Annotated in this window: 44 protein-coding genes and 1 tRNA gene; 31 read left to right on the forward strand and 14 right to left on the reverse strand. The window is 63.7% G+C overall.

The genetic code is table 11. The features are described 5' to 3' along the window. Window positions 1–26: 26 nt before the first annotated feature. On the reverse strand, window positions 27–836 hold the full coding sequence (gene tcdA / locus APH44_RS21630; protein WP_065862293.1) for a tRNA cyclic N6-threonylcarbamoyladenosine(37) synthase TcdA: 810 nt from the start codon (window positions 834–836) through the stop codon (window positions 27–29). A gap of 217 nt (window positions 837–1,053) precedes the next feature. Between tcdA and APH44_RS21635 the strand changes: the two genes are divergently transcribed. From APH44_RS21635 to APH44_RS21650, 4 genes are all read left to right on the forward strand, one after another. Further along, window positions 1,054–3,645 (forward strand): glycosyltransferase, encoded by a 2,592-nt coding sequence (locus APH44_RS21635; RefSeq protein WP_054894464.1) that lies wholly within the window; start codon window positions 1,054–1,056, stop codon window positions 3,643–3,645. A 200-nt stretch (window positions 3,646–3,845) separates the two neighbouring features. Next, entirely contained in the window at window positions 3,846–4,997 is a 1,152-nt protein-coding gene (dapE, locus tag APH44_RS21640; protein ID WP_054894465.1) for a succinyl-diaminopimelate desuccinylase, read from the forward strand. Next, window positions 4,997–5,809 (forward strand): putative RNA methyltransferase, encoded by an 813-nt coding sequence (locus tag APH44_RS21645; RefSeq protein WP_054894466.1) that lies wholly within the window; start codon window positions 4,997–4,999, stop codon window positions 5,807–5,809. The genes dapE and APH44_RS21645 overlap by 1 nt, the downstream gene beginning before the upstream one ends. Window positions 5,810–5,828: 19 nt before the next feature. Further along, the gene (locus tag APH44_RS21650; protein WP_054894467.1) at window positions 5,829–6,206 is read left to right on the forward strand and encodes a hypothetical protein; all 378 of its coding nucleotides are present in this window, start codon (window positions 5,829–5,831) and stop codon (window positions 6,204–6,206) included. Window positions 6,207–6,270: 64 nt separating this feature from the next. On the opposite strand, the gene APH44_RS21655 is transcribed toward APH44_RS21650, so the two are convergent. Then, window positions 6,271–6,480, reverse strand: a complete 210-nt coding sequence (locus APH44_RS21655) for a cold-shock protein (protein WP_029614930.1) — start codon at window positions 6,478–6,480, stop codon at window positions 6,271–6,273. A 231-nt stretch (window positions 6,481–6,711) separates the two neighbouring features. Here APH44_RS21655 and plsB point away from each other — a divergent pair, with 231 nt between their 5' ends. From plsB to APH44_RS21685, 6 genes are all read left to right on the forward strand, one after another. Next, on the forward strand, window positions 6,712–9,198 hold the full coding sequence (gene plsB, locus APH44_RS21660) for a glycerol-3-phosphate 1-O-acyltransferase PlsB (protein ID WP_054894468.1): 2,487 nt from the start codon (window positions 6,712–6,714) through the stop codon (window positions 9,196–9,198). 194 nt (window positions 9,199–9,392) lie between these two features. Further along, the gene (locus APH44_RS21665) at window positions 9,393–9,791 is read left to right on the forward strand and encodes a YbaY family lipoprotein (protein WP_054894469.1); all 399 of its coding nucleotides are present in this window, start codon (window positions 9,393–9,395) and stop codon (window positions 9,789–9,791) included. 33 nt (window positions 9,792–9,824) lie between these two features. Beyond that, entirely contained in the window at window positions 9,825–10,511 is a 687-nt protein-coding gene (locus APH44_RS21670) for a DUF4197 domain-containing protein (protein ID WP_054894470.1), read from the forward strand. Between the two features lie 452 nt (window positions 10,512–10,963). After that, the gene (locus tag APH44_RS21675; RefSeq protein ID WP_054894471.1) at window positions 10,964–11,845 is read left to right on the forward strand and encodes an alpha/beta fold hydrolase; all 882 of its coding nucleotides are present in this window, start codon (window positions 10,964–10,966) and stop codon (window positions 11,843–11,845) included. A gap of 111 nt (window positions 11,846–11,956) precedes the next feature. Further along, a tRNA-Gly gene (locus APH44_RS21680) sits at window positions 11,957–12,030 on the forward strand. A gap of 203 nt (window positions 12,031–12,233) precedes the next feature. Continuing rightward, a complete protein-coding gene (locus APH44_RS21685) occupies window positions 12,234–13,934 on the forward strand; it encodes a SulP family inorganic anion transporter (RefSeq protein ID WP_054894472.1) in 1,701 nt (566 codons plus the stop codon). On the opposite strand, the gene APH44_RS21690 is transcribed toward APH44_RS21685, so the two are convergent. Then, the gene (locus APH44_RS21690) at window positions 13,935–15,005 is read right to left on the reverse strand and encodes a glycerophosphodiester phosphodiesterase family protein (RefSeq protein ID WP_054894473.1); all 1,071 of its coding nucleotides are present in this window, start codon (window positions 15,003–15,005) and stop codon (window positions 13,935–13,937) included. A 128-nt stretch (window positions 15,006–15,133) separates the two neighbouring features. Between APH44_RS21690 and APH44_RS21695 the strand changes: the two genes are divergently transcribed. From APH44_RS21695 to APH44_RS21710, 4 genes are all read left to right on the forward strand, one after another. Then, window positions 15,134–16,153: a DUF4917 family protein gene (locus APH44_RS21695; RefSeq protein WP_054894474.1), complete on the forward strand. Its 1,020-nt coding sequence runs from the start codon at window positions 15,134–15,136 to the stop codon at window positions 16,151–16,153. A gap of 87 nt (window positions 16,154–16,240) precedes the next feature. Continuing rightward, a complete protein-coding gene (locus APH44_RS21700) occupies window positions 16,241–16,768 on the forward strand; it encodes an RNA polymerase sigma factor (protein ID WP_054894475.1) in 528 nt (175 codons plus the stop codon). Continuing rightward, window positions 16,765–17,718: a FecR domain-containing protein gene (locus APH44_RS21705; protein WP_054894476.1), complete on the forward strand. Its 954-nt coding sequence runs from the start codon at window positions 16,765–16,767 to the stop codon at window positions 17,716–17,718. The genes APH44_RS21700 and APH44_RS21705 overlap by 4 nt, the downstream gene beginning before the upstream one ends. A gap of 115 nt (window positions 17,719–17,833) precedes the next feature. After that, the gene (locus APH44_RS21710; RefSeq protein ID WP_054894477.1) at window positions 17,834–20,386 is read left to right on the forward strand and encodes a TonB-dependent receptor; all 2,553 of its coding nucleotides are present in this window, start codon (window positions 17,834–17,836) and stop codon (window positions 20,384–20,386) included. Window positions 20,387–20,493: 107 nt separating this feature from the next. Here the strand turns inward: APH44_RS21710 and APH44_RS21715 are convergent, their stop codons facing one another. Together APH44_RS21715 and APH44_RS21720 are read right to left on the reverse strand one after the other, a co-directional pair. Then, window positions 20,494–21,702, reverse strand: coding sequence for an SAM-dependent methyltransferase (locus APH44_RS21715; protein WP_054894478.1), 1,209 nt, complete (start codon window positions 21,700–21,702; stop codon window positions 20,494–20,496). A gap of 103 nt (window positions 21,703–21,805) precedes the next feature. Continuing rightward, window positions 21,806–22,423: a TPM domain-containing protein gene (locus APH44_RS21720; RefSeq protein WP_054894479.1), complete on the reverse strand. Its 618-nt coding sequence runs from the start codon at window positions 22,421–22,423 to the stop codon at window positions 21,806–21,808. A 201-nt stretch (window positions 22,424–22,624) separates the two neighbouring features. Between APH44_RS21720 and bglX the strand changes: the two genes are divergently transcribed. From bglX to APH44_RS21740, 4 genes are all read left to right on the forward strand, one after another. Beyond that, window positions 22,625–24,916 carry a beta-glucosidase BglX gene (gene bglX / locus APH44_RS21725; protein ID WP_054894480.1) on the forward strand — a complete coding sequence of 764 codons (2,292 nt, stop codon included), beginning with the start codon at window positions 22,625–22,627 and terminating at the stop codon, window positions 24,914–24,916. 115 nt (window positions 24,917–25,031) lie between these two features. Further along, window positions 25,032–26,789, forward strand: coding sequence for an ATP-binding protein (locus APH44_RS21730; protein WP_054894481.1), 1,758 nt, complete (start codon window positions 25,032–25,034; stop codon window positions 26,787–26,789). Continuing rightward, entirely contained in the window at window positions 26,783–28,120 is a 1,338-nt protein-coding gene (locus APH44_RS21735) for a sigma-54 dependent transcriptional regulator (protein WP_054894482.1), read from the forward strand. Before APH44_RS21730 ends, APH44_RS21735 begins: the two co-directional genes overlap by 7 nt. 279 nt (window positions 28,121–28,399) lie before the next feature. Then, window positions 28,400–29,719: an MFS transporter gene (locus APH44_RS21740; protein WP_054894483.1), complete on the forward strand. Its 1,320-nt coding sequence runs from the start codon at window positions 28,400–28,402 to the stop codon at window positions 29,717–29,719. Between the two features lie 117 nt (window positions 29,720–29,836). On the opposite strand, the gene APH44_RS21745 is transcribed toward APH44_RS21740, so the two are convergent. Continuing rightward, window positions 29,837–30,589: a hypothetical protein gene (locus APH44_RS21745; RefSeq protein ID WP_054894484.1), complete on the reverse strand. Its 753-nt coding sequence runs from the start codon at window positions 30,587–30,589 to the stop codon at window positions 29,837–29,839. A 355-nt stretch (window positions 30,590–30,944) separates the two neighbouring features. On the opposite strand from APH44_RS21745, the gene APH44_RS21750 reads away from it, so the two are divergent. Beyond that, window positions 30,945–31,310 carry a hypothetical protein gene (locus APH44_RS21750; protein WP_054894485.1) on the forward strand — a complete coding sequence of 122 codons (366 nt, stop codon included), beginning with the start codon at window positions 30,945–30,947 and terminating at the stop codon, window positions 31,308–31,310. Between the two features lie 118 nt (window positions 31,311–31,428). Then, the gene (locus APH44_RS21755; RefSeq protein WP_054894486.1) at window positions 31,429–32,034 is read left to right on the forward strand and encodes a flavin reductase family protein; all 606 of its coding nucleotides are present in this window, start codon (window positions 31,429–31,431) and stop codon (window positions 32,032–32,034) included. Here the strand turns inward: APH44_RS21755 and APH44_RS21760 are convergent, their stop codons facing one another. Then, entirely contained in the window at window positions 32,035–32,268 is a 234-nt protein-coding gene (locus APH44_RS21760; RefSeq protein WP_054894487.1) for a hypothetical protein, read from the reverse strand. Window positions 32,269–32,379: 111 nt separating this feature from the next. Further along, window positions 32,380–32,673, reverse strand: a complete 294-nt coding sequence (locus tag APH44_RS21765; protein WP_054894488.1) for a putative quinol monooxygenase — start codon at window positions 32,671–32,673, stop codon at window positions 32,380–32,382. Between the two features lie 202 nt (window positions 32,674–32,875). Between APH44_RS21765 and APH44_RS21770 the strand changes: the two genes are divergently transcribed. Next, a complete protein-coding gene (locus APH44_RS21770; RefSeq protein WP_054894489.1) occupies window positions 32,876–33,799 on the forward strand; it encodes an AraC family transcriptional regulator in 924 nt (307 codons plus the stop codon). Between the two features lie 21 nt (window positions 33,800–33,820). Here the strand turns inward: APH44_RS21770 and APH44_RS21775 are convergent, their stop codons facing one another. After that, the gene (locus APH44_RS21775; protein WP_054894490.1) at window positions 33,821–35,455 is read right to left on the reverse strand and encodes a 5-guanidino-2-oxopentanoate decarboxylase; all 1,635 of its coding nucleotides are present in this window, start codon (window positions 35,453–35,455) and stop codon (window positions 33,821–33,823) included. A gap of 112 nt (window positions 35,456–35,567) precedes the next feature. On the opposite strand from APH44_RS21775, the gene APH44_RS21780 reads away from it, so the two are divergent. Beyond that, the gene (locus tag APH44_RS21780) at window positions 35,568–36,443 is read left to right on the forward strand and encodes a LysR substrate-binding domain-containing protein (protein WP_054894491.1); all 876 of its coding nucleotides are present in this window, start codon (window positions 35,568–35,570) and stop codon (window positions 36,441–36,443) included. 74 nt (window positions 36,444–36,517) lie between these two features. On the opposite strand, the gene APH44_RS21785 is transcribed toward APH44_RS21780, so the two are convergent. Beyond that, on the reverse strand, window positions 36,518–37,132 hold the full coding sequence (locus tag APH44_RS21785) for an NAD(P)-dependent oxidoreductase (protein ID WP_054894492.1): 615 nt from the start codon (window positions 37,130–37,132) through the stop codon (window positions 36,518–36,520). A 29-nt stretch (window positions 37,133–37,161) separates the two neighbouring features. After that, the gene (locus tag APH44_RS21790) at window positions 37,162–38,037 is read right to left on the reverse strand and encodes an MBL fold metallo-hydrolase (RefSeq protein ID WP_054894493.1); all 876 of its coding nucleotides are present in this window, start codon (window positions 38,035–38,037) and stop codon (window positions 37,162–37,164) included. 104 nt (window positions 38,038–38,141) lie between these two features. On the opposite strand from APH44_RS21790, the gene APH44_RS21795 reads away from it, so the two are divergent. After that, window positions 38,142–39,050 (forward strand): LysR family transcriptional regulator, encoded by a 909-nt coding sequence (locus APH44_RS21795; protein WP_054894494.1) that lies wholly within the window; start codon window positions 38,142–38,144, stop codon window positions 39,048–39,050. A 126-nt stretch (window positions 39,051–39,176) separates the two neighbouring features. Next, window positions 39,177–39,350, forward strand: a complete 174-nt coding sequence (locus tag APH44_RS30140; RefSeq protein WP_172964814.1) for a hypothetical protein — start codon at window positions 39,177–39,179, stop codon at window positions 39,348–39,350. A gap of 18 nt (window positions 39,351–39,368) precedes the next feature. Here the strand turns inward: APH44_RS30140 and APH44_RS21800 are convergent, their stop codons facing one another. Then, entirely contained in the window at window positions 39,369–40,238 is an 870-nt protein-coding gene (locus APH44_RS21800; protein WP_054894495.1) for an oxaloacetate decarboxylase, read from the reverse strand. A 376-nt stretch (window positions 40,239–40,614) separates the two neighbouring features. Here APH44_RS21800 and APH44_RS21805 point away from each other — a divergent pair, with 376 nt between their 5' ends. Continuing rightward, a complete protein-coding gene (locus tag APH44_RS21805; RefSeq protein ID WP_054894496.1) occupies window positions 40,615–42,066 on the forward strand; it encodes an MDR family MFS transporter in 1,452 nt (483 codons plus the stop codon). Between the two features lie 82 nt (window positions 42,067–42,148). On the opposite strand, the gene APH44_RS21810 is transcribed toward APH44_RS21805, so the two are convergent. Further along, window positions 42,149–42,781, reverse strand: coding sequence for a TetR family transcriptional regulator (locus tag APH44_RS21810; protein ID WP_054894497.1), 633 nt, complete (start codon window positions 42,779–42,781; stop codon window positions 42,149–42,151). 254 nt (window positions 42,782–43,035) lie between these two features. Here APH44_RS21810 and APH44_RS21815 point away from each other — a divergent pair, with 254 nt between their 5' ends. The 5 genes from APH44_RS21815 (at window position 43,036) to APH44_RS21835 (ending at window position 51,415) form a co-directional block, all read left to right on the forward strand. Beyond that, window positions 43,036–44,190, forward strand: a complete 1,155-nt coding sequence (locus APH44_RS21815; RefSeq protein WP_054894498.1) for an efflux RND transporter periplasmic adaptor subunit — start codon at window positions 43,036–43,038, stop codon at window positions 44,188–44,190. Window positions 44,191–44,193: 3 nt separating this feature from the next. Further along, entirely contained in the window at window positions 44,194–47,346 is a 3,153-nt protein-coding gene (gene ttgB, locus APH44_RS21820; RefSeq protein ID WP_054894499.1) for a multidrug efflux RND transporter permease subunit TtgB, read from the forward strand. Then, complete coding sequence (locus tag APH44_RS21825) at window positions 47,343–48,797, forward strand: AdeC/AdeK/OprM family multidrug efflux complex outer membrane factor (RefSeq protein WP_054894500.1); 1,455 nt, start codon at window positions 47,343–47,345, stop codon at window positions 48,795–48,797. The genes ttgB and APH44_RS21825 overlap by 4 nt, the downstream gene beginning before the upstream one ends. Window positions 48,798–49,040: 243 nt before the next feature. Next, window positions 49,041–50,294, forward strand: coding sequence for an OprD family porin (locus APH44_RS21830; RefSeq protein WP_054894501.1), 1,254 nt, complete (start codon window positions 49,041–49,043; stop codon window positions 50,292–50,294). Window positions 50,295–50,431: 137 nt separating this feature from the next. After that, window positions 50,432–51,415 (forward strand): LysR family transcriptional regulator, encoded by a 984-nt coding sequence (locus APH44_RS21835; RefSeq protein ID WP_054894502.1) that lies wholly within the window; start codon window positions 50,432–50,434, stop codon window positions 51,413–51,415. Here APH44_RS21835 and APH44_RS21840 read toward each other — a convergent pair. Next, entirely contained in the window at window positions 51,315–52,010 is a 696-nt protein-coding gene (locus tag APH44_RS21840) for a Crp/Fnr family transcriptional regulator (RefSeq protein ID WP_054894503.1), read from the reverse strand. The two genes, APH44_RS21835 and APH44_RS21840, sit on opposite strands and share 101 nt — an antisense overlap. A 92-nt stretch (window positions 52,011–52,102) precedes the next feature. Between APH44_RS21840 and APH44_RS21845 the strand changes: the two genes are divergently transcribed. Then, a complete protein-coding gene (locus APH44_RS21845) occupies window positions 52,103–52,627 on the forward strand; it encodes a DUF962 domain-containing protein (protein WP_054894504.1) in 525 nt (174 codons plus the stop codon). Window positions 52,628–52,676: the final 49 nt, after the last annotated feature.

Genomic DNA, 52,676 nt, shown 5'->3' on the forward strand with positions numbered 1-52,676 from the left:
GTTTACCCGCGAAGAAGCCCCCGCGCTTATTGCGCCTTGACCCGCTCCGAGGGCCGCCGCGCCCCCGCCACCAGCTTCTCCACCGCCTTGCTCACGGCCACCATGCCGAAGGTCGCGGTGACCATCATCACCGCGCCGAAGCCCCCCGAGCAATCCAGGCGCACGCCTTCCCCCACGAAGCTCTTCTGCAGGCAAACACTGCCATCGCCCTTGGGATAGCGCAGTTGCTCGCTGGAGAACACACAGGGCACCCCGTAATTACGGCTGACATTGCGCGAGAAGTTGTAGTCCCGGCGCAAGGTGGAACGTACCCGCGACGCCAGTGGGTCATTGAAAGTCTTGTTGAGGTCGCCAATCTGGATCTGGGTCGGATCGATCTGGCCGCCCGCACCACCTGTGGTGACAATCGCAATCTTGCGTCGGCGGCACCAGGCGATCAGCGCGGCCTTGGCCTGCACGCTGTCGATGCAGTCGATCACGCAATCCAGCGACTCGGTGATGTATTCGAGCATGGTGTCACGGGTGACGAAGTCAGCGACCGCATGCACGGTGCAGGCCGGGTTGATCGCACGCAGGCGCTCGGCCATGACCTCGACCTTCGAGCGCCCCACCTGCCCCTCCAGTGCATGGGCCTGGCGATTGGTGTTGCTGACGCAGACATCGTCCAGATCGAACAGGCTGATTTCGCCCACGCCACTGCGCGCCAGGGCTTCTGCCGCCCAGGAACCCACACCGCCAATGCCGACGACCGCCACGTGGGCCTGACGCAGACGTTGCAGGCCGTCATCGCCGTACAGCCGGGCGACACCGGCAAAGCGTGGATCTTCTGTGCTCATGTTCATACCCCGAAAAAACCGGCGCGCATTATATGCCATGCGGACACGCCGGTGCGGGCTTGTCGACATGAGGGGGCTCTTCGCGCGGCGCGCGTTCATTAGGAAACAGCCTACTAATCCTGCTTTAATGTCTTATCAAACAAGCAGATCTGGACGACAACAGAGCGGGATCCACGACGCGAGCTTCCCGCTCCCTGCCTCGGAAACTGAATCACCTATGTCATCACGCAAATTCGGTCTCAACCTGGTAGTGGTGCTGGCCATTGCCGCGCTGTTCACCGGCTTCTGGGCGCTGATCAACCGCCCGGTGTCGGCCCCTGCCTGGCCAGAACAGATCTCCGGCTTCTCCTACTCACCCTTCCGTCTCGGTGAAAGCCCGCAAAAGGGCCAGTACCCCAGCGAAGACGAGATGCGCCAGGATCTGGAGCAACTCAGCAAGCTCACCGACAGCATCCGTATCTACACCGTCGAAGGCACCCAGGCGGAAATTCCGCACCTGGCCGAGGAGCTGGGTCTGCGTGTGACCCTGGGCATCTGGATCAGTACGGACCTGGAGCGCAACGAGCGCGAGATCGAAAAAGCCATCGGCCTGGCCAACAGCTCGCGCAGCGTGGTGCGAGTGGTGGTGGGCAACGAAGCACTGTTCCGCGAAGAAATCACGCCAGAGGCGCTGATCAAGTACCTGGACCGAGTGCGCGCCGCAGTCAAAGTCCCCGTTACCACCAGTGAGCAATGGCACATCTGGAAAGAGCATCCGGAACTGGCCAAGCACGTCGACCTCATCGCCGCGCACATCCTGCCTTACTGGGAGTTCGTACCGGTGGGCGACTCGATCCAGTTCGTGCTCGACCGCGCCCGCGACCTCAAGCGCCAGTTCCCGCGCAAACCCTTGCTGCTCTCGGAAGTGGGCTGGCCGAGCAATGGCCGCATGCGCGGCGGCGCCGATGCGACACAGGCCGACCAGGCGATCTACCTGCGCACCCTGGTCAACACCTTGAACCGCCGCGGCTTCAACTACTTCGTGATCGAAGCCTACGACCAACCCTGGAAAGCCAGCGACGAAGGCTCGGTGGGCGCCTACTGGGGCGTGTTCAACGCCGAACGCCAGCAGAAATTCAACTTCGAAGGGCCGGTGGTTGCCATTCCACAATGGCGAGCCCTGGCCGTGGCTTCGGTGGTGCTGGCGATGATCGCCCTGACCGTGCTGCTGATCGACGGCTCGGCCCTGCGCCAACGCGGACGCACCTTCCTGACCTTCATCACCTTCCTCTGCGGGTCGGTGCTGGTGTGGATCGCCTACGACTACAGCCAGCAGTACAGCACCTGGTTCAGCCTGACCGTAGGCTTGCTTCTGGCCCTCGGCGCCATCGGCGTGTTCATCGTCTTGCTCACCGAGGCCCACGAGCTGGCCGAGGCCGTATGGATTCACAAGCGACGACGCGAGTTCCTGCCGGTGCAGGGCGACGCTGCGTACCGGCCCAAGGTCTCGGTGCACGTGCCGTGCTACAACGAGCCACCGGAGATGGTGAAACAGACCCTCGACGCCCTCGCCGCCCTGGACTATCCAGACTATGAAGTGCTGGTGATCGACAACAACACCAAGGACCCGGCCGTGTGGGAGCCGCTCAAGGCCCACTGCGAGAAACTCGGCGAGCGCTTCCGCTTCTTCCACGTGGCACCGCTGGCCGGCTTCAAGGGCGGCGCGCTGAACTACCTGATCCCGCACACCGCCAAGGACGCCGAGGTGATCGCGGTGATCGACTCGGACTACTGCGTCGACCGCAACTGGCTCAAGCACATGGTGCCGCACTTCGCCGACCCGAAGATCGCCGTGGTGCAGTCGCCGCAGGACTACCGCGACCAGCACGAGAGCGCCTTCAAGAAACTGTGCTACAGCGAATACAAGGGCTTCTTCCACATCGGCATGGTCACCCGCAACGACCGTGACGCGATCATCCAGCACGGCACCATGACCATGACCCGGCGCAGCGTGCTCGAAGAGCTGGGCTGGGCCGAATGGTGCATCTGCGAGGATGCCGAGCTGGGCCTGCGAGTGTTCGAGAAGGGGCTGTCGGCTGCCTACGCCCACAACAGCTATGGCAAGGGCCTGATGCCCGACACCTTCATCGACTTCAAGAAACAGCGCTTCCGCTGGGCCTACGGCGCCATTCAGATCATCAAGCACCACGCCGGCGCCCTGCTGCGCGGCAGGAACAGCGAGCTGACCCGTGGCCAGCGCTACCACTTCCTGGCCGGCTGGCTGCCATGGATCGCCGATGGCATGAACATTTTCTTCACCGTCGGCGCACTGTTGTGGTCGGCGGCGATGATCATCGTGCCGCATCGCGTCGATCCACCGCTGATGATCTTTGCCATCCCGCCGCTGGCGCTGTTCTTCTTCAAGGTCGGCAAGATCGTCTTCCTCTACCGCCGTGCGGTGGGGGTCAACATGAAGGACGCCTTCGCCGCCGCCCTGGCCGGCCTGGCGTTGTCGCACACCATCGCCAAGGCAGTGCTGTACGGCTTCTTCACCAGCAGCATGCCGTTCTTCCGCACCCCCAAGAACGCCGACAGCCATGGCGTGCTGGTGGCGATCTCCGAGGCGCGCGAAGAACTGTTCATCATGTTGCTGCTGTGGAGCGCCGCGGCCGGGATCTACCTGGTGCAAGGGCTACCCAGTTCCGACATGCGCTTCTGGGTAGCGATGCTGCTTGTGCAGTCGCTGCCGTACCTGGCGGCTTTGGTGATGGCGTTGCTGTCGTCGCTGCCCAAGCCAGGAGAAAAGGCCGCCGAACCGCAGCAGGCCTGATGTAACTGGCGCTGCTTCGCAGCCCATTCGCGGGCAAGCCCGCTCCTGCAGGTACCGTACCGGTGCGGTGGACCGTGCATGGGCTGGCAGGGGCGAACCACCGCTGCGACTTGCCGGCGAATGAGCCGTGAAGCCTGAAATCATTTGATATAAGATAACGCCCCCAAGATTTCCCGCCTTGCCTTGCCCCGGAGTCCCCCATGACGGCCCCAGCCGAGCTCTCGCCCACCCTTCAACTGGCCTGCGACCTGATCCGTCGCCCCTCGGTGACGCCGGTCGATGCCGACTGCCAGACCCAGATGATGAACCGCCTGGGTGCCGTCGGCTTCCAGCTCGAGCCGATGCGCTTCGAGGACGTCGACAACTTCTGGGCCACCCATGGCAACCAGGACGGCCCGGTGTTGTGCTTCGCCGGTCACACCGACGTTGTGCCCACCGGCCCCGTGCAGCAATGGCAGCATGAGCCTTTCGACGCCCTGATCGACGCCGACGGCATGCTCTGCGGCCGCGGTGCTGCCGACATGAAAGGCAGCCTGGCCTCGATGGTGATCGCCAGTGAGCGCTTCGTGAACGATTACCCCAATCACCGCGGTAAGGTGGCCTTCCTCATCACCAGCGACGAGGAAGGCCCGGCGCATCACGGCACCAAGGCCGTGGTCGAGTTGCTCAAGGCCCGCAACGAGCGCCTGGACTGGTGCATCGTCGGCGAGCCGTCGAGCACCACGCTGCTCGGGGACGTGGTCAAGAACGGCCGTCGCGGCTCGCTCGGCGCCAAGCTGACCGTGCGCGGCAAGCAGGGCCACGTGGCCTACCCGCACCTGGCCCGCAACCCAATTCACCTGGCCGCACCGGCCCTGGCAGAACTTGCCGCCGAACACTGGGACGAGGGCAATGCCTTCTTCCCGCCGACCAGCTTCCAGATTTCCAACCTCAACTCCGGCACCGGCGCCACCAACGTGGTCCCGGGCGACCTGATCGCGCTGTTCAACTTCCGCTTCTCCACCGAGTCGACCGTCGAAGGCCTGCAGCAGCGGGTCGCAACGATTCTCGACAAGCACCAGCTGGACTGGTCGATCGACTGGGCGCTGTCGGGCCTGCCGTTCCTCACCGAACCGGGTGAGCTGCTCGGTGCGGTGTCATCGAGCATCAAGGCCGTCACCGGTCGCGACACCCAGCCGTCCACCAGCGGCGGCACCTCCGATGGCCGCTTCATCGCCACCATGGGCACCCAGGTGGTCGAACTGGGTCCGGTCAACGCCACCATCCACCAGGTGGACGAGCGTATCCTGGCCAGCGACCTGGACCTGCTGACCGAAATCTACTACCAAACCCTGGTGCGGTTGCTCGCCTGATGCTTGCCTGCCCCCTCTGCCAGGCGCCCCTGGCGCAGCTCGACAACGGCGTGGCCTGCCCTGCCGGCCACCGCTTCGACCGCGCCCGCCAAGGCTACCTGAACCTGCTGCCAGTACAGCACAAGAACAGCCGCGACCCGGGCGACAATCAAGCGATGGTCGAGGCCCGCCGCGACTTCCTCGACGCCGGTCACTACGCTCCGGTAGCCGCGCGCCTGGCGCAACTGGCCGCCGAGCGCCAGCCTGCAACGTGGCTCGACATCGGCTGCGGCGAGGGCTATTACACCGCGCAGATCGCCCAGGCGCTGCCAACGGCAGACGGCTATGCGCTGGACATCTCCCGCGAGGCAGTCAAGCGGGCCTGCCGCCGCGCGCCGCAGTTGACCTGGATGGTCGCCAGCATGGCTCGAGTGCCGATGGCGGACGCCAGTTGCAACTTCATCGCCAGTGTCTTCAGCCCGCTGGACTGGGCCGAAGCCAAGCGCCTGCTCGCCCCAGGTGGCGGCCTGATGCGGGTCGGACCGACCAGCGGCCACCTGATGGAGCTGCGCCAGATGCTCTACGATGAAGTGCGCCCCTACGCTGACGACAAGCACCTGGCCTTGGTCCCGGACGGCATGCAGCACGCCCATGAAGAGGTGCTCGAGTTCACCCTGACACTGCGCGAAGGCAAGGCCCGCGCGGACCTGCTGGCGATGACCCCGCACGGCTGGCGCGCCAGCGCCGAGAAACGTGCCAGCGTGATCGAGCAGCCTGAGCCGTTCGACGTCACGGTTTCCATGCGTTATGACTATTTCGTGCGCCAAGACTGAGCACACCCGGAGCCCTGAAATGCGCCAACCCGATATCGAGATCTACCTCAAGGACGCCGACGTCGATCACAAGCAGATCGCCGACTGGCTGACCCAGGCCCTGGGCCCATGCAGCGAATGGAAACAGAAAGGCCAGACCTTCAAGTGCACAGCCGGTAACATTCCGGTCACCTGGTTACCCAAGGCTGTAGGGAAATGGAACAGCCTGTACCTGGAAAGCGATCAGACGCCGTGGGCCGATGACGTCGCTTGCGCCCGCGCCGCCTTCGCTGCGCTCAATGTCGAAGTGCGCTGCGCGCCGGGCAGTTGGGTCGAGGAGGATGGTGAAGAGGATGCCGATCGCTGGATCCGCATCAGCGCCGACGGTGAAGAGGAAATCACCTGGCGCACCAGCTGAAAAAGCTCGCATCAGGCTGCAAGTTCCACGGACAACCTGCAGCTTGAAGCGTGCCGACTAGGTGTCAGAGACCGACCACGTCCTCTGCCTGCAGGCCTTTCTGGCCCTGCACCAGGGAGTATTCGACCTGCTGTCCCTCGACCAGGGTACGATGCCCCTCACCGCGGATCGCACGATAGTGGACGAACACATCCGCTCCCCCTTCGCGCTGAATGAAGCCAAAACCCTTGGCATCGTTGAACCACTTCACATTCCCAGTCTCACGAGACGACATCTGAAACACTCCGGATTTTTATTTTGAAGATCGCCTTGCAGGCACAGGGTCTCCTCCCTGTGCCGACACTGCTTGAGGAAATTTCCTGCAAGGTGCGGACCGAGTATATGACAGAGAACAAAAAAATTTGATGACTGGCCCGTGGATGGCCGATTTTTGCTGAACTTATGCAGATACAGCAGCCTAACTTGCTGGTATATCACCTGTTACATTTTCCAGGGCAGACACCCCATGACCCGTTCCCCCCTGCGCCGCCTGATCTTCGGCGCCCTGCGTCGCGTGCTCTATCTGTGGGTGCGATCCGAAACCATCAATCAGTCTTCGCTGACGCTCCAGCTCGACCGCAGCCGCCCGGTGTTCTATGCCTTGCCCTCGCCGTCGCTCACTGACCTGGCGGTGGTCGACCGCGAATGCACCAAGGCGGGGCTGCCACGCCCCGTGTTGCCCGTTGCCGTTGGGCCGCTGCACGAACCTGCGGCGTTCTTCTACCTCACCCCAGACCCGGACTGGCTAGGCCGCCAGGACAAACGCGGCGCGCCCCCCACCCTGGAGCGCCTGATCGCGGCCATTGGCGAACATGCCGAAGAGGATGCGCAAATCATTCCGGTCAGCGTGTTCTGGGGGCAGACCCCGGCCAGCGAATCCAGCCCGTGGAAACTGTTGTTCGCCGACAGCTGGGCAGTCACCGGCCGTCTGCGCCGGCTGCTAAGTGTGTTGATCCTCGGCCGCAAGACCCGCGTGCAGTTCTCCGCGCCGATCCACCTGCGTGAACTGGTGCAGCACAACAAGGGCCAGGAGCGTACCGTGCGCATGGCCCAGCGCCTGCTGCGCGTGCATTTTCGCAACCTCAAGACCGCAGTGATCGGGCCGGACATCTCGCACCGACGCAACCTGGTCAAGGGCCTGGTCCATGACCCGCTGGTACGCCAGGCAATCAGCGATGAAGCCGAGCGCGAGAAGATCCCCTACGCCAAGGCCGAGGCCAAGGCGCTGCACTACGGCAACGAGATCGCCTCGGACTACACCTACACCGCGATCCGCTTCCTGGAAGTGGTGCTGAGCTGGTTCTGGAACAAGATCTACGACGGCATCAAGGTCAACCACATCGAACAGGTGCAAGGCATCGCACCGGGCCACGAAGTGATCTACGTGCCGTGTCATCGCAGCCACATCGACTACCTGCTGCTGTCGTACCTGTTGTTCCGCAATGGCCTGACGCCGCCGCACATCGCCGCCGGCATCAACCTCAACATGCCGGTGATCGGCGGCCTGTTGCGCCGCGGTGGTGCGTTCTTCATGCGCCGGACGTTCAAGGGTAACCCGCTGTACACCGCAGTGTTCAACGAGTACCTGCACACCTTGTTCACCAAAGGCTTCCCGGTGGAGTACTTCGTCGAGGGCGGACGCTCGCGCACCGGGCGCATGCTGCAGCCACGCCCGGGCATGCTGGCGATCACCCTGCGCAGCTTCCTGCGTTCCTCGCGCACGCCGATCGTCTTCGTGCCGGTCTATATCGGCTATGAACGCGTACTCGAAGGCCGTACCTACCTGGGAGAGCTGCGCGGTGCGAGCAAGAAGAAAGAGTCGATTTTCGACATCTTCAAGGTCATCGGCGCCCTCAAGCAACGCTTCGGCCAGGTCTATGTCAACTTTGGCGAACCGATCCGCCTGGGCGCGTTCCTGGACCAGCAGCAACCTGGCTGGCGCGAGCAAGACCTTGCCCCGCAGTTCCGCCCGGCCTGGCTCAACGACACCACCACACGCCTGGGCCAGACGGTTGCCCAACACCTGAACGGTGCGGCAGCCATCAACCCGGTCAACCTGGTAGCCCTCGCGCTGCTCTCGACCAGCCGCCTGGCGCTCGACGAGCGCGCCCTGATCCGCGTGCTCGACCTCTACCTGGCCCTGCTGCGCCAGGTGCCCTACTCAAGCCACGTGACCCTGCCCGAAGGCGACGGCAAGGCGCTGATCGAACATGTCAGGGGCATGGAGTTGCTGGCCGAACAGAAGGACGCCCTGGGGCGTATCCTCTACCTGGACGAAGCCAATGCGGTGCTGATGACCTATTACCGCAACAACGTCCTGCACATCTTCGCCCTGCCGGCGCTGCTCGCCAGTTTCTTCCTCAGCAGCTCGCGGATGAGTCGCGAACTGGTGGGGCAATATGTCCAGGCGCTGTACCCGTACCTGCAGGCCGAACTGTTCCTGCGCTGGACACCGGAGCAACTCGATGAGGCCATCGACCAATGGCTGAGCGCACTGGTCGAGCAAGGCCTGCTGCGCTTCGAGAACGGCGTGTACCTGCGTCCGGCGCCCAGCTCGCGCCAGTTCGTGCTGCTCACCCTGTTGGCCCGCGCCATCACCCAGACGCTACAGCGTTTCTACATGGCCACTTCGCTGCTGCTCAACAGTGGCCAGCACAGCCTGAACGCCGAAGAACTGGAAGACCTGTGCGTGATGATGGCCCAGCGCCTGTCGATCCTGCATGGGCTCAATGCCCCGGAGTTCTTCGACAAGACCCTGTTCCGCCACTTCATCCAGACCCTGGTGCGTGAAGGCGTGCTGCTGCCGGATGGCAATGGCAAGCTCGGCTACCACGACAAACTCGCCGAGCTGGCCGAAGGCGTCGCCAAGCGGGTGCTGTCGGCGGAGCTGCGCTTGTCGATCCGGCAGGTGGCGCTGCATAGGGACGACACCGGAGAACAGGCTATCGCCTGATCCAGGGTTGGCCTTTTCGCAGGCAAGCCCACCCCTGCAAGATTTTGTGGGAGCGGGCTTGCCAGCGAAAAGGCCAGCGCGGCAAATGCTCCGGGCATGGCGCTGAGCACCGGACAGATTTCCTTCCCCACCCGCCATTGCGCTAAAGTCCCAGTGGTCGGCCACAAGCCCACGCCAAGGACTGCGGAGATTCCATGAAAAAACTTCTCACGCTGTGCTGCGCCACCCTGCTCACAGCCTGCTCCAGCCATACCCCGTCCCACCAGGCCAGCCTGGAAGGCGAAGTCTTCTACCTGCAGCGCATTGCCCTGCCGCCTGCCGCCACGCTCAGCGTGAGCCTGCAGGATGTCTCGCTGATGGACGCCCCGGCCGTCACCCTGGCCAGCCAGTCAGGCCCGGTAAAAGGCAACGTGCCACTGCCGTTCCAGCTCAGCTACGACCCAGCCAAGGTCCAACCGGGTCATCGCTACGCCGTCAGCGCGCGTATCGAGCTCGATGGCAAGTTGCTGTTCATCAACACCGAACACCACGGCGTCCGACTCGACGGCAGCGACCCGCAACCTGTGCGGATCAAAGTCGATCAGGTGCGCTGATTCCGCTTCATTTCTGCCCATAAGGAAGTCTCCATGATTCGCTCCTCCTTGCGCTTCACTACCCTGTGCGCCGGCTTGCTGCTGTCGGCCAGCGCCCTGGCCCTGTCGCTTGGCGACCTGTCCCAGAGCGACGCCTCCGGCGGCCTCAAGGACGCCCTGACTCAGGGCGCGCAGATTGCCGTCAAGCAGTTGAGCACCCCTGGTGGCTTCAACAACAACCCTGACGTGCGCATCGAACTGCCCGGAAACCTGGGCAAGGCCGCCAAAGCGATGAAGATGTTTGGCAAGGGCGATCAGGTCGATGCCCTGGAAAATAGCATGAACAAGGCTGCCGAGGCTGCCGTGCCACAAGCCCAGGCGATTCTCGTGGATGCGGTGAAAAAGATGACCGTCACCGATGCCAAGGGCATCCTCAGCGGTGGTGAGGATTCGGCCACCCAGTACCTGAACAAGAGCAGCCGCGAGCAGATTCGCGCCAAGTTCCTGCCGATCGTCAAGCAGGCTACCGACAAGGTCGGTCTGGCCCAGCAGTACAACAGCTTCGCCGGCCAGGCCAAGGGGCTGGGCCTGATCAAGGACGACGCCAATATCGAGAACTATGTGACCGAAAAGGCCCTGGATGGGCTGTTCGAAATGATTGCCAAGCAAGAACAGAGTATCCGCCAGAACCCGGCACAGGCCGCGACCAGCCTGGCCAAGAAAGTGTTCGGCGCACTCTGATTCGCCCAACGTCACTGCCTGAACGTGCATCGCGGGCAAACGCCCGCGATGCCACCCCAGCCCACGCCCATGGGCGCCGCCAGAACGACCATCCGGCGGTTTTGCGCAAAAGATCCCCCAGGCGGCACTTGCACGATCCGCGCACGGCTGCTTGAATCCAATTCGTCAGTCTTCATGTGACCCATCGGTCACTCATGGAGTCCAAGACGCCTTTTGCTGGCCACCCAAGGTCTCGATGCCTTGGGGCACGGCAGATCGCCCGCCTACAACAATACCCGTCGACCCGCGCAACCGGGATCGGCACTGGGCCCCCGGTTTCACTTCAAGGCGAATGCCTACCTGTCATATGGAACGTGCACCCTAGGGTTCTGCGCAGCCTTCTCGAGCGATCGATACGACTGAGCAGGCCACTAGATGACGCGAGTGCCCTTTTTGCGCCAGGAGTCGATGACATGAGGCCAGAAATCGCTGTACTTGATATCCAAGGTCAGTACCGGGTTTACACGGAGTTCTATCGCGCGGAAACGGCAGAGAAGACGATCGTCCTGATCAACGGCTCGCTGGCCACCACGGCATCTTTTGCCCAGACGGTGCGCAATCTGTATCCGCAATTCAACGTGGTGCTGTACGACCAGCCCTATGCCGGCAAGTCCAAGCCACACAACCGCCAGGAACGTCTGCTCACGAAAGAGACCGAAGCGCATATCCTGCTGGAGCTGATCGAGCACTTCCGTGCCGATCACGTGATGTCGTTCTCCTGGGGCGGCGCGTGCACCCTGCTGGCACTGGCGCACCAGCCACGCCTGGTGAAGAAGGCGATCGTCAGTTCGTTCTCGCCGGTGATCAACGATCCGATGCGCGACTACCTGGAGCGCGGCTGCCAGTACCTGTCGGCCTGCGATCGCTATCAGGTCGGCAACCTGGTCAACGACACCATCGGCAAGCACCTGCCGTCGCTGTTCAAGCGCTTCAACTACCGCCACGTGAGCAGCCTGGACAGCCACGAGTACGCACAGATGCACTTTCACATCAACCAGGTGCTGGATCATGATCTGGAGCGGGCATTGAAGGGCGCGCGCAACATCGATATTCCGGTGCTGTTCATCAACGGCGAACGTGACGAGTACACCACCGTCGAAGATGCCCGGCAGTTCAGCCGCCATGTGGGCAAGAGCCAGTTCAGCGTGATTCGCGATGCCGGCCACTTCCTCGACATGGAACACAAGACCGCCTGCGAGGATACCCGCAACGCCATGCTTGGTTTCCTCAAGCCGGCACGCGAGCCCCGTCAACGCTACACCTACGTGCAGGGGCAGCATGCGCTGGCCATCTGAGCAGCCCGGCGACCTGTGGCCGTTACCCGCCGGTTCAGGTCGTCGACAGGCTTTTTTACAACCCTGGGCTTCTCATGAGGCTTGGGTTCTGGTAAAAAGTCGCGCTGCGAAGCGGGTATAGTTTAGTGGCAAAACGAAAGCTTCCCAAGCTTTAGTTGAGGGTTCGATTCCCTCTACCCGCTCCAGATTCCTCGCCTGAAACCCCTGGTTTCAGCGCCCGTAAAAAGAGCCGTCGGCTCTTTTTTCGTTTCTGCATCTTCCATTGATCTGGCCCATGGCCGCCCCCTTGCCGATCCGCTTGAATGCGCGGCCGGATTTCGCTTGCAAGCGAGACGGCTTCGGGTGCATATCGCCTACTCTACCCAGAGACATTTCCAAGGGACTGCCCATGTTTCTCTCCCGCTGGTTGCCCGGCCTGGCCAACCTCCTGCACTACCGTCGCGAGTGGTTCCACGCCGACCTGCAGGCGGGCCTGTCAGTGGCCGCGATCCAGATCCCGATCGCCATCGCCTACGCGCAGATTGTTGGCTTGCCGCCGCAGTACGGCCTGTATGCCTGCGTACTGCCGATGATGGTCTACGCCCTGATCGGCAGCTCGCGGCAATTGATGGTCGGCCCCGATGCCGCCACTTGCGCAATGATCGCTGGGGCTGTGGCGCCCTTGGCAATGGGCGATCCGCAGCGCATCGCCGAATTGTCGGTGATCGTCACGGTACTGGTCGGGGTGATGCTGATCGCGGCAGGCCTGGCCCGCGCCGGGTTCATCGCCAGCTTCTTTTCGCGGCCGATCCTGATCGGCTACCTCAACGGTATCGGCCTGAGCCTGATTGCCGGGCAACTGTCGAAAGTGGTCGGGTTCCGCATCGAGGGCGATGGCTTCGTGCTGAGTCTGATCAATTTCCTCGAGCGCCTGGGTGAGATCCATTGGCTGACTCTGGTCATCGGCCTCGGTGGCCTGGCCCTGCTGATCTGGCTGCCCAGGCGCTATCCGAGGTTGCCTGCGGCACTGGTGACTGTGGCAGTGTTCACCGTGCTCGCAGCCCTGTTCGGTCTCGACCGATTCGGCGTAGCGATCCTCGGCCCAGTGCCTGCGGGCATCCCGGAGCTGGCCTGGCCACAGAGCAACCTGGCCGAAACCAAGAGCCTGCTGCGCGACGCGCTGGGTATCGCCACGGTCAGCTTCTGCAGCGCTATGCTCACCGCGCGCAGTTTCGCCGCGCGGCATGGCTACGCGATCAATGCCAACCACGAGTTCGTCGCCTTGGGTGTGAGCAACCTGGCCGCTGGCATCTCCCAGGGCTTCGCCATCAGCGGAGCAGACTCGCGCACCGCGGTCAACGATATGGTCGGTGGCAAGAGCCAGTTGGTGGGCATCATCGCCGCGCTGGTGATCGCGCTGATCCTGCTGTTCTTCACCGCACCCATGGCCTGGATCCCCCAGGCCGCCCTGGGCGCCGTGCTGTTGATGGCCGGTTGGGGCCTGATCGACTTGAAGTCCCTGGGCAAGATCCGGCGCCTGAGCCGCTTCGAGTTCTGGCTATGCCTGCTGACCACCATCGGCGTGCTTGGCCTGGGCGTGCTGCCGGGCATCGTCTTTGCCGTGACCCTGGCCATCCTGCGTCTGCTCTACACCATCTACCAACCCACCGACGCCGTGCTCGGCTGGGTACCGGGTATCGAAGGCCAGGTCGACGTACGCCAGCACCAAGACGCGCGCACGGTACCAGGCCTGGTGGTGTATCGCTTCGATGACGCGATCCTGTTCTTCAACGCCGACTACTTCAAGATGCGCCTGCTCGAAGCCCTGCAGCGCGAGCCCGAGCCCAAGGCCGTGCTGTTCGATGCCGAGGCCGTGACGAGCATCGATGTCAGCGGCATCGCCGCCCTGCGCGAAGTGCGCGACACCCTGCAAGCGCAAGGCGTGCACTTCGCCATCGCCCGCGCCCGCGGCACCTTCCTGCGCATGCTGGTGCGCTCGGGGATGGCGCGGGAGATGGAAGACAAGCTGCTGTTCGGCTCGGTCCGCGCCGGTATCCGCGCCTATCGGGTGTGGCGTAACAGGGAGCGCAGCACAGCGCAAAACGTGTGATCAGTAACCCAGCGCCTTCAACAACTGCGCCTCGGCCGGTACCTGCGCTCGCCCATAAAAACGCAGCAGTTCCCCGGCCCGGTTGGTGAAGATGCCATCCACCCCCGCCTTCATCGCCTTGTCGAAGTCCACGCGCTCATCGAGGGTGTAGACATGCACCAGCAAGCCGCGCTCATGGCTGGCCTTGTTCATCCATGGCTTGATCAGGTCGGCATAGCTCTGCTCGCCCAGATTGCTGCGTACCGCCGAAGGCCCTGTACCGATGGCGCCACCGGCCTTGGCCGCATCCAGCCAACGGAGGAATTCCTCACGATCCTTCGGTTCCTGGCGGGCATAGAACGCGGCCTTGTCCTGTTCAGCGGAATCGGCAAAATCCTTGCCCGACTTCGGCTCGATGCTGTCCTTGCCGATCCACAGCAGCAGGATCTTCGGCACCTGTGGCATCTGCTGGTGCAGCAGCGCCAGGCTGTTGCGATCGAACGTCTGCAGGATCACCCGGCCCGGCTTGTCGAGCCAGCCGCGAGCCTTGAGTTTTTCCTTGAGCTGCTTCTCGATGCCCGGAAACTGCTTGGGCACCTTGGTCTCGATGTACAGCCCCGGATGGCGCTCGGGGTTGCCTTCGGCGATATCGATCACTTCGTCCAGCGTCAGGATCTGCAGCTTGCCGAACGACTCACGGGCACGATCCGGGTAGGCCTTGTTGAACCAACTGCCGGCATCGAGCGACTTCAACTCGGCGAGGGTGAAATCGCTGACCGGGCTCTTCGCCCGCTCGGGGAAGCGCTCGGCCACATCGCTGGTACGCGCCAGCACATCGTCATGCACCACCACCAGCACGTTGTCGCGGGTGCGCTGCAGGTCGAGCTCCAGGTAGTCGGCGCCAAGCTCACGGGCCAGCAGATAGGCCGCTCGCGTCGATTCGGGGGCATCGAAGGAGGCGCCGCGGTGGGCGATCACCGCCGGATGGGGGACATGCTGGGCCTTGGCCAGGGAGGGGCCATCGCTGGCGCCAGCGTTCATCGCGCAAAGGAGCAGGGCCAGGCCCATTGCCGGAAGAGCAGGTATACGCATTCATCGATCCTCTTGGGCTGCGCGTTCAGAAGGGAAGCTGCGCAGCTGATTCCTTGGAGACGCAAGCCTCTCACAGCTTGGATGACATGCTAAAGTCCCCGCGTTCACCCTTGCACCACGGATGCGCGATGCCCTCTCTCGATTCCCAGCTGGCCAACTGGCCCGATCTCAACGCCCGCCACTCCTGCACCGCCCTGCTGGTGGGCAACGGCGCCAGCCGGGTGCTGTGGAAGCCGTTCGGCTACTTCTCGCTGTTCGAACAGGCGCAGCGCGCGGGACGCAAGAGCGGCCTGGCGATCAGCGACCAGGCGCTGTTCAAGGCCTTGGGCACCGAGCTGTTCGAACCGGTGCTGAGCACCCTGAACACCACGGTACGGGCCAACGCGGCCCTGGCGATCAACTCCACCGCGCCGCTGAACCGCTACTACTCGATCAAGGAAGCGTTGATCCACGCCACCCGGACGGTGCATCCGCCGCACACGCTGTTGTCGAGCGCCACTCTGGCGTCGATCAACGCCGCACTGCGCCAGTACCGCAGCGTCTACACCAGCAACTACGACCTGATCCTGCCCTGGGCCATCGAACATGCGCCACAAGGTTTCGCGCAGCTGTTCGATGACGAAGGCTTCTTCGATGTACGCCGCACCGCCAGCACCGGCACCCGGGTCCTGCACCTGCACGGTGGCATGCACCTGCTCAAGCTGCCCGACGGCAGCACGCGACAGCGCAGCGCTGTCGGTAGCGAACTGCTCGACGGCTTCGCCGTGAACATCCCTGGCGAGGTGCCGCTCTTCGTCAACGAAGACCGCAGCGAGCAGAAGCTGCGGGCGATCCGCAACTCGGACTATCTGTCCTGGAGCCTCGCGCAGTTGGCCACCGAACACGACGGTCTGTGCCTGTTCGGCCACCACCTGGACAGCAGCGACGACCACCTGCTGCAAGCCATTCACCAAGCCCGCCCCAAGCACTTGAGCATCGCCATCCGGCCTCTGAACGAAGCCTCGATCATCAACCAGAAGCAGCACTTTTCCAAGCGCTTCGCAGATCTTGCTGGCGTTTCCCTGCACTTCTTCGACGCCACCAGCCACCCGCTCGGCGCCGCGGAACTGGCACTGCCGGTGCCGTTGGCGCAAGCGCGACGTCACTGACAATTCATCCGCGGCGATCTGGTAAATGTAAATAATTCTCGATAAGATCCGCACCCTTTCCTTCCCAGGCCAGCCCGGAAAGCGTGCATGCAGCGCCTCAAGCCCGACCCAGCCACCCAGGACACCTGCCGCGGCTTCTATGCCGAGATCCTGCATTTCCTGCGCAAGCGCATGGACAATGCCAGTGACGCCGCCGACATGACTCAGGATGTCTTCACCCAATGGCTGGGCTACCGCGACCGGGCCAAGGTCGAGCAACCCCGCGCCTTTCTGTTCCAGGTGGCGCGCAACTTGCTGAGCGATCACTGGCGTCGGCAGAAGGTGCGCCATGCCGTGCTCGACGACCAGGCCCAGGACGAAACAGCGGCCGACAACGACCCGCTTGACCACGCCCAGCACACGCAACGCCTGGATCAATTGCGTGAAGTGCTCGGCGAACTCTCGCCGCGGCGACGAGAAGCCCTTATGCTGCACCGCTTCGAAGGCCTGACCCAGGCACAGATCGCTGAACGCATGGATATTTCCGTAAGCATGGTCGAGAAGCACATCGCCGCCGCCCTGCTGCAATGCAAGCAACGGCTGGACAGTGACAATGGCAGGGAGCAGCCGCAATGAGCCTTATCGACGACATCGACCAGCACCCGATCGACGCCCAGGCGGCCAGTTGGTTCACGCGCAACCGCAATACGCCGTCGCGTGAGGAGCGCAAGGCTTTCGCCCTGTGGATCCAGCACCCGGAGCATGCGCGCGCCTATCGGCAGTTCGAACAGCTGTGGGACGACCTGGCGGCGCTCAAGCAGGCCAGCCAGCCTGTCGCCCTGCCGATACGCCAGCCGCCGCGCTGGCGTCCGGCTCTGGCAGTGGCTGCGGCGCTGCTGTGCGCGGTGCTGGCCAGCAACCTGGGCAGCACCACTGCACCGATGCATCAGAACCTGGCGGCCAGCAACAGCATGCGCACCCTGCGCCTGCCCGATGGCAGCCAGTTGTTCGTCAACGCCCAGACCCGCCTGCGCCTGGACTTCACCGCCGAACAACGATTGATCAGCCTCGAACACGGTCAGCTGTACATCGAGGTGGCACCCGACAAGGAGCGCCCGCTGTTCGTCGATGCCGGCAGTGCCCGCGTGCGCGTGGTCGGCACCGGCTTCGACCTGCGCCGTGGAGACCGCGAGCTGGCCCTGAGCGTGGCCCACGGCCAGGTCGTCTTCGAGACCTCGGGCGAACATCAGCCTGCGCTGCTGCTCGGTGCCGGACAACGCGTCACCTACGACCCGGCGCGCGGCACGCTGGTGCGCCAGGAGCTCGGAGAACAGCCGGTGGCCGACTGGCGCGATGGCCACGTGAGCTTTCGCAACCGTGAGCTGGCGAGCCTGATCGACGAACTGAGCCTGTACCGCCAGCAACCGGTGCTGCTCGCCGATCCGAGCCTGGGCCGCTACAAGGTGTCGGGCAATCTCGATGTGCACGATCCCGATGCACTGCTCACCGCCCTGCCCGCGTTGCTCCCGGTAAAAACCACGCTGCTCGGCGACGGCCGCCTGCGCATCGAACATCGCTCGAAATAAATTTGAGAATTTTTATCATTCGCAGGTGAGGGTTTTTCCCAACACCGCGTCTTCCTCCCCGCCTGCCGCGTGAACGGCGGGCTTTTTTCCGGCCATTTGCCGTTTGGGGGAATCCATGTTGCCTGCGTTGCGTCCGTTGAAAACCTTGCCCACTCGTCCCACCCTGCTCGCCCTGTGCCTGGCCATCAGCCTGGCCGCCGAAGCCGCGCCGCAGCAGTTCGACCTGCCCGCCCAACCGCTGGCGCGCTCGCTGAGCCAACTGGCGCAGCAGGCCAAGGTCCAGCTGCTGTTCGACGAAGCCCTGCTGCACAACGCCCAGGCCCCGGCCCTGCAAGGTGCCTTCGAGGCGCAGGAGGCGATCGCCCGCCTGCTTGCCGGCAGCCGCTTCAGCATGGTGCGCATGGGCAACACCTACGTGGTGCGGCTCAACGAAGAGCAACCGCAGGCCGACAACAGCATCCAGCTCGGCGCCATGAGCATCGTCGGCGACGGCCAACAGATCGGACCGCAGAACGTCGGACGCTCGACCCTCAACCAGGAACAGATCGACCGCTACCAGCCCAGCAACATCCCCAGCGTGCTCGCCACTCTGCCAGGCGTGAACATGGGCGGCTCGGCCAAGCCGGGCGGGCAGACCATCAACATCTGGGGCCTGGGTGACGCCGAAGACGTGCCGATGACCGTCGACGGCGCCACCAAGAGCGGCTTCGAACGCTACCAGCAAGGCACGGTGTTCATCGAGCCGGAGCTGATCAAGCACATCGAGGTAGAAAAAGGCCCGCACTCGGTCAAGACCGGCAACGGCGGTTTCGGCGGCAGCGTCAACATGACCACCAAGGACGCCGGCGACCTGCTCCAGGAAGGGCGCAACAGCGGCGCGATGGTCAAGTACGGCTACGCCAGCAACGACCACCAGCAGGTGTACAGCTCGGCGCTGTTCGGTCGCACCGAGGATGGCCGCTTCGATGGCTTGGCCTACCTGACCAAGCGCGACGGCGGCGACATGAAGCTGGCCAGCAACATCCCCGATCCCCAAGGCCGCTACCCGATCAACCCCACGCGCCTGCCCAACAGCGCCCTCGACCTGGACGGCGCACTGTTCAAGGGCAACGTGCATTTCAACGAAGAGCACAGCCTGGGCTTCTCCTGGTCTCAGTCACAGAGCGAACGCTGGGCGCCGTTCTCGTCCACCGCCTACCCCACGCCGCCCACCGCCGCCGACATCAAGAAGTACGGCTACGAAGCGGCGCTCAAACGCTTCCTGGCCAACCGCACCACCACCGACACCACCTGGTCGACCACCTACACCTACCAGCCGATCGACAACCGCTGGGTCGACCTGGAAGTGAAGTACTCCGACTCCGACACCAAGCAGACCGACGAGCGCCTGGCCACGGCGTTCTTCCAGCCGGCTACCGGCGGGCGCAAGATGGACACCGAGTACCGCGACCGTATGCTCGCCGTGACCAACACCAGCCTGTTCGAGACCGGCGTGCTGGAGCACGCACTGACGGCGGGCGTGCAAGTGCGCCGCCACGACCGCGACACGCAGATGTGGATGCCGGGCGGCATCTACGACACGCCGCGCTACAACTACGGCCACTACCAGCCGTACTTCATGCCCAGCGGCAAGGTGCAGAGCCAGGGCTACTACCTGCAGGACGCCGTCACCCTGGGTGATGTGACCATCACCCCGTCGCTGCGCTACGACCAGGTGACCAACGAGGGCAAGCCCAACGATGCCCCGCTGTACAACAACCCGGCCGCGGGCCACGACTACAGCGACAAGACCTACAGCGGCTGGTCGCCACGTCTGTCGGTGTTCTGGAAGGTCACGCCCAACACCGCCCTGTTCGCCGACTACAGCAAGACCTGGCGGGCGCCGGTGCTGGACGAGCAGTACGAAGTCCAGGGCAGCGGTAGCCGCACCGCCACCAGCCGCAACCTGGACCCGGAGCGCATCACCGCCCTGCGCGTGGGCAGCGTGTTCGACTTCGACAACCTGGTGCTGGCCAACGACAGCGCCCAAGTGCGCACCACGCTGTTTCGCAACCACATCGAGGACGAGATCTTCAAGGCCACCGGCATCGGCTGCCCACAACAACTGGTCACCGGTGGCAGCATCGCCAACACCTGTGGCGGCGGGCTGATGTCCAACTACCGCAACATTGGCGATGTGGTGATCAAGGGCTTCGAGGTCGAGAGCTTCTACGATTCGACCTACCTGTTCGGCTCGGCGTCGTTCTCCTGGATCACCGGCCGTCACCAGGGCGCCTACACCAACCCCTGGGGCCCGGATGTGTGGGCCAAGGATATTCCCGCGCCGAAATGGATCACCACGCTGGGGGTGAAGATTCCGGCCTGGGATGCGCGGATCGGCTGGACCGCGCAGTTCGTGCGCAAGACCGACCGCCTGCCAAGCGACAAGTACTACGAGGGGCCGGCCAGCGTACTGGGTGACCGTTACTACGATCAGTTCGCCAACAGCAGCTACCAGATCCACGGCCTGTTCGCCAATTGGAAGCCGCAGCAGGCCTACCTGAAAGGTACCGAGGTCAACCTGACGGTGGACAACCTGTTCAACGAGTCGGCCCGACCGGAGTTGTCGGGGGAGAATGCGCTGATGCAAGGGCGCAATGCCAAGATCAGCGTGACGCGGTTCTTCTGATTGTTGCCAGTCGCGGTGGAGGCGAGTTTGTCGGGGCGCCGAACCACCGCGAACATTGGCGCTGAGCTTTTCGCGGGCAAGCCCGCTCCCACAGGGCCTGGCAGTACTCAGCCGGCAATGAGCCCATCGGCCCGCAACAGGCTCTCCAGGCAATGCTCCTGTATCCCATAGAACGCCTTGAGCTGGGCGATCTTCTCCAGCAGTGCGCTGTTATCCCCAGCCTGTCTGCGCTTGACCGCCAGGATCATCTTGTTCTTGTTGGTGTGCTCCAACGAAATGAACTCGAACACCTTGGTCTCGTAGCCACAGGCTTCCAGGTACAACGCGCGCAGGCTGTCGGTGAGCATCTCGGCCTGCTGGCCCAGGTGCAGCCCGTACTGCAGCATGGGCTGCAACAGCCCTGGGCTGTGCAGTTGCGGACGGATCTGCTTGTGACAGCACGGTGAGCACATGATGATCGACGCGCCGCAGCGGATCCCGGTATGGATGGCGTAGTCGGTGGGGATATCGCAGGCGTGCAGCGCGATCATCACCTCGATGGCATCGGGCACCACGCTACGCACATCGCCGCACTGGAACTCCAGGCCAGGATGCTCCAGCCGCGCCGCGGCAGCGTTGCACAGCTCGACCATGTCGGGGCGCAACTCGACGCCGGTCACTTGCGCTTCGCGAGCCAGGGTGTTGCGCAGGTAGTCATGCATGGCGAAGGTCAGGTAGCCCTTGCCCGAACCGAAGTCGGCGACTCGCAGCACCTGGTCCGCAGTCAGCGGCGCACTGCCCAAGGCATGCGCGAAGACCTCGATGAACTTGTTGATCTGCTTCCACTTGCGCGACATCGACGGAATCAGCGCACCTTGAGTGTCGGTCACGCCAAGATCGCGCAGAAATGGCCGCGACAGTTCCAGATAGCGTTTCTTCTCACGATCGTGCCCGCCCGCCGCGGCCTCGCGCGGCACCTGGGTGCCGTGGCGTTGCAACAGCGGCTTGCCCTTCTTGCTGAACCCCAGTTGCACCTCGCCTTCGGCGGTGAACAGGTGAGCATTGCGAAAGCTCTCCGGCAACAACTCGGCGACCAGGGCCTGGGCCTGATCCAGCGGCAGGTTGCGGGTGATGTCGCGGGTCTGGTGACGGTAGACCAGCGACAGGCAGGGCTGGCCCTTGATCTGCACTGGCTTGGCGATGATCCGCTGCAGGCTCTGGTCGGCGCCGACATGACGCGCCAGCACCAGCTTGGTCAGGGTTTCGCTGTGCAGGGCATCGCCCAGCAGGGCCAGGAACTGGGCGCGGGCGTCCGCAGCGGGGGTGGAGGAAGACATGGGAAGGGGGTGCCTCAAGATGCGCAATGGCCGGCATTCTACAGGTTTGCAGGCTTGAGTGGCTGTGCAGGCCCCATCGTCGGCCCGCACCGCCACACACTGTTCAATCCAGGATCACCAGCTGGTTGGGCAACTGGTTGCGCCGCCGCGTCGGCGGCAGGTGCTGGCTGAGCAACTCGCCGCAGGCATCGATGCATTCGACGAACCCCTGCAAGGTGCGCCCCGCGCAGACCTGCGCGGTAAAACGTGCCACCAGTTCGGCACGTGCTCGTTCGTCCAGATGCTGGGCGATGCCCTCGTCCGCCAGGATGGTCACATAGCGCTCCGCCTCGCTGACGAAGATCAACACCCCGGTAGCCCCCTCGGTGCGTTGCAGGTTTTGCTCACGAAATTGCCGCCGGGCAAGATCGGCGGCACGGCGGTGGCGCAGCACCCGTGGGACCAGCCAGCCGGCCAGGCGCGGGTTACGCAGCAACAGGCTGAAGGCGATGAAGGTCAGTACCTGGGCGACCAGCAGCCCACGCAGCCCTGGCCACCCCAGCAGCACCTGCACCAATCCCGGGAGCGCCAGCGCCAGCAGCACGGCCCACAGCAACGGCAGGTAGGCATAGTCATCGGCGTGGCGCGCCAGCACCGTCACCAGCTCCGCGTCGGTGCGCTGTTCGGCACGAGCGATGGCTTCGGCAACCTGGCGTTGTTCGTATTCATTGAGAAGGGTCATGCCTTCGGTCTCTCGATCGTTCTTATAGTTGTTAGCCCGGCACGCGGTCGCGAGAGTGTATCTCATCGAGCCCCACTTATAAGGCATAATCCGCGGCGACCGCGGGAGGATGGGGGAGCGACCTGTTACACCGCCAGCGGGCCAGACAACAACAGCCGTCCGAAAAATCGGCCGCGAGCGAACCACTCGACAACGGAATTGATGATGAAACTGTCCTTGCTGGGCCTGGCCATGGGCCTTGCCAGTCAGGCGGCCGTGGCCGCCACCTCTGCCCCGCCCCTGGAAGACAAGCGGGCCTTCATCGACCATCTGATCAGCCAGATGACCGTCGACGAGAAGATCGGTCAGTTGCGCCTGATCAGTATCAGCCCGGAAATGCCGCGCGAAAAGATCCGCGAGGAGATCGCCGCCGGTCGCATCGGCGGTACCTTCAACTCGCGCACAGCGCCAGAGAACCGGCCGATGCAGGACGCCGCCATGCGCAGCCGCCTGAAGATTCCGATGTTCTTTGCGTACGACACCATCCATGGTGAGCGTACGATCTTCCCGATAAGCCTGGGCCTGGCAGCGACCTGGGACATGGACGCCATCGCCAAGGTCGGCCGCACCTCGGCCATCGAGGCTTCGGCCGATGCCCTGGACATGACCTTCGCGCCGATGGTCGACATCGCCCGCGACCCTCGCTGGGGCCGCACCAGCGAGGGCTTCGGCGAAGACACCTACCTCACCTCGAAGATCGGCCAGGTGATGGTCCGCTCGTTCCAGGGCAAGAGCCCGGCCGAGCCCGACAGCATCATGGCCATCGTCAAGCACTTCGCCCTGTATGGCGCAGTGGAAGGCGGGCGCGACTACAACACGGTCGATATGAGCCTGCCGAAAATGTACAACGACTACCTGCCACCCTACCGCGCCAGCCTCGACGCCGGTGCAGGCGGGGTGATGGTGGCGCTGAACTCGATCAACGGCGTACCGGCCACCTCCAATACCTGGCTGATGAACGATCTGCTGCGCAAGGAGTGGGGCTTCAAGGGCGTGACCATCAGCGACCACGGCGCCATCCAGGAGCTGATCCGCCACGGCGTCGCCCGCGACGGCCGCGAGGCGGCGAAGCTGGCGATCAAGGCCGGCATCGACATGAGCATGAACGATACCCTCTACGGCCAGGAGCTGCCGGGCCTGCTCAAGTCCGGTGAAGTGACCCAGGCCGAGCTCGACCAGGCGGTACGCGAAGTGCTGGGCGCCAAGTACGAGATGGGCCTGTTCAAGAACCCCTACGTGCGCATCGGCAAGCCCGAGACCGATCTCAAGGACTACTACGGCGACGACCGTCTGCACCGTGAGGCCGCCCGCGACGTGGCACGGCGCAGCCTGGTGCTGCTGGAGAACAAGAACCAGGCCCTGCCGCTGAAGAAGGCCGGCACCATCGCCCTGGTCGGCCCACTGGCCGATGCCCCGATCGACATGATGGGCAGTTGGGCTGCCGACGGCCGCCCCGAACATTCGGTGACGGTTCGCGAAGGCCTGCGTCGCGCCACCGAAGGCAAGGCCAAGGTCATCTATGCCAAGGGTTCGAACATCACCGGCGACAAGGCGATCTTCGACTACCTGAACTTCCTCAACTTCGCGGCGCCAGAAATCATCGACGATCCGCGCCCGGCCGCCGTGCTGATCGATGAAGCGGTCAAGGCCGCCAAGCAATCGGACGTGGTAGTGGCGGTGGTGGGTGAGTCGCGCGGCATGTCCCACGAGTCATCCAGCCGCACCACCCTGGAGATTCCGGCGGTACAGCGCGAGCTGATCAAAGCGCTCAAAGCCACCGGCAAACCCCTGGTGCTGGTGCTGATGAACGGCCGGCCGCTGTCGATCGCCTGGGAGCGCGAGCAGGCCGATGCCATCCTCGAAACCTGGTTCAGCGGCACCGAAGGCGGCAACGCCATCGCCGATGTGCTGTTCGGCGACTACAACCCGTCCGGCAAGCTGGCCATCACCTTCCCGCGTTCGGTCGGGCAGATCCCGATGTACTACAACCACCTGAGCATCGGCCGCCCGTTCACCCCGGGCAAGCCGGGCAACTACACCTCGCAGTACTTCGAGGAGCCCAATGGCCCGCTGTATCCGTTCGGTTACGGCCTGAGCTACAGCACCTTCGAGCTCTCGGACCTTGCGCTGTCGAAGACCGCGCTCAAGCGCGGTGACAACCTGCAGGCCGAAGTGACGGTGAAGAACACCGGCAAGGTCGATGGCGAAACCGTGGTGCAGCTGTACATCCAGGATGTCAGCGCTTCGATGAGCCGTCCGGTGAAAGAGCTGAAGAACTTCCAGAAGGTGCTGCTCAAGGCGGGTGAGTCCCGAACCTTGACCTTCCGCATCAGCGAGGATGACCTGAAGTTCTACAATGGCCAGCTCCAGCATGTGGCCGAGCCTGGGCAGTTCAACGTCCAGATCGGACTGGACTCGCAGGCCGTGCAGCAGCAGAGCTTCGAGTTGCTGTAGACCGCTGCGGCCACTGTGCGGATAAGCCCGCTCCTGCAGGATTGGATGTGCTCCTGGAGGAGCAGGCTTACCCGCGAAAGGGCCGGTACTTAAACCGAATGCCCGGACCCGCACCATGCCTTCATCCTTCCGCGCCCTGCGCCTGGCCCTGGTCACCCTGCTGATCTTGATCGGCACTGCCCTCAGCGCCAGTTGGGCGATGCACCACGCCAAGCGCCAGGCGATGCAGACCGACGCACGCCGGGCCAGCGAGCAATTGACCCTCTACGCCAACGGCCTGCATACGCTCATCGAACGCTACCGCGCCCTGCCCGCCGTCCTGGCGCTGGACCCGGAGCTGATCGACGCCCTGCGCGGCCCGGTCGGCGAATCGCTGCAGGATGCGCTGAACCGCAAGCTCGAACGCATCAACGGCGCCGCCAATTCCTCGACCCTCGAACTGCTCGACCGCACCGGTCTCGCCGTTGCAGCCAGCAACTGGCGCCTGCCGACCACGTACGTCGGCTCCAACTATGGCTTTCGCCCCTATTTCAAGCAGACCCGCAGCCAGGGCACCGGCAGCTTCTACGCCGTCGGCGTGACCAGCGGCGTGCCGGGCTATTTCCTGTCCAGCGCAGTGAACGACGAGCACGGACGCTTCCTCGGTGCCATGGTGGTCAAGCTCGAATTCCCCGAGCTTGAACGCGAATGGCGCCAGGGCAGCGACATCCTGCTGGTCAGCGATGCGCGCGGGATCATCTTCATCGCCAACCAGAACGGCTGGCGCTATCGCGAGCTGCAGCCCTTGACTGCCGCAGACCGCGCTGAGCTGGCCGAAACCCGCCAGTACGACAAACAGCCCCTGGTCCCTCTGCAGCACCAGTTGCTGACCCGCTTCGACGAACGCAGCACGTTCAGCCGCGTGCAGGGGCCGGACGGCAGCGCCGACTATCTGTGGGAGAGCTTGCCGCTGGCCACCGAAGGCTGGACCCTGCATCTGCTGCGCAAGCCGCAGGTCAGCGAGGATGCCCGCAACGCGGCGCTGTCTGGCGCCGCGGTGTGGTTGAGCCTGGTGTTCGCCGTGCTGTTCGTCAGCCAGCGCCTGCGCATCGCCCGCCTGCGCCAACGCAGCCGCGAAGAGCTGACGCGCCTGGTCGAGGAGCGCACACGCGAGTTGCGCACTGCCCAGGAAGGCCTGGTGCAGTCGGCCAAGTTGGCGGCGCTGGGGCAGATGTCGGCGGCGCTGGCCCATGAGATCAACCAGCCGTTGACCACCCAGCGCATGCAACTGGAAACCCTGCGCCTACTGCTCGACCATGGCCGCCATGAACAGGCGCGTCAGGCGCTGGAGCCGTTGGAGCAGATGCTCACGCGCATGGCCGCCCTCACCGGCCACCTCAAGACCTTCGCACGCAATAGCCCAGGCGGGCTGCGCGAGCGTCTCGACCTGGCCACCGTGGTCGACCAGGCCCTGCACCTGCTCGACACCCGCATTCGCGGCGAGCAGGTCGAGGTGGCGCTGTACCTGGCGCGTCCTGCGTGGGTGCGCGGCGACGCGATCCGCCTCGAACAGGTGCTGATCAATCTGCTGCACAACGCCCTCGACGCCATGGCCGACAAGCGCTACAAACGTCTGGAGATCCGTATCGAAGCCGAGGACGAACGCTGGCACCTGAGCGTGCTCGACTCCGGTGGCGGCATCAAGGATGCCGACCTGGCCCGCGTCTTCGACCCCTTCTTCACCACCAAGCCGGTGGGCGAAGGGCTGGGCCTGGGCCTGGCGATTTCCTATGGCATCGTTCATGAAGCCGGCGGCCAGTTGCAGGTCGAAAACCTGCCTGGCGGTGCCCGCTTCAGCCTTACCCTGCCCCGCGACCTGGAGCCTGCATGTTGAATTCAGTGATCGTCGTCGACGACGAAGCCAGCATCCGCACCGCGGTGGAGCAATGGCTGAGCCTGTCCGGCTTCAGCGTGCAGTTGTTCGCCCGCGCAGAGGAATGTCTCGCGCAACTGCCACAGCACTTCCCCGGCGTGGTTATCAGCGATGTGCGCATGCCGGGCATGGATGGCCTGCAACTGCTCGAGCACCTGCAGGCGCAAGACCCTGACCTGCCGGTGATCCTGCTCACCGGTCACGGCGATGTGCCGATGGCAGTGGAAGCCATGCGCAACGGTGCCTACGACTTCCTGGAAAAACCCTTCACCCCGCAGCACTTGCTGGGCAGCCTGCGCCGCGCCCTGGACAAGCGCCAACTGGTGCTGGAAAACCGCGCGCTGCACCAGCAGGCCGACCTAAAGGAACGGCTGCAAGCGACCCTGCTGGGGATGTCTCAGGGCTTGCAACAGTTGCGTCGGCAGGTGTTGGAACTGGCGGGGTTGCCAGTCAATGTGCTGATCCGCGGCGAAACCGGCAGCGGCAAGGAGCGCGTGGCGCGATGCCTGCACGACTTCGGCCCACGCGCCGACAAACCCTTCGTCGCCCTCAATTGCGCGGCAATCCCCGAAGCCCTGTTCGAGGCCGAGCTGTTCGGCCATGAGAGCGGCGCCTTCACCGGCGCCCAGGGCAAACGCATCGGCAAGCTGGAATATGCCAACGGCGGCACGGTATTTCTCGACGAGATCGAAAGCATGCCACTGGCCCAGCAGGCCAAGTTGCTGCGGGTGATTCAGGAGCAGAAACTCGAACGCCTGGGTGCCAACCAGAGCATCAGCGTCGACTTGCGCATCATCGCCGCGACCAAACCCGATCTGCTCGACGAGGCTCGCGCCGGGCGATTTCGCGAAGACCTGGCGTACCGCCTGAACGTTGCCGAACTGCGTCTGGCGCCACTGCGCGAGCGGCGCGAGGACATCCCGCTGCTGTTCGAGCATTTCGTCCGTACCGCCGCCGAGCGCCTGGGGCGCAGCAGCACACCGCCGCTTTCAGGCGCGCAACTGGCACAACTGCTGGCCCATGACTGGCCGGGCAATGTGCGCGAGCTGGCCAATGCCGCCGAGCGCCATGCGCTGGGGCTGGGTTCATCGAGCATCGAGGTGGCGCCGGGAGGTCAGTCGCTGAGCGAACAAATGGAGGCGTTCGAGCTGCAATGCCTGCGCGCCGCGCTGCGTCAGCACAAGGGCGAGATCAAAGGGGTCATGGAGACGCTGCAACTGCCGCGGCGTACGCTGAACGAGAAGATGCAGCGCCATGGCCTGATGCGCGAGGATTTTATCGAGCGCGAATGAGCGGAATCTTGCCGATCAAAAGCTGCCAATAGGCGGGTTACCGCTCATATGGCCTGTGTCTGGCCGGTGCAAGCAGCGCGGCTGTTCGCGGGCAAGCCCGCTTCTACGGATACAGTGCAGGCCTTGATCCATCGCGTTTCTGGGGCGCTGGCATGCCCAAGGATGGGGCGGCCGACACCTCATTCGGATCGTTACGCCCTCATTTGGCACAGCTTCTGCAAAACCCTTCTCAAGCCGCGGTCCCGCGCGCCTCACAAAAACAACGAGAAGGTATCCCTGATGGATAACGCCACCACCCTGCCCGCCGGGGCGGCCACTGCGCCCGCCGCGGAAAAAACCACCGCCAGTCGTCTCAAGTCGATCTTCAGCGGTTCGATCGGCAACATGGTCGAATGGTACGACTGGTACGTCTACGCCGCATTCTCGCTGTACTTCGCCAAAGCCTTCTTCCCCGCTGGCGACACCACCGCACAACTGCTCAACACCGCCGCGATCTTCGCCGTGGGCTTCCTGATGCGCCCGATCGGTGGCTGGCTGATGGGGCTGTACGCCGACCGCAAGGGCCGCAAGGCTGCGCTGATGGCGTCGGTACTGCTGATGTGCGCAGGCTCGCTGGTCATCGCCCTGACGCCGGGCTATGAAACCATCGGCGTCGCCGCGCCTATCCTGCTGGTGATCGCACGCCTGATGCAGGGTCTGTCGGTCGGCGGTGAATATGGCACCTCGGCCACCTACCTCAGCGAGATGGCCAGCAAGGAACGCCGTGGCTTCTTCTCCAGTTTCCAGTACGTCACCCTGATTTCCGGCCAGCTCATCGCCCTGGCGGTGCTGATCATCCTGCAGAACGTGCTGACCACCGAACAGCTGTATGCCTGGGGCTGGCGCGTGCCCTTCGTGATCGGCGCGCTGTGCGCGGTGGTTGCACTGTACCTGCGCCGTGGGATGGAAGAGACCGCGTCCTTCACCAAGAAGGAGAAGTCCAAGGAAAGCCTGATGCGCACCCTGATGCGCCACCCCAAGGAGCTGATGACCGTCGTCGGCCTGACCATGGGCGGCACCCTGGCCTTCTACACCTACACCACCTACATGCAGAAGTACCTGGTCAACACCGTCGGCATGAGCATCAGCGACTCGACCACCATCTCGGCGGCCACGCTGTTCCTGTTCATGTGCCTGCAGCCGGTGATCGGCGGGCTGTCCGACAAGATCGGCCGGCGCCCGATCCTGATTGCCTTCGGCGTGCTGGGGACCCTGTTCACCGTACCGATCCTCAGCACCCTGCACACCATCCAGAGCTGGTGGGGCGCCTTCTTCCTGATCATGGCGGCGCTGATCATCGTCAGTGGCTACACCTCGATCAACGCCGTGGTGAAGGCCGAGCTGTTCCCCACCGAGATCCGCGCCCTGGGCGTTGGCCTGCCCTACGCACTGACCGTGTCGATCTTCGGCGGCACCGCCGAGTACGTGGCCCTGTGGTTCAAGAGCGCTGGCATGGAAACCGGCTTCTACTGGTACGTCACCGGCTGCATCGCCTGCTCGCTGCTGGTCTACGCGACCATGAAGGACACCAAGCAGCACTCGCGCATCACCACTGATTGATTCTGCGTTCGCTGTAATTGAAAAGGGTCGTTCCGGTGGAACGGCCCTTTTTTGCGGCCGCAAAAAAGCTCTGCTGCGGGCATTTGTACCGTTCGCGTCAGTCCTTTTTTCTGGAGGTCAGGATACTTCCAGCACTTGCTGCGGCTGACGACGCTGGTAGTAGGTGGCCAGTAGCACCAGCGCCAGCAGGATCGCGCCCAACACCATGGAAGAGCCGATCGTGCCAAAGTCCAGACCGCCTTTTTCGTATGGCTTGGTGAGGAAATCGCCCAGGGTTGCACCGAATGGCCGAGTCAGCACGAAGGCTACCCAGAACAACACCACACCAGGGATTCGGGTCCAGTAACGCGCCATAGCCACCAACACGATGGCACTGCCGATCAGCAGGGCGCCACCCGCGAAGCCCAGGCCTGAATCATCTGCAAGGTAGTCGCCCAGTGCGGTGCCCAGGGTGTTGGAGAACAGGATCGCAACCCAGTAGAACAACTCGCCCGCACGACTGCGGATGCGCGTGACATCCAGTGGATTACCACTCAGCCGCCACAGGGCGAAGGTCAACAGCAGGATGCCGATCAGCAGCGCTGAACCTGCGGCGTAACCCAACCCGAGCGTGCGATCCATGAAATCGGACATGGTGGTGCCAGCGGTGCTGGTGGACAGTATCACCAGCCAGTAGAGCACTGGGTGATAGCGGCGGGAATAAAGCTGGGTGAGCAACGTCAGCAAGAACACACTGATCAACAACAGCGAACTCATGGCGTAGCCGATGTCGAGCGTCATCGACAGCAGGTCGCCAGCCGTCTCGCCCAGCGTGGTGGCGCAGATCTTCATGACCCAGAAGGCCAAGGTGATTTGCGGAAGTTTATTCATCGTGTGCCGCTCCGGTTTCTGGAATGCGGCGATGTTGAAGACGAACGTCTGAAAAATCGGTTGGAAAGGAATGAAAAAACCGTTCGGCGTCGAGAGCGACGAAGTGTTGAGTCCTTAACTCGCCATTAATTGAGGTGGAGCAACCTACAAGCGCTGACAGAACGCTTTCGGATATTTGATATGCCGCATGCTGCGGGGTAGAGCCGACAGCTACTTATTTGGACATCTCGTGCGCAAACACATCGATTAAATTGATTGTTTTACGTAATTTTTTGCGCTTTTTAATCAAATTAATCGGCGTAGCATGAGATCCATAGCAAGAACAAACCCCCTCGAATCTACTGGAGCAACGACCATGAAAAACCAACTGATCCTGACCCTGGCCCTTTCGGTCTTCGCCGCAGGTGCCTTCGCCGAAGACGGCTTTGACCGCACCAACGCCCACACCTTCGCCGCTGCACAAAGCCAATCGGCCAGCTACGCAGAAGACGGTTTCGACCGCACCGGTGGCCAACGCTTCGCCGAAGATGGCTTCGACCGCACTGGCGGCCAACGCTTCGCCGAAGACGGCTTCGACCGCACTGGTGGCCAACGCTTCGCCGAAGACGGCTTCGACCGCACTGGCGGCCAACGCTTCGCCGAAGACGGCTTCGACCGCACTGGCGGCCAGCGCTTCGCTGAAGATGGCTTCAGCCGCACCAACGCCCACCGCATCAGCTGATCACTGATGCGTGTCACCCAGCCCGGCTTTGGCCGGGCTTGATCATTCCCAGCCAGCTCAAGGCTTGGCACACTAGGCGCCTCGTCCGTCCCAGAGGAAGGGCCAAGGCCCTGCGCAGATGCACTACTACGAACCCGCCAAAGGCCACGGCCTGCCCCACGACCCGTTCAACGCCATCGTCGGCCCCCGGCCCATCGGCTGGATCTCCTCCCATGATCGCGAAGGTCGCCTGAACCTGGCGCCCTACAGCTTCTTCAACGCCTTCAACTACATTCCACCGATCATCGGTTTCTGCAGCGTCGGGCGCAAAGACAGCCTGAACAACATCGAACAGACCGGCGAGTTCGTCTGGAACCTGGCCACGCGCCCGCTGGCCGAGCAGATGAACCAGAGCTGCGCGGCAGTGGCTGCAGATATCAACGAATTCGAGCTGAGCGGCCTGACACCGGCGCCCTCGAACGTGGTCGGCGTGCCGCGGGTGGGTGAGAGCCCGGTGAACTTCGAGTGCAAGGTGAGCCAGATCATCCAGCTCAAGCGCGCCGATCACGAGCTGGTGCCCAGCTGGCTGATCCTGGGTGAAGTGGTGGCCGTGCATATCGCCGAACACCTGCTCAAAGAGGGTATCTACGACACTGCTGCCGCCGAGCCGATCCTGCGTGGCGGTGGCCCGGCGGATTACTTCGAGCTGGGCAACCTGTTCAAGATGCGTCGCCCGCAGGCCTGATCACCAGGCCAGCTCGCCCTCTTCACCGACGCCCTGCAGGCGTTCGAGTTCGGCACAGGCCGCCTCGTCAGCGGCCATTGCCGACGTGAACACCTGGCCCTCCAGGACTTTGTGAAAGCGCGGAGCCCCACCCATGTGCAGGGCCTTGACCGCGATTGCCGCGTGGTAGCCGCCGCCTTCGACCGGGACCATTGCCGAAACGGCCTCGAAGCCCGGGAATTCTCTACGTGCCATTGCTGTGCTCCAGCTGTTGAACGAGGGGCGGGATTCTACTGCAGCATGCGTTAAGGTAGTGGCCTTTTCATGGGCAAGCTTGCCCGCGAGAAGGTTACCCGCGACCAACCCTCAATCGAAGGTCTGCAGGTCCATGCTCGCCACCACCCGCTCCTGCAGCAGGTCGCCGAAGACCTCGAGCGTCGGTGAAGCGAAGTAACCGCGCATGGCCTGCTGATCCTGCCAGCTGCCGCTGAGCAGCCAGAGGTCGGCGTCAACCTGGGAGCGCTGGACGGTGAACGCCAGACAGCCTGGGCTGCGCAGCGAAGGCTCGAGCAGGTCGCGCAGGCGCATGCCGAGTTCCGCCGAACGACCGCTGCTGGCACGGATGAAAGCCAAGTGTGTGACCGGTTGATGCAAGGTCATGAACGATCTCCTTGAAGCAGGCGGGACGGAAAAGCCAGGCTGCCAAGATTAGGTCCTCGCCCGCACCCTGCGTTAGGCCATTTCTGTCTGTCGATTGCCTGATCCTGCCGCAATGCAGGATCAGGCAATCGGTCGGCAGCATTTGGCTAGCGCAGGATGTTGCCCAAATCTATGCTGGCCCGGTCCCTGGAGGAATTCGATCATGACCACTGCCCTTGCCGCTCTCGACCCGACCCTGGAAAATCAGCGTCTGGAACTCGCTGACCTGATCCTGAGGCACGCAGGCGATCCCCACGGACCACCGACGGCCATCGAGCAGCTGTACCTGTCGCGCTATGAAGGCAACATCCGTTCGAAGCCGGGCCTGGCCCTGCCGGCCCTCTGCGTCATGGCCCAGGGCAGCAAGAGTCTGTTCCTGGGCGATCAGCAGTATGCCTACGACCCGCTGCACTACATGGTGGTGTCGGTGACCATGCCGATCAGCCGGGTGAGGCTCGACGCCAGCCCGGAAAACCCGGTGCTTGGGCTGCGGATCGATCTGGACGCGGCAGAGATCAGCCAGTTGATTGCCGAAAACGGCCCGATGCTGGTGCCCAGCGTGCAGTCCGGGCTTGGGCTGTATGTGGAGAAGACCGATGCGCACCTGCTCGATGCCTTGCTGCGCCTGGTCCGCTTGCTCGATAGCCCGCGCGACATCCCGATGCTGGCCCCGCTGTTTCGCCGCGAAATCCTCTACCGCCTACTGCGCGGGCCGCAGGGGCATCGCCTGTACGAGATTGCCCTGGCCAACAGCCAGACACACCGCGTGAGCCAGGCGATCACCTGGCTCAACAAGCATTTTCACCTGCCGCTGCGCATCGAGGAGCTGGCCCGGGAAGTGAACCTGAGCACCTCGACCCTGCACCACAGGTTCAAGGCCGTGACGTCCATGAGCCCGTTGCAGTACCAGAAGCAGCTGCGACTGCAGGAAGCCCGGCGCCTGATGCTCAACGATGGGTTGGAGGCCGCGGTGGCGGGGTATCGGGTGGGCTATGAAAGCCCGTCGCAGTTCAGCCGGGAGTACAGCCGGCTGTACGGCGCGCCGCCAATTCGCGACATGGCGCGCCTGCGCTCGAGCGCGGGTTGAATCTGCAAGCCCGCGCGCGCCTCAGCCGGCCACCGCTGTCTGCCACTGTGCCTGGTCCACCTGGATCAGGGTCGGCCCCTTGCGCTCGACCGCCAGCACCAGCGCGGCCTGCAACTGCGCCACATCGCCGACATGTTCGGCCGCAGCCCCCAGCCCCTGCGCCACGGTGATGAAGTCGGGGGTGTGGATGTCCACGCCCACTGGCTCGATGGCGCGATTGACCATGTACTTCTTGATCTCTTCGTAACCCTGGTTATTCCACAGCAGCACGATCAGCGGTACCTGTGCCTCGACTGCACTGGCCAGCTCCGGCAGGGTGAACTGCAGGCCGCCGTCACCGATCAGGCACACCGACGGGGCGCGTTCAGCCACGACTTCGGCGCTGCCAAGCCAGGCGCCCATCGCCGCCGGCAAGGCATAGCCGAGCGTGCCGTAGCCGGTCGACGCATTGAACCAGCGACGCGGACGCGCAAGGTCAAGGGTGAGGTTGCCGGTGTAGACCGGCTGGGTCGAGTCGCCCACCAGCACGGCGTCGGGCAAGGTTTCCAGTATCGCGGTAAGCAGACGGGTCTGGCTCAGGGTCGGTTGGTCCCAGCCGGCAGCCAGGTCGTTGCGCAGGCGCTCGGCACGGGCAGCGCCCCAGCGTTCGTCACGCACCGCAGGCTGCTCGGCCAACGCTGCAACCAGGGCTTCGGCAGCCAGCTTGGCATCGGCGACCAAGGCCAGCTCCGGCAGGTAGTTGCGTACGGTCTGGTCCGGATCGATGTCGATGCGCAGCAGGCTACCGGGGATCTCGAATCCGCCCTTGAAGGTCACGTCGTAATCGGTTTCGGCAAGCTCGGTACCAATGGCCAGTACCACGTCGGCCTCGGCAACCAGGGCACGGGTTGCCGGCAGCGATTGGGTCGAGCCGATCTGCAACGGATGAGCAACCGGCAGCAGGCCCTTGGCATTGATGGTCAGGGCCACCGGCGCCTGGAGCTGCTCGGCCAGTTGCGCCAGGGCCTCGCCTGCCGCCAGCGCACCGCCACCGGCGAGGATCAACGGGCGCTGGGCCTTGGCCAGACGCTCGGCCATCTGCGCCACCACCTGCGGCGCGGCGCCTGCACGGCTGGTGCGCACCGGGCGAACTTGCAGCAGGTGGTCGGCTGGCTCGACCAGCACATCCAGCGGGATCTCGATATGCACAGGACGTGGCCGGGCACCGTCGAACACGGCGAAGGCGCGGGCCAGCACCTGCGGCAGGTCATCGGCACTCATCAGGGTCTGGGAAAACGCGCAAACGCCCGCCACCAGCCCAGACTGGTTTGGCAGCTCATGCAGCTTGCCGCGCCCACCGCCCAGTGCATTGCGCGATTGCACGCTGGAGATCACCAGCATGGGGATCGAGTCGGCATAGGCCTGGCCCATGGCCGTGGTGATGTTGGTCATGCCGGGGCCGGTGATGATGAAGCACACTCCCGGCTTGCCGCGCGTCCGCGCGTAGCCATCGGCCATGAAGCCTGCGCCCTGCTCGTGGCGCGGCGTGACATGGCGGATCGACGAGCGCGCAAGCCCGCGATAGAGCTCCACGGTATGCACGCCGGGAATCCCGAACACATGCTCTACGCCATAGCCTTCGAGGAGTTTGACCAGTACTTCGCCACAGGTTGCCATCGTCTTTACCCTGATTCTTGTTGAAATCAGTACTCATGGAAGCAAGCTGCGGCTACCGCGACAATGCAAAAAAACACATACTAGCCATGTCTCCAGATCATGGCTCGCCACGATGAAACGACTCCCTCCCCTGCCCGCCCTGCACACCTTCCTGGTCACCGCCCAGCACTGCAATTTCACCCGTGCCGCCCAGCATCTGCACATCACCCAGGGCGCTGTCAGCCGTCAGATCGCCGGGCTCGAGGAGCAACTCGGCTACCCCTTGTTTCAGCGCCAGGCCCGTGGCCTGAGCCTGACCCGTGAAGGCCAGGACTGGCTGCCGCGGGTGCAGCAAGTGTTCGCCCTGATCGAACAGGGGGTGCGCGAGGTCAGTGCGCGCACCGCCACCTTGCAGCTCAAGGCCCCGACCTGCGTGATGCGTTGGCTACTGCCGAGGCTGATGGAATGGCAGGCACTGCGCCCGGATGTACCGGTGGAACTGACCACGACGGTGCAGCACGGCGTGGACTTTCGTCATGAAGGCTTCGATGCGGCAGTGGTGTATGGCAGCCCGCCCGCGCAGGGCTCGCTGGTGCGCAAGCTGTTCGACGAGCAACTGACACCGGTGTGCGCCCCCTCGTTGCTGCAAGGCGGCATGCCTCTGGAGCGAGTGGAGGACCTGGCGCGGCACATGCTGCTGCACCCCTCGCGCGACGAGCGTGACTGGCGCCTGTGGCTGCAAGCGGCCGGCGCTGCGTTCGAGCCACAGGGCCGACGCCAGCATTTCGAGACACTGGACATGGCGATGGCCATGGCCTCCCAGGGGACCGGGGTGGCCATCGGCGACTGGGCGCTGATCGGCGATGACCTGCGCAGTGGGCGGTTATGCATGCCCTTTGCGCTGAAGGTGATGACGGGCAAAGGCTATTATCTGGTCTGCCCGTCGAAAAGCCTGCCGCCGGGGCTGGGCGAATTACTGGAGTGGCTGCAGGCACGCGCCAGTCTTTAGCGGCCCTGCGACCCCATCAGCTCGGCAGCATGTACTGCGCCGCGATTCACCTGCGAAAGGCTGGCAGCGACGCCTCAGTAGCCGACAGTGAAGCGCTGGCGCGTATGTGCGGGCTTTTCCAGTTCGTCGATCAAGGCAATGGCGTAGTCGGCGAAGGTGATCCAGCTCTTGCCATCGGCGCCGATCAGCAGGTGATCCTTGCCCAGCGTATAGCGCCCGCTGCGCTCACCCTCAACGAACTCGGCCGAAGGCGAAAGGAAGGTCCAGTCGAGGGTCGGTTCCTGGCGCAAGGTATCGAGAAAGCCCACGCCGGCGCTGGCCTCGGCCTTGTACGCCTCGGGGAAGTCCGGGCTGTCGATCACCCGCTGCCCCGACGGCAGCAGCAGGCTGCCGGCACCACCGACCACCAGCAGGCGCTTGACCCCGGCGCGTTTGACCGGCTCGATGATCGCCTGCGGCGCAAGGGTGGAGAAGTGCGCAGCGCTCAGCACAGCGTCCACGCCTGTGACTGCCGCCTGCAGCGCAGCACTGTCCTTGGCATCCAGCGCCTTGACCGTGACACCTTCACGGCCCTGCAGCGAAGACGGATCGCGTGCGATGGCGACCACGCTGTGGCCACGGCGCAGAGCCTCTTCCAGCAACTGGCTGCCGGCGCGGCCGGTGGCACCGATGATTGCGATCTTGCTCATGGGAAACACTCCATCTGGCTTGTAAGGGGTTACCACTTGATTTCGCCTTTTGCGACCTTGGCCCCGAGCTCCAGGGAACTTTCATCGGCCAGGTTCGGATAACGCTTGCTCATTGCAGCAATCAGCGCCGCCGCATCACGAGCCTTGGCCGCTTCGCTGTCGAAGGCGCGGATGTAGCCTGCGGTGAAGCGCACGGCATCCAGCGAACGGCTGCTCTGCCCCAGGTAGTGGCCTGGGATCACCGTGCGCGGGGCGAGTTTTTCGATGTGTGCAAGCGTTGCCAGCCAGTCGGTGTGGGATTGGGCAGACTGGGTGTCAGCCATCCATACGTGAATGTTCTCGGAAACCACCACACCACCGACCACCGCCTTGATCGAGGGAATCCAGACGAAGCTGCGGTCGGGCTGCGGGCCGTCCAGGCCAACGACTTCGAGCGTCTGCCCTTCCAGCTCGAGACGGTTACCGGCCAACACCTGGGGTACCACCAGTTTCGCGGGCTTGTCGGCGCCCATCTGCGGCCCCCAGTACGCCAGCTTGGCGTCCATGGTCTGGCGGATATGCGCCACAGTGGCAGCGGAGGCGACCACCTTGGCGTCTGGAAACGCCTGGGTCAGGGTGTCGAGGCCAAAGTAATAGTCCGGATCGCCATGGCTGATGTAGATGGTGGTCAGCCGCTTGCCACTGGCACGCAGGCGCTCAGCCACCTGCTCGGCCTGAGCCTTGCCGAACTGCGCATCCACCAGCACAGCCTCCCGCTCGCCACTGACGATCACCGAACTGACCGGGAACAGTGCGTCATGGCCTGGGTTGTAGACATCCAGGTGCAGCGGATCGGCCGCCATTGCCTGGCCCGTCAGGGCGATACAGGCCAGCATCAGACTGCGCAGTGGAGTGAAAATCGACATGGTGAGGTTCCTGAAAGCGGGACGATGGAACACAGCTTAGTTGCCCGATCCATCACAAAAAATGCGATGCTTGAACATAGTTTGTTTCTGAAATCGGGCAAATCATGGACCGTCTGAACGCCATGCGCGTGTTCGTCACCGTCGTCGACCTGGGTAGCCAGTCGGCTGCGGCAGATCACCTGGAGCTTTCCAGGCCTGTAGTGTCGCGCTATCTCGCGGAGCTTGAGGAGTGGGTCGGCGCACGCTTGATGCAGCGCACCACGCGCAAGCTGAGCCTGACCGCTGCGGGCCTGGACACCCTGCCACGCTGCCGACAGATGCTGGAACTGGCCTGCGACCTGCAGACCGCGGTACGTGCGCCTGAAGATGCGCCGCGCGGCGAGTTGCGCATCAGCGTGAGCACCTCGTTCGGCCAAGCGCAGTTGGTGGATGCGGTGGCGGAGTACGTGAAGCGCTATCCGGGGGTGAAGGTGGAATTGCAGATGCTCGATCGCACGGTCAACCTGGTTGACGAGCGCATCGACCTGGCGATCCGCACCAGCAACGACCTGGACCCGAACCTGATTGCCCGACGCCTGAGCGTCTGCCGTTCGGTGGTCTGCGCCAGCCCCGCCTACTTGCGCGAGTACGGCACGCCGCAGCGAGTCGAGGACCTGACCCAGCACAACTGCCTGACCCACGCCTACTTCGGCCACAGCCTGTGGCATTTCGAGGTGGCCGGTGAACAGGTCGCGGTGCCCGTGCAGGGCAATATCAGCGCCAACGAAGCCCTGACCTTGCAGAAGGCCGCCCTGGCCGGTGCCGGAATCGCCATGCTGCCGACCTACCAGGCCGCCTGCGCAGTGCGTCGCGGCGAGTTGGTGAAACTACTGCCCCTGGCGCGACCGCGAGAGCTGAACCTCCATGCGGTCTATACCTCACGCAAACACATGCCCGCGACCTTGCGCAGCATGCTGGACTTTCTTGCCCAACGCTTCAGCGCAGAACCGGAGTGGGATCGGGAGCTGGATTAGTGCGTGGAGCGGCCTTGCGCCGCTGCGACGCAAATCACACCGATCTCGATGTTCGCTCCAGGCAATTGCTGCGACCTGACCTATGCTTGCAAGTATCACCTGTGGTCACAGCAGGAGGTAGGCAACATGGGCATCAAATCCAGACGCTGCGTGATCGTCCTGGCCCTGGTCGCCGTGGCCGGGCTCTATGGTTCGGCCTGCTGGCGCGTCGAGCTGTTGCGCAGCCAGCCCAGTACCGCGGCCAGTTGCGCACACGAGCACTGCGTCCCGCACACCGCAACGCTGAGCGCCCTCAGGTAGCCCGACAACGCCTGTCGGTCACTCCTCGACGCTCATGTACTCCTTGGCCCAGCGGATGTAATCCTCAGGCTGGGTGTAGGTGTGCGAAAGCTCGGTGGCGCTGAGGTTCTCGGACTTGTTCTGCTGCCCGCGCTGCAATCGCAGGCAGTCGTAGGTGGCCTTGATCGCAGCGAAGTACGCCGCATGGCCATCGACCACGATGCGCACGCCCAGGCGCGCCAGGCGCTCGTCGTCACGCAGGTTCGGGTTGCCGTAGCTGACCAGCATCAGCGGCACGTTCAGGTGCTCGGTGATCTGCTCCAGTTGCTCGAAATCCTTCACCCCGACCATGCAGATACCGTCGGCACCGGCCTTCTGGTAGCTCTGGGTGCGGACGATGATTTCCTCGGTGGTCAGTACGCCAGCGTTGGTCCGGGCAATGATCGACAGCGACGAGTCGACTCGCGCTTCCAGCGCTGCACGGATCTTGCCGACGCCCTCTTCCACCGAGATCAGGTCAGTGGACTTGCGACCGAACTGGGCCGGCAGCAGGGTATCTTCGATGGTCAGCGCCGCCACGCCAGCGCGCTCCAGCTCGATTACCGTACGCATGACGTTCAGCGCGTTGCCATAACCATGGTCGGCATCGGCGATGAAGGGCAACTGGGCGACGCGGCCAATGCGTGTGGCCTGCTCGACGAATTCGCTCAGGGTGATCAGGGCGAAGTCCGGGGCGGCGAGCACCTGCAGGGAAGCGACCGAGCCGCCGAGGATACCGACTTCAAAGCCCAGGTCTGCAGCAATGCGCGCCGACATCGGGTCGAAGACTGAAGCTGTGTGATAGCACGAACCCGACGCGAGCAGTTCGCGGAAGGCAAAACGCAGATCTTGGTGGGAAGCCTTGGGCATGATCACTCCGCATAAACGTGAAAAGTCGAACTGGCTGACTACCGCCCCTGAACCGGGACCCTCCGCCCTGCCATAGGCATGACATGCAGAGAGTGGAAGAGAAGTGCGGGATTACAGCGATGCGGAAACCTGGGTCACAATGCACCAAATGGGTGCAAACCAGTGTATTTCGGCTGCTATGAACCTGCACGATATCACGCGGCCATGCGCGTTCGTGTGAAAGCGCTTATGCCGATCGTGCATAGGCGATGCAGACAGTACATAGGAAGCTACCTAACTCAGGTTACAATCCCCGTCTCGTTCGCAGCCATTTCACTCGCCACGGGCCGCCGACGAACGGCACAATTTCACTACCTCCGACCACAAGGTGTGACCCGTGACCGCCGCCCTGCCTCCCGCCGACTTGCGTAGCGTGCTCAGCGCGCTGATGCTGGCGATTCTTCTTGGTGCCCTCGACCAGACCATCGTCGCCGTCTCCATGCCGGCCATTTCTGCCCAGTTCAACGATGTCGGCCTGCTGGCCTGGGTCATCTCCGGCTATATGGTTGCCATGACCGTGGCCGTGCCGATCTACGGCAAGCTGGGCGACCTTTATGGCCGTCGGCGCATGATCCTCACCGGCACCGCACTGTTCACCCTGGCCTCGATCTTCTGCGCCCTGGCACAGAACATGGAACAACTGGTGCTGGCGCGCGTGCTGCAGGGCATCGGCGCGGGCGGCATGGTCTCGGTCAGCCAGGCGATCATCGGCGACTTCGTCCCGCCTCGCGAGCGCGGGCGCTACCAGGGTTATTTCAGCAGCATGTACGCCCTGGCCAGCGTGGCTGGCCCGGTGCTCGGCGGCTGGCTGACCGAATATCTGTCGTGGCGCTGGGTGTTCTGGATCAACCTGCCGCTGGGGCTTTGCGCCTGGTGGGTGATCCGCCGCGCGCTGATGGGCATGCCGGTCCAACGCCGGGAAGCACAGGTCGACTATATCGGTGCACTGCTGCTGATCCTGGGCCTGGGCAGTTTGTTGCTGGGCATCACCCTGGTGGGTCAAGGGCATGCCTGGACCGCGGCGCCGGTGCTGGCCCTGTTTGCCTGCGCGGTATTGGGCCTGGTGCTGTTCGTCGCCCATGAACGCCGCTGCCAGGAGCCGCTGTTGCCACTGAAACTGTTTGGCAACCGGGTCGCCGTGCTGTGCTGGTGCGTGATTTTCTTCGCCAGCTTCCAGTCGATCTCACTGACCATGCTCATGCCGCTGCGCTTCCAGAGCATCACCGGTGCCGGCGCCGACAGTGCCGCGCTGAACCTGCTGCCGTTGGCGATGGGGTTGCCACTGGGCGCCTTCAGCGCAGGCCGCCTGACGACATTCACCGGACGCTACAAGCCGCAGATCCTGGCGGGCGCGCTGCTGATGCCGCTGGCGATCCTCGGCATGGCCCTCACACCGCCGCAGTCAGCCTGGCTGGGCGGGTTGTTCATGCTGTTGACCGGTATCGCCTGCGGGCTGCAGTTCCCGACCTCGCTGGTGGGGACGCAGAGCGCGGTGGACATGAAGGATATCGGTGTGGCTACCAGCACCACCAACCTGTTCCGCTCGTTGGGTGGGGCGATGGGCGTGGCCTGCATGTCCAGCCTGCTGCTGGCGCTGCTGCATCTCGGAGGGCTCGAGGTGCTGGGCAACCCGTTGCTGGGCAGCCTGAAGGGCGGCGAGACGGATCCGGCGACCCAGGCGCATCTGCTGGTGACGTTCCGATACCTGCTGCTGGCCAGTGCCGGCGCGGCAGTGCTGGGGCTGCTGGCGGCACTGGCGTTGCCAGACCGGCAATTACGGGGGCATTGAAAAGGCCAGGGCCGCAAAGCGGCCCTTTTAACCCCGGCTTAATCCTGCCGGGAAAAACTTCATCACAATCCTTAACAAAGTGTCATTTGCGCAGGGCCGGGCTCAAGCGCAGCATATCCAACCCTGTGTCGACCCATTTTTGCGCATCGCGCAACAGGTCGAAGCTGTCCGGGAGCAGCAACCAGCGCCCGATCAGGCCGTCGACATAGGCGAACATGGCAATGGCCGCCCGCTCGACATCCAGGTCGGCGGGCAACTGGCCACGGCGTACCGCATTGGCCAAGGCGCGGGAAATGCCTTCGTGGCATTCGACGATGGCGCCTTGTCGCTGCTGGCGGATTTCACACATCTCATCGGTGAACTCGCACTTGTGATGCAGGATTTCATTGATACGCCGGGTCCTGGCGTCCAGTACCAGCTCGTTGAGCACTTGCAACAGCAGCTTGCCCATGCAGCCGAGCGGATCGAGCTCGTCTTCGCTTTCGCTGGCACGCGCGAGATGGTCATGGGTCTCGTGCAAACTGTCGAGCAGCGCCTGGACCAGCTCGGCCTTGTTACTAAAATGCAAGTAGATCGCACCACGGGTGACGCCCGCGATCTCGGCGATATCGGCCAAGGTGGTTCGCGCAACTCCGCGCTTGTAGAAAGCCTTTTCCGCCGCCTCGATGATCTGGGCGCGGGTTTCCTGGGCTTCCTCTTTGGTTCGACGGACCATGGCAGCTCAACCTCATCTGAGCCCGGCACGAGAATCGCCCGGGCTTTGGGCCGGGTTCGCCTCTGCAGGGCGACTCCCGGATGCATTAATCACGTTTTGCGGTAGTAGCCTGGTACCACCACGCGGTATTTACAAACAACCATGAATGTAAGTATATTCGTTAGTAAGCTACTAATCCACTCGATAGCGATTTTTCTGAAAAGACTCTTCCACTATTCTTGAGCTCCCCCTGCTCCTGCGACCCGAGGATCCTGATGCAATTCAAGCCAGCCGTTACCGCCCTGGTTTCCGCCGTCGCCCTTGCAACCCTGCTCAGTGGCTGCAAGAAAGAAGAAGCCGCGCCTGCAGCGCAGGCTCCTCAGGTCGGCGTCGTCACCCTGCAGCCGCAGGCCTTCACCCTGACCTCGGAACTGCCAGGGCGCACCAGCGCCTATCGCGTCGCCGAAGTCCGTCCACAGGTCAATGGCATCATTCTCAAGCGCCTGTTCAAGGAAGGCAGCGACGTCAAGGAAGGGCAGCAGCTCTACCAGATCGATCCCGCCGTCTATGAAGCCAACCTGGGTAATGCCCAGGCCAACCTTCAGGCTACCCGCTCGCTGGCCGAGCGCTACAAGCAGCTGATCGACGAGCAGGCCGTCTCCAAACAGGAATATGACGACGCCAATGCCAAACGATTGCAGGCCGAAGCCTCGCTCAAGAGCGCGCAGATCGACCTGCGCTACACCAAGGTGCTGGCGCCGATCAGCGGTCGCATCGGACGCTCGTCGGTCACCGAAGGCGCGCTGGTGAGCAATGGCCAGACCAACGCCATGGCCACCATCCAGCAGCTCGACCCGATCTACGTCGACGTCACTCAGTCCACCGCCGAACTGCTCAAGTTGCGCCGTGACCTGGAAAGCGGCCGTCTGCAGAAGGCTGGCGACAATGCCGCGAAGGTGCAGCTGGTGCTCGAAGACGGCAGCACGTTCGCCGGTGAAGGCCGCCTGGAGTTCTCCGAAGTCTCGGTCGATGAAACCACGGGCTCGGTGACCCTGCGTGCGGTGTTCGCCAACCCGGACCACACCCTCCTGCCGGGCATGTTCGTGCATGCCCGCCTGCAAGCTGGTGTCAATGCCAACGCGATCCTAGCCCCACAGCAAGGTGTGACCCGCGACCTCAAGGGCTCGCCCACGGCACTGGTGGTGAACAAGGATAACAAGGTGGAACTGCGTCAACTCAAGGCCAGCCGCACGCTGGGCAACGAGTGGCTGATCGAGGAAGGCCTCAATCCGGGCGACCGCCTGATCACCGAGGGGCTGCAGTTCGTGCGTCCAGGTGTCGAGGTCAAGGTCAGCGAAGCCACCAACGTCAAGAAGCCGGGCAGCCCTGAACAGGCCAGCGCCGCGAAAGCAGACGCCAAAGCGGAGTAAACCATGTCGAAGTTCTTTATCGATCGCCCGATCTTCGCCTGGGTGATCGCCTTGGTGATCATGCTGGTCGGGGCCCTGTCGATCCTGAAACTGCCGATCAACCAGTACCCCAGCATCGCGCCGCCGGCCATCGCCATCGCCGTGACCTACCCGGGCGCCTCGGCGCAGACCGTGCAGGACACCGTGGTACAGGTCATCGAGCAGCAGCTCAACGGTATCGACAACCTGCGTTATGTGTCTTCGGAAAGTAACTCCGACGGCAGCATGACCATCACCGCTACCTTCGAGCAGGGTACCAACGCCGACACCGCGCAGGTGCAGGTGCAGAACAAGCTCAACCTGGCCACCCCGCTGCTGCCGCAGGAAGTGCAGCAGCAAGGTATCCGTGTCACCAAGGCAGTGAAGAACTTCCTGCTGGTGATCGGCCTGGTGTCCGAAGATGGCAGCATGACCAAGGACGACTTGGCCAACTACATCGTCTCCAACATGCAGGACCCGATCTCGCGGACTGCCGGCGTTGGTGACTTCCAGGTGTTCGGTGCCCAGTACGCCATGCGTATCTGGCTCGATCCGGCCAAGCTCAACAAGTTCCAGTTGACCCCGGTCGATGTGCGTACCGCCGTCACTGCGCAGAACGTGCAGGTTTCTTCCGGCCAGCTCGGTGGCCTGCCAGCGATGCCAGGTACCCAGCTCAACGCCACCATCATCGGCAAGACTCGCCTGCAGACCGCCGAGCAGTTCGAGAAGATCCTGCTCAAGGTCAACAGCGATGGCTCGCAGGTGCGCCTGCGTGACGTCGCCAAGGTTGGTCTGGGCGGTGAGAACTACGCGGTCAGCGCGCAGTTCAACGGCAAGCCGGCTTCGGGCCTGGCGGTCAAGCTGGCAACCGGCGCCAACGCCCTGGATACCGCCAAGGCCTTGCGCAAGACCATCAGCGACCTCGAGCCGTTCTTCCCGCCCGGGGTCAAGGCAGTGTTCCCGTATGACACCACGCCAGTGGTCACCGAATCGATCAGCGGGGTAATCCACACCCTGATCGAAGCCGTGGTCCTGGTGTTCCTGGTGATGTACCTGTTCCTGCAGAACTTCCGCGCCACCATCATCACCACCATGACCGTTCCGGTGGTGTTGCTGGGCACCTTCGGCATCCTTGCCGCCGCAGGCTTCAGCATCAACACCCTGACCATGTTCGCAATGGTCCTGGCCATCGGCCTGCTGGTGGACGATGCCATCGTCGTCGTGGAAAACGTCGAGCGGGTGATGTCCGAAGAAGGGCTGCCGCCCAAGGAAGCGACCAAGCGCTCGATGCAGCAGATTCAGGGCGCACTGGTCGGTATCGCCCTGGTGCTTTCGGCGGTACTCCTGCCGATGGCCTTCTTCGGCGGCTCCACCGGCGTGATCTACCGCCAGTTCTCGATCACCATCGTATCGGCCATGGGCCTGTCGGTGCTGGTTGCACTGATCTTCACCCCGGCGTTGTGCGCGACCATGCTCAAGCCGTTGAAGAAGGGTGAGCACCACACGGCCAAGGGCGGCTTCTTCGGCTGGTTCAACCGTAACTTCGACCGCAGCGTAAAGGGCTACGAGCGCAGTGTCGGTACCATCCTGCGCAACAAGATCCCGTTCCTGCTGGCCTATGCGCTGATCGTGGTGGGCATGATCTGGCTGTTCACTCGCATCCCCACCGCGTTCCTGCCTGAAGAAGACCAGGGCGTACTCTTCGCCCAGGTGCAGACCCCAGCCGGTTCCAGTGCCGAACGCACCCAGGTGGTCGTCGACAAGATGCGCGAATACCTTCTCAAGGACGAAGCCGACACCGTGTCGTCGGTGTTCACCGTGACCGGTTTCAACTTCGCCGGTCGAGGCCAGAGCTCGGGCATGGCGTTCATCATGCTCAAACCTTGGGGCGAGCGTTCGGCCGAGAACAGCGTGTTCAATCTCTCGACCCGCGCCCAGCAGCACTTCTTCAGCTTCCGCGATGCGATGGTGTTCGCCTTCGCACCGCCGGCAGTGCTCGAACTGGGTAACGCCACCGGCTTCGACGTGTTCCTCCAGGACCGTGCCGGCGTCGGCCACGAGAAGCTCATGGAAGCGCGCAACCAGTTCCTGGCCAAGGCCTCGCAGAGCAAGATCCTCTCCGCAGTGCGCCCCAACGGCCTGAACGACGAGCCGCAGTACCAGCTGATCGTCGACGATGAGCGCGCCAGTGCCCTGGGCGTCACCATTGCCGACATCAACAACACCCTGTCGATCGCGCTGGGTGGCAGCTACGTCAACGACTTCATCGATCGTGGCCGGGTCAAGAAGGTGTACATCCAGGGCGACTCCAGTGCCCGCATGAGCCCCGAAGACCTGCAGAAGTGGTACGTGCGCAACGGCCAGGGCGAGATGGTGCCGTTCTCCTCCTTCGCCTCCGGTGAATGGACCTACGGCTCGCCGAAGCTGTCGCGTTACAACGGCGTGGAAGCAGTCGAGATCCTCGGTGCCCCGGCGCCTGGCTACAGTACCGGTGAGGCCATGGCCGAGGTCGAACGCATCGTCGGCGAACTGCCGTCGGGCATCGGCTACTCCTGGACCGGCATGTCCTACGAGGAGAAGCTCTCCGGTTCGCAGATGCCGGCGCTGTTCGCCCTTTCGCTGCTGTTCGTGTTCCTCTGCCTGGCAGCGCTGTACGAAAGCTGGTCGATCCCGATCGCCGTCGTGCTGGTGGTGCCGCTGGGTATCATCGGTGCACTGATCGCCACCAGCATGCGCGGGCTGTCGAATGACGTGTACTTCCTCGTCGGCCTGCTGACGACCATCGGCCTGGCGGCGAAAAACGCCATTCTGATCGTCGAGTTCGCCAAAGAGCTGCACGAACAGGGCAAGAGCCTGTTCGATGCGACGATCGAGGCGTGCCGTATGCGTCTGCGCCCGATCATCATGACCTCGCTGGCATTCATCCTCGGCGTGGTACCGTTGACCATCGCCAGCGGCGCAGGCTCTGGCAGCCAGCACGCGATCGGCACCGGGGTGATCGGCGGCATGATCAGTGCGACTGTGCTGGCGATCTTCTGGGTACCGCTGTTCTTCGTAGCAGTGTCGTCGCTGTTCGGCAGCAAAGAGCCGCACACCGACGCCACCCCTGAAACTCCACGTAATGAGGCTGGGCAATGACCAAGTCTTTGTTGTCCCTGGCGGTAACCGCTTTCATTCTCGGCGGCTGCTCGCTTATTCCTGACTACCAGACCCCGGAAACGCCGGTGGCCGCGCAGTGGCCGCAAGGCCCTGCGTACTCGCCGACCCAGTCGGCAGACGTGGCCGCCGCCGAACAGGGCTGGCGCCAGTTCTTCCACGACCCGGCGCTGCAGAAGCTGATCCAGACCTCGCTGGTCAACAACCGCGACCTGCGTGTGGCCGCGTTGAACATCGATGCCTACCGTGCGCAGTACCGCATCCAGCGCGCCGACCTGTTCCCGGCGGTCTCGGCCACCGGCAGCGGCAGCCGCCAGCGGGTTCCGGGCAACCTGTCGCAGACCGGCGAAGCGAACATCACCAGCCAGTACTCGGCAACGTTGGGCGTCAGCGCCTATGAGCTGGACCTGTTCGGCCGCGTCCGCAGCCTGAGCGAACAGGCCCTGGAGACCTACCTGTCCAGCGAGCAGGCACGTCGCTCCACGCAGATCAGCCTGGTGGCCAGCGTGGCCAACGCCTACTACACCTGGCAGGCCGACCAGGCGCTGCTGAAGCTGACCGAAGAAACGCTCAAGACCTACGAAGAAAGCTACAACCTGACCCGCCGCAGCAACGAGGTCGGCGTGGCCTCCGCACTTGACCTGAGCCAGGCGCGCACCGCTGTCGAAGGCGCGCGGGTCAAGCTGTCGCAGTACCAGCGTCTGGTGGCGCAGGACCTGAACAGCCTGACCGTGCTGCTGGGCACCGGTGTACCGGCGGACCTGCCGGCCTCGCTGAAGCTCGACGCCGACCAACTGGCCGACGTGCCAGCGGGCCTGCCGTCCGACCTGCTGCAGCGGCGTCCGGACATCCAGGAAGCCGAGCACCTGCTCAAGGCTGCCAATGCCAACATCGGCGCAGCCCGCGCGGCGTTCTTCCCGAGCATCAGCCTGACCGCCAACGCCGGTACCCTGAGCCCGGACATGGGCGGGCTGTTCAAGGGGGGGTCGGGGACCTGGCTGTTCCAACCGCAGATCAACCTGCCGATCTTCAACGCCGGCAGCCTGCGCGCCAGCCTGGACTACTCGAAGATCCAGAAGGACATCAACGTCGCCAAGTACGAAAAGACCATCCAGACCGCCTTCCAGGAAGTCTCCGATGGCCTGGCGGCGCGCAAGACCTTCGAAGAGCAGTTGCAGGCCCAACGTGACCTGGTTGCCGCCAACCAGGATTACTACCGTCTGGCAGAGCGTCGCTACCGCATCGGTATCGACAGCAACCTGACCTTCCTCGACGCCCAGCGCAACCTGTTCAGTGCCCAGCAGGCGCTGATCAGCGATCGCCTGTCGCAGCTGACCAGCGAGGTCAACCTGTACAAGGCGCTCGGCGGTGGCTGGTACGAGCAGACCGGACAGGCCAACCAGCAGGCTTCGGTGGACTCGCCCAAAGGCTGAGTGATCCGGCAACAGCATCAAGCCCACCCTCGCGGTGGGCTTTTTGTTTTCCGGTAACAACACCCCGCCTCACACAATGCGTTCGATTATCGCCCCGTTCCACTTCCGACGAATTGCTCGCCGCAGGCCCGATCACGCACCATCCTTCACGCAACGTTGCACAAGTTCATCAATAAAGCGTCGACCTGCAGCCTCCGGCCGCAGCGCTCCGACTCGCCCATAAAAACAAGAGATCCACGACAGATGAGCATTCTGCAACCCGCACGCCCACTGCTGCCGGGCCTTCTGGCCATGTCCTGCGCCCTCCCCGCCCTCGCCGCCGACGGCGGCTTCGTGGAAGACGCCAAGGCCACCCTCAACCTGCGCAACTTCTACATCAACCGCAACTTCGTCGACCCTGCCAAGGCCCAGGGCAAGGCCGAGGAATGGACGCAAAGCTTCATCCTCGACGCGCGTTCCGGGTTCACCCAGGGCACCGTCGGCTTTGGCGTCGATGTGCTGGGGCTGTATTCGGTCAAGCTCGATGGCGGCAAGGGGACGGCCGGCACGCAGCTGCTGCCAGTGCACGACGATGGTCGCCCCGCCGACGACTTCGGCCGCCTGGGTGTCGCGCTCAAGGCCAGGATTTCACAGACCGAGCTCAAGGTCGGCGAATGGATGCCGGTACTGCCGATCCTGCGCTCTGACGATGGTCGTTCGCTGCCGCAGACCTTCCGCGGCGGCCAGATCACCTCCAGGGAGATCACCGGGCTGACCCTGTACGCCGGCCAGTTCCGTGGCAACAGCCCGCGCAACGACGCGAGCATGGAGGACATGGCGCTGTTCAGCCGCCCGGGCTTCACCTCCGACCGCTTCAACTTTGCAGGGGGTGAGTACAGCTTCAACGACAAGCGCACCCTGGTCGGCGTGTGGGACGCCCAGCTCAAGGATATCTACCGCCAGCAGTACTTCAACCTGGTGCACAGCCAGCCCTTGGGCGACTGGACCCTGGGGGCGAACCTGGGCTACTTCATCGGCAAGGAAGACGGCGCCGAGCGTGCCGGCAAGCTGGACAACCGCACCGCCTCGGCCATGCTTTCGGCGCGCTATCAGGGTCATACGTTCTATGTCGGCCTGCAGAAGGTCGGCGGCGATGACGAGTGGATGCGAGTCAACGGCACCAGCGGCGGCACCCTGGCCAACGACAGCTACAACGCCAGCTTCGAGAATGCCAAGGAGCGCTCCTGGCAACTGCGCCACGATTTCAACTTCGCCACCGTCGGCATCCCCGGCCTGACCCTGATGAACCGCTACATCAAGGGCGACAACGTGCATGTCGGCAGCATCACCGATGGCAAGGAGTGGGCGCGCGAGAGCGAACTGGCGTACGTGATCCAGTCCGGTACGTTCAAGGACCTGTCGGTGAAATGGCGCAACTCCACCATGCGCAGGGATTTCAGCACCAACGCCTTCGACGAGAACAGGCTGATCGTGAGTTATCCGTTCAGCCTGTTGTGAAAGTCGCGCCGCGCTTGGGGGGCGGGCTTACCCGCCCCTCTAAATAACAAAATCAGCTAAACAACTAACTAAACCATCGTTGACGGAATAAGTAACAAGGTCTAAAACGAGCCCTCTCTACTCCGCAGAATCTCGATATGGACCTTCGCCAACTGCGCTATTTCATCGCCCTCACCGAGTACCGCAGCTTCGTCCGCGCTGCCGAAGCCATGGGCATTACCCAGCCCGCGTTCAGTCGCGCCATCCAGGGCCTGGAGCAGGAGTTCGGCTGCGCCCTGGTCGATCGCGGCAACAAGGCGCTGCAACCGACCCCCGAAGGCCAGGTGGTGCTGCAACATGCCCGGCGCCTGGTTCAGGGGGCCGCACAACTGAGCAACGACGTGCTGCAGATGACCAAGCTCGACGCCGGCGAACTGCATTTCGGCAGCGGCCCAGCCCTGGCTGCACGACTGGTACCCGACGCCCTGCAGCAGTTCATCACCCAGCATCCGGGGATTCGCACCGAGCTGCAGGTGGACAACGCCGAACGCCTGGGCCAAGCACTGCGCCGCGAGCAGATCGAGTTCTTCGTCGACGATATCCGCCCCTTCGAGGCCGACCCCAACTTCCACACCGAGCCGCTCAACCCGCGCCCAGGCCTGTTCTTCTGCCGTCCCGGCCATCCGCTGCTGGCCAAGGACAGCCTGTCGACCAACGACCTGTTCGCCTACCCCCTGGCCAGCGCCCTGCTCACCCCCGGTGTACGCAAGCGCCTGGCCAATCTCAGCGGACGCAGCGATTTCATCCCGCACCTGCAGACCGAACACCTGGCAGTGCTGCGCAGCGTGGTGCTGGCCAGCGATACCCTCGGCAGCGCCAGCGAGGAAGCCGTGGCCGAGGACCTGGCCGCGGGGCGCCTGGTACGCCTGCACTGGCGCAACCTGCCGCCGGGGCTGGAAGTGCTGAGCGTGCGTTGCGGGGTGATCAGCCGCAGCGGCTATCGCCTGTCACCGGCAGCACGGGCGATGATCGATACCTTGGTCAGCCTGGATGCGCGGCCATCTCCCGCAGCCTCGGCGCATCGAGGATCAGCACTTCGCCATAGCCCAGTTGCACCACCCCCGCCTGCTCCAGCGCCTTGAGGATCTGGTTGATGGTCTGGCGCGACAGGGACAGCATCAGCGCCAATTGCTCCTGCGACAATTGCAGGCGCCATTGGGCAACATCGCGCTCGCCATAGCCTTCGGCGATCTGCAACAGCCGATGGGCCACACGCGGCCCCGCGGCCAGCAAGTGCTGCTGCTCAAGCGCAACGAACACCCAGCGCAGCTTGTGACTCATCAGCAAAGCCAGGTCGCGCCAGTGCTGCGGATGCTGCGCCAACCAGTCGAGCAGCGCTGCCTGAGGGATCCACAACAGCTGCGTGACACCTTCGGCAAAGGCATCGTGGGTGCGTGGCTGGCCGTCGAACAAGCTGATCTCGCCGAACCAGTAAGGCGGCTCGACCAACGTCAACAGCGCTTCCTTGCCCTCACGGCTGACCGCGCCGACGCGCATGGCGCCCTCCAGCACCGCATACAAACCGCAGGGCGGATCTCCACGCTGGAACAGGCACTGTCCGGCCGCCAGCTCACGTGAACGCGCCAATGCCAGCAGGCTATCCTGAACCTGAGCGGGCAACTGCCGAAACCACTGGCCGTGGCTCAACTGCGCACGCCAGGCTTGGGGGTTGTCCATGACACCTCTTCTGAACGGACTCTGTCGGCCAGGCGACAGACGACGGCGGATGAACGGGGCAAGCTGTCGCTACCCCTGATGGAGGAACAACAATGAAAAACCTCGTCGAACACCTGAGTCAATACGCGGCCTATCATCGCGACCCGCGCAACATCGCCACGCACTTCGTCGGCATTCCGTTGATCGTGCTGGCGGTCAGCATCCTGCTGTCACGACCCGGCTGGCCGGTTGCCGGCATCTGGCTGTCGCCAGCGCTGCTGGTGGCGGCAGCGTCGGTGTGGTTCTACCTGCGCCTGGACCTGCGCTTCGGGCTGGTGATGGGCGTGTTGCTGGGGCTGTGCCTGTGGGCAGGCGAATGGCTGGCGCTGCAAAGCACCGGGCTGTGGCTGAGTGCCGGGCTCGGGGCCTTCGTGCTGGGCTGGATCATCCAGTTCGTCGGGCATGCCTACGAGGGCAGGAAGCCCGCCTTCGTCGACGATGTCAGCGGCTTGATCATCGGGCCACTGTTCGTGGTTGCAGAACTGGCGTTCATGCTTGGGCTGTGTGCCGGTCTGAGGCAGCAGGTGGAAGCCAACGCCGGGCCGGTAGCGGTGCGCGGGAAGAAGGCGGCGGTGTAGACGCTAGAACAGTGCTGAATTCTTCGCGGGCAAGCCCGCTCCCACAGAT

The sequence above is a fragment of the Pseudomonas sp. NBRC 111143 genome, from assembly GCF_001320965.1.
Lineage (GTDB): Bacteria > Pseudomonadota > Gammaproteobacteria > Pseudomonadales > Pseudomonadaceae > Aquipseudomonas > Aquipseudomonas machongensis.

What these genes read in the sequence shown, in the direction of transcription:
- tcdA (WP_065862293.1), bottom strand. Translation starts at nt 836, where the DNA reads ATGAGCACAGAAGATCCACGCTTTGCCGGTGTCGCCCGGCTGTACGGC.
- APH44_RS21635 (WP_054894464.1), top strand. Translation starts at nt 1,054, where the DNA reads ATGTCATCACGCAAATTCGGTCTCAACCTGGTAGTGGTGCTGGCCATT.
- dapE (WP_054894465.1), top strand. Translation starts at nt 3,846, where the DNA reads ATGACGGCCCCAGCCGAGCTCTCGCCCACCCTTCAACTGGCCTGCGAC.
- APH44_RS21645 (WP_054894466.1), top strand. Translation starts at nt 4,997, where the DNA reads ATGCTTGCCTGCCCCCTCTGCCAGGCGCCCCTGGCGCAGCTCGACAAC.
- APH44_RS21650 (WP_054894467.1), top strand. Translation starts at nt 5,829, where the DNA reads ATGCGCCAACCCGATATCGAGATCTACCTCAAGGACGCCGACGTCGAT.
- APH44_RS21655 (WP_029614930.1), bottom strand. Translation starts at nt 6,480, where the DNA reads ATGTCGTCTCGTGAGACTGGGAATGTGAAGTGGTTCAACGATGCCAAG.
- plsB (WP_054894468.1), top strand. Translation starts at nt 6,712, where the DNA reads ATGACCCGTTCCCCCCTGCGCCGCCTGATCTTCGGCGCCCTGCGTCGC.
- APH44_RS21665 (WP_054894469.1), top strand. Translation starts at nt 9,393, where the DNA reads ATGAAAAAACTTCTCACGCTGTGCTGCGCCACCCTGCTCACAGCCTGC.
- APH44_RS21670 (WP_054894470.1), top strand. Translation starts at nt 9,825, where the DNA reads ATGATTCGCTCCTCCTTGCGCTTCACTACCCTGTGCGCCGGCTTGCTG.
- APH44_RS21675 (WP_054894471.1), top strand. Translation starts at nt 10,964, where the DNA reads ATGAGGCCAGAAATCGCTGTACTTGATATCCAAGGTCAGTACCGGGTT.
- APH44_RS21685 (WP_054894472.1), top strand. Translation starts at nt 12,234, where the DNA reads ATGTTTCTCTCCCGCTGGTTGCCCGGCCTGGCCAACCTCCTGCACTAC.
- APH44_RS21690 (WP_054894473.1), bottom strand. Translation starts at nt 15,005, where the DNA reads ATGCGTATACCTGCTCTTCCGGCAATGGGCCTGGCCCTGCTCCTTTGC.
- APH44_RS21695 (WP_054894474.1), top strand. Translation starts at nt 15,134, where the DNA reads ATGCCCTCTCTCGATTCCCAGCTGGCCAACTGGCCCGATCTCAACGCC.
- APH44_RS21700 (WP_054894475.1), top strand. Translation starts at nt 16,241, where the DNA reads ATGCAGCGCCTCAAGCCCGACCCAGCCACCCAGGACACCTGCCGCGGC.
- APH44_RS21705 (WP_054894476.1), top strand. Translation starts at nt 16,765, where the DNA reads ATGAGCCTTATCGACGACATCGACCAGCACCCGATCGACGCCCAGGCG.
- APH44_RS21710 (WP_054894477.1), top strand. Translation starts at nt 17,834, where the DNA reads ATGTTGCCTGCGTTGCGTCCGTTGAAAACCTTGCCCACTCGTCCCACC.
- APH44_RS21715 (WP_054894478.1), bottom strand. Translation starts at nt 21,702, where the DNA reads ATGTCTTCCTCCACCCCCGCTGCGGACGCCCGCGCCCAGTTCCTGGCC.
- APH44_RS21720 (WP_054894479.1), bottom strand. Translation starts at nt 22,423, where the DNA reads ATGACCCTTCTCAATGAATACGAACAACGCCAGGTTGCCGAAGCCATC.
- bglX (WP_054894480.1), top strand. Translation starts at nt 22,625, where the DNA reads ATGATGAAACTGTCCTTGCTGGGCCTGGCCATGGGCCTTGCCAGTCAG.
- APH44_RS21730 (WP_054894481.1), top strand. Translation starts at nt 25,032, where the DNA reads ATGCCTTCATCCTTCCGCGCCCTGCGCCTGGCCCTGGTCACCCTGCTG.
- APH44_RS21735 (WP_054894482.1), top strand. Translation starts at nt 26,783, where the DNA reads ATGTTGAATTCAGTGATCGTCGTCGACGACGAAGCCAGCATCCGCACC.
- APH44_RS21740 (WP_054894483.1), top strand. Translation starts at nt 28,400, where the DNA reads ATGGATAACGCCACCACCCTGCCCGCCGGGGCGGCCACTGCGCCCGCC.
- APH44_RS21745 (WP_054894484.1), bottom strand. Translation starts at nt 30,589, where the DNA reads ATGAATAAACTTCCGCAAATCACCTTGGCCTTCTGGGTCATGAAGATC.
- APH44_RS21750 (WP_054894485.1), top strand. Translation starts at nt 30,945, where the DNA reads ATGAAAAACCAACTGATCCTGACCCTGGCCCTTTCGGTCTTCGCCGCA.
- APH44_RS21755 (WP_054894486.1), top strand. Translation starts at nt 31,429, where the DNA reads ATGCACTACTACGAACCCGCCAAAGGCCACGGCCTGCCCCACGACCCG.
- APH44_RS21760 (WP_054894487.1), bottom strand. Translation starts at nt 32,268, where the DNA reads ATGGCACGTAGAGAATTCCCGGGCTTCGAGGCCGTTTCGGCAATGGTC.
- APH44_RS21765 (WP_054894488.1), bottom strand. Translation starts at nt 32,673, where the DNA reads ATGACCTTGCATCAACCGGTCACACACTTGGCTTTCATCCGTGCCAGC.
- APH44_RS21770 (WP_054894489.1), top strand. Translation starts at nt 32,876, where the DNA reads ATGACCACTGCCCTTGCCGCTCTCGACCCGACCCTGGAAAATCAGCGT.
- APH44_RS21775 (WP_054894490.1), bottom strand. Translation starts at nt 35,455, where the DNA reads ATGGCAACCTGTGGCGAAGTACTGGTCAAACTCCTCGAAGGCTATGGC.
- APH44_RS21780 (WP_054894491.1), top strand. Translation starts at nt 35,568, where the DNA reads ATGAAACGACTCCCTCCCCTGCCCGCCCTGCACACCTTCCTGGTCACC.
- APH44_RS21785 (WP_054894492.1), bottom strand. Translation starts at nt 37,132, where the DNA reads ATGAGCAAGATCGCAATCATCGGTGCCACCGGCCGCGCCGGCAGCCAG.
- APH44_RS21790 (WP_054894493.1), bottom strand. Translation starts at nt 38,037, where the DNA reads ATGTCGATTTTCACTCCACTGCGCAGTCTGATGCTGGCCTGTATCGCC.
- APH44_RS21795 (WP_054894494.1), top strand. Translation starts at nt 38,142, where the DNA reads ATGGACCGTCTGAACGCCATGCGCGTGTTCGTCACCGTCGTCGACCTG.
- APH44_RS30140 (WP_172964814.1), top strand. Translation starts at nt 39,177, where the DNA reads ATGGGCATCAAATCCAGACGCTGCGTGATCGTCCTGGCCCTGGTCGCC.
- APH44_RS21800 (WP_054894495.1), bottom strand. Translation starts at nt 40,238, where the DNA reads ATGCCCAAGGCTTCCCACCAAGATCTGCGTTTTGCCTTCCGCGAACTG.
- APH44_RS21810 (WP_054894497.1), bottom strand. Translation starts at nt 42,781, where the DNA reads ATGGTCCGTCGAACCAAAGAGGAAGCCCAGGAAACCCGCGCCCAGATC.
- APH44_RS21815 (WP_054894498.1), top strand. Translation starts at nt 43,036, where the DNA reads ATGCAATTCAAGCCAGCCGTTACCGCCCTGGTTTCCGCCGTCGCCCTT.
- ttgB (WP_054894499.1), top strand. Translation starts at nt 44,194, where the DNA reads ATGTCGAAGTTCTTTATCGATCGCCCGATCTTCGCCTGGGTGATCGCC.
- APH44_RS21825 (WP_054894500.1), top strand. Translation starts at nt 47,343, where the DNA reads ATGACCAAGTCTTTGTTGTCCCTGGCGGTAACCGCTTTCATTCTCGGC.
- APH44_RS21830 (WP_054894501.1), top strand. Translation starts at nt 49,041, where the DNA reads ATGAGCATTCTGCAACCCGCACGCCCACTGCTGCCGGGCCTTCTGGCC.
- APH44_RS21835 (WP_054894502.1), top strand. Translation starts at nt 50,432, where the DNA reads ATGGACCTTCGCCAACTGCGCTATTTCATCGCCCTCACCGAGTACCGC.
- APH44_RS21840 (WP_054894503.1), bottom strand. Translation starts at nt 52,010, where the DNA reads ATGGACAACCCCCAAGCCTGGCGTGCGCAGTTGAGCCACGGCCAGTGG.
- APH44_RS21845 (WP_054894504.1), top strand. Translation starts at nt 52,103, where the DNA reads ATGAAAAACCTCGTCGAACACCTGAGTCAATACGCGGCCTATCATCGC.